This is a genomic window from Nocardia sp. MH4, from assembly GCF_019266065.1.
Classification (GTDB): domain Bacteria; phylum Actinomycetota; class Actinomycetes; order Mycobacteriales; family Mycobacteriaceae; genus Nocardia; species Nocardia canadensis.
Window position 1 is genome coordinate 1 of record NZ_LPNR01000085.1, and the last position, 55059, is coordinate 55059.

Annotated in this window: 58 protein-coding genes and 1 pseudogene (1 of these 59 only partly in view); 34 read left to right on the forward strand and 25 right to left on the reverse strand. The window is 69.3% G+C overall.

Going from position 1 to position 55059, the window contains the following annotated elements; translation table 11 throughout:
• Positions 1-1851, forward strand: a pseudogene (locus ATM97_RS09795) (hypothetical protein); the annotation flags it as partial.
• A gap of 15 nt (positions 1852-1866) precedes the next feature.
• Here ATM97_RS09795 and ATM97_RS09800 read toward each other — a convergent pair.
• Positions 1867-2517: a hemerythrin domain-containing protein gene (locus ATM97_RS09800; RefSeq protein WP_218717646.1), complete on the reverse strand. Its 651-nt coding sequence runs from the start codon at positions 2515-2517 to the stop codon at positions 1867-1869.
• Between the two features lie 245 nt (positions 2518-2762).
• Between ATM97_RS09800 and ATM97_RS09805 the strand changes: the two genes are divergently transcribed.
• Together ATM97_RS09805 and ATM97_RS09810 are read left to right on the forward strand one after the other, a co-directional pair.
• Complete coding sequence (locus tag ATM97_RS09805) at positions 2763-3980, forward strand: NADP-dependent isocitrate dehydrogenase (protein WP_218717647.1); 1218 nt, start codon at positions 2763-2765, stop codon at positions 3978-3980.
• A gap of 163 nt (positions 3981-4143) precedes the next feature.
• The gene (locus ATM97_RS09810; RefSeq protein ID WP_374104845.1) at positions 4144-5361 is read left to right on the forward strand and encodes an MFS transporter; all 1218 of its coding nucleotides are present in this window, start codon (positions 4144-4146) and stop codon (positions 5359-5361) included.
• A gap of 28 nt (positions 5362-5389) precedes the next feature.
• On the opposite strand, the gene ATM97_RS09815 is transcribed toward ATM97_RS09810, so the two are convergent.
• The gene (locus ATM97_RS09815; RefSeq protein WP_218717648.1) at positions 5390-5905 is read right to left on the reverse strand and encodes a hypothetical protein; all 516 of its coding nucleotides are present in this window, start codon (positions 5903-5905) and stop codon (positions 5390-5392) included.
• A gap of 197 nt (positions 5906-6102) precedes the next feature.
• Here ATM97_RS09815 and ATM97_RS09820 point away from each other — a divergent pair, with 197 nt between their 5' ends.
• Entirely contained in the window at positions 6103-6498 is a 396-nt protein-coding gene (locus ATM97_RS09820) for a RidA family protein (protein WP_218717649.1), read from the forward strand.
• Positions 6499-6554: 56 nt separating this feature from the next.
• Here the strand turns inward: ATM97_RS09820 and ATM97_RS09825 are convergent, their stop codons facing one another.
• Entirely contained in the window at positions 6555-6782 is a 228-nt protein-coding gene (locus tag ATM97_RS09825; RefSeq protein ID WP_218717650.1) for a hypothetical protein, read from the reverse strand.
• A 96-nt stretch (positions 6783-6878) separates the two neighbouring features.
• Between ATM97_RS09825 and ATM97_RS09830 the strand changes: the two genes are divergently transcribed.
• Positions 6879-7460, forward strand: a complete 582-nt coding sequence (locus ATM97_RS09830) for a TetR/AcrR family transcriptional regulator (protein ID WP_218717651.1) — start codon at positions 6879-6881, stop codon at positions 7458-7460.
• Positions 7461-7485: 25 nt separating this feature from the next.
• Here the strand turns inward: ATM97_RS09830 and glpK (ATM97_RS09835) are convergent, their stop codons facing one another.
• Positions 7486-8997: a glycerol kinase GlpK gene (gene glpK / locus ATM97_RS09835; RefSeq protein WP_218717652.1), complete on the reverse strand. Its 1512-nt coding sequence runs from the start codon at positions 8995-8997 to the stop codon at positions 7486-7488.
• A 61-nt stretch (positions 8998-9058) separates the two neighbouring features.
• Positions 9059-9811 carry an IclR family transcriptional regulator gene (locus ATM97_RS34865; protein WP_218717653.1) on the reverse strand — a complete coding sequence of 251 codons (753 nt, stop codon included), beginning with the start codon at positions 9809-9811 and terminating at the stop codon, positions 9059-9061.
• 118 nt (positions 9812-9929) lie between these two features.
• Between ATM97_RS34865 and glpK (ATM97_RS09845) the strand changes: the two genes are divergently transcribed.
• From glpK (ATM97_RS09845) to ATM97_RS09860, 4 genes are all read left to right on the forward strand, one after another.
• The gene (gene glpK / locus ATM97_RS09845) at positions 9930-11447 is read left to right on the forward strand and encodes a glycerol kinase GlpK (RefSeq protein ID WP_218717654.1); all 1518 of its coding nucleotides are present in this window, start codon (positions 9930-9932) and stop codon (positions 11445-11447) included.
• On the forward strand, positions 11447-13156 hold the full coding sequence (locus ATM97_RS09850; protein ID WP_255587491.1) for a glycerol-3-phosphate dehydrogenase/oxidase: 1710 nt from the start codon (positions 11447-11449) through the stop codon (positions 13154-13156). Before glpK (ATM97_RS09845) ends, ATM97_RS09850 begins: the two co-directional genes overlap by 1 nt.
• Before the next feature lie 55 nt (positions 13157-13211).
• Positions 13212-13850 (forward strand): TetR/AcrR family transcriptional regulator, encoded by a 639-nt coding sequence (locus ATM97_RS09855; protein WP_218717656.1) that lies wholly within the window; start codon positions 13212-13214, stop codon positions 13848-13850.
• A gap of 205 nt (positions 13851-14055) precedes the next feature.
• On the forward strand, positions 14056-14805 hold the full coding sequence (locus ATM97_RS09860) for an SDR family oxidoreductase (protein WP_218717657.1): 750 nt from the start codon (positions 14056-14058) through the stop codon (positions 14803-14805).
• A 58-nt stretch (positions 14806-14863) separates the two neighbouring features.
• Here ATM97_RS09860 and ATM97_RS09865 read toward each other — a convergent pair whose 3' ends face one another.
• Positions 14864-16489: a cytosine permease gene (locus ATM97_RS09865; protein ID WP_218717658.1), complete on the reverse strand. Its 1626-nt coding sequence runs from the start codon at positions 16487-16489 to the stop codon at positions 14864-14866.
• A gap of 191 nt (positions 16490-16680) precedes the next feature.
• On the opposite strand from ATM97_RS09865, the gene ATM97_RS09870 reads away from it, so the two are divergent.
• The 5 genes from ATM97_RS09870 to ATM97_RS09890 are packed head-to-tail and all read left to right on the forward strand — an operon-like array spanning position 16681 to position 21401.
• The gene (locus ATM97_RS09870; protein ID WP_218717659.1) at positions 16681-17898 is read left to right on the forward strand and encodes a lipid-transfer protein; all 1218 of its coding nucleotides are present in this window, start codon (positions 16681-16683) and stop codon (positions 17896-17898) included.
• A 20-nt stretch (positions 17899-17918) separates the two neighbouring features.
• A complete protein-coding gene (locus ATM97_RS09875) occupies positions 17919-18353 on the forward strand; it encodes an SRPBCC family protein (protein ID WP_218717660.1) in 435 nt (144 codons plus the stop codon).
• Positions 18354-18363: 10 nt separating this feature from the next.
• On the forward strand, positions 18364-19242 hold the full coding sequence (locus ATM97_RS09880) for a MaoC/PaaZ C-terminal domain-containing protein (RefSeq protein ID WP_218717661.1): 879 nt from the start codon (positions 18364-18366) through the stop codon (positions 19240-19242).
• 27 nt (positions 19243-19269) lie between these two features.
• On the forward strand, positions 19270-20151 hold the full coding sequence (locus ATM97_RS09885) for an SDR family oxidoreductase (RefSeq protein WP_218717662.1): 882 nt from the start codon (positions 19270-19272) through the stop codon (positions 20149-20151).
• A gap of 17 nt (positions 20152-20168) precedes the next feature.
• The gene (locus tag ATM97_RS09890) at positions 20169-21401 is read left to right on the forward strand and encodes an acyl-CoA dehydrogenase family protein (RefSeq protein ID WP_218717663.1); all 1233 of its coding nucleotides are present in this window, start codon (positions 20169-20171) and stop codon (positions 21399-21401) included.
• Positions 21402-21454: 53 nt separating this feature from the next.
• Here the strand turns inward: ATM97_RS09890 and ATM97_RS09895 are convergent, their stop codons facing one another.
• Complete coding sequence (locus ATM97_RS09895) at positions 21455-22309, reverse strand: alpha/beta fold hydrolase (RefSeq protein ID WP_218717664.1); 855 nt, start codon at positions 22307-22309, stop codon at positions 21455-21457.
• Positions 22310-22379: 70 nt separating this feature from the next.
• On the opposite strand from ATM97_RS09895, the gene ATM97_RS09900 reads away from it, so the two are divergent.
• The 4 genes from ATM97_RS09900 to ATM97_RS09915 all read left to right on the forward strand — a co-directional run bounded on the left by ATM97_RS09900 (position 22380) and on the right by ATM97_RS09915 (position 24593).
• Positions 22380-23159, forward strand: a complete 780-nt coding sequence (locus ATM97_RS09900) for an exodeoxyribonuclease III (protein WP_218717665.1) — start codon at positions 22380-22382, stop codon at positions 23157-23159.
• Entirely contained in the window at positions 23156-23650 is a 495-nt protein-coding gene (locus ATM97_RS09905) for a ribonuclease domain-containing protein (RefSeq protein ID WP_218717666.1), read from the forward strand. Before ATM97_RS09900 ends, ATM97_RS09905 begins: the two co-directional genes overlap by 4 nt.
• On the forward strand, positions 23650-24132 hold the full coding sequence (locus ATM97_RS09910) for a barstar family protein (protein ID WP_218717667.1): 483 nt from the start codon (positions 23650-23652) through the stop codon (positions 24130-24132). Before ATM97_RS09905 ends, ATM97_RS09910 begins: the two co-directional genes overlap by 1 nt.
• A 95-nt stretch (positions 24133-24227) precedes the next feature.
• Entirely contained in the window at positions 24228-24593 is a 366-nt protein-coding gene (locus ATM97_RS09915; RefSeq protein WP_218717668.1) for a hypothetical protein, read from the forward strand.
• A gap of 6 nt (positions 24594-24599) precedes the next feature.
• On the opposite strand, the gene ATM97_RS09920 is transcribed toward ATM97_RS09915, so the two are convergent.
• A complete protein-coding gene (locus ATM97_RS09920; protein WP_218717669.1) occupies positions 24600-25238 on the reverse strand; it encodes a TetR/AcrR family transcriptional regulator in 639 nt (212 codons plus the stop codon).
• 103 nt (positions 25239-25341) lie between these two features.
• On the opposite strand from ATM97_RS09920, the gene ATM97_RS09925 reads away from it, so the two are divergent.
• From ATM97_RS09925 to yhjD, 3 genes are all read left to right on the forward strand, one after another.
• Entirely contained in the window at positions 25342-26289 is a 948-nt protein-coding gene (locus tag ATM97_RS09925; RefSeq protein WP_218717670.1) for an oxygenase MpaB family protein, read from the forward strand.
• Between the two features lie 98 nt (positions 26290-26387).
• Positions 26388-27419 (forward strand): tryptophan--tRNA ligase, encoded by a 1032-nt coding sequence (gene trpS, locus ATM97_RS09930; RefSeq protein ID WP_218717671.1) that lies wholly within the window; start codon positions 26388-26390, stop codon positions 27417-27419.
• Between the two features lie 41 nt (positions 27420-27460).
• Complete coding sequence (yhjD, locus tag ATM97_RS09935; protein ID WP_218717672.1) at positions 27461-28483, forward strand: inner membrane protein YhjD; 1023 nt, start codon at positions 27461-27463, stop codon at positions 28481-28483.
• 1 nt (position 28484) lies between these two features.
• Here the strand turns inward: yhjD and ATM97_RS09940 are convergent, their stop codons facing one another.
• Complete coding sequence (locus ATM97_RS09940) at positions 28485-29795, reverse strand: D-alanyl-D-alanine carboxypeptidase family protein (protein ID WP_218717673.1); 1311 nt, start codon at positions 29793-29795, stop codon at positions 28485-28487.
• A gap of 118 nt (positions 29796-29913) precedes the next feature.
• Here ATM97_RS09940 and ATM97_RS09945 point away from each other — a divergent pair, with 118 nt between their 5' ends.
• Positions 29914-31428, forward strand: coding sequence for an MFS transporter (locus tag ATM97_RS09945; RefSeq protein WP_218717674.1), 1515 nt, complete (start codon positions 29914-29916; stop codon positions 31426-31428).
• Positions 31418-32026 carry a TetR family transcriptional regulator gene (locus ATM97_RS09950; protein ID WP_255587495.1) on the forward strand — a complete coding sequence of 203 codons (609 nt, stop codon included), beginning with the start codon at positions 31418-31420 and terminating at the stop codon, positions 32024-32026. The genes ATM97_RS09945 and ATM97_RS09950 overlap by 11 nt, the downstream gene beginning before the upstream one ends.
• Here ATM97_RS09950 and ATM97_RS09955 read toward each other — a convergent pair whose 3' ends face one another.
• Both ATM97_RS09955 and ATM97_RS09960 read right to left on the reverse strand, forming a co-directional pair.
• Positions 32027-32710 carry a SnoaL-like polyketide cyclase gene (locus ATM97_RS09955; protein ID WP_308248434.1) on the reverse strand — a complete coding sequence of 228 codons (684 nt, stop codon included), beginning with the start codon at positions 32708-32710 and terminating at the stop codon, positions 32027-32029. It lies immediately after the preceding gene.
• Positions 32711-32863: 153 nt separating this feature from the next.
• The gene (locus tag ATM97_RS09960; RefSeq protein ID WP_218717676.1) at positions 32864-33760 is read right to left on the reverse strand and encodes a phenylalanine 4-monooxygenase; all 897 of its coding nucleotides are present in this window, start codon (positions 33758-33760) and stop codon (positions 32864-32866) included.
• A 257-nt stretch (positions 33761-34017) separates the two neighbouring features.
• Here ATM97_RS09960 and ATM97_RS09965 point away from each other — a divergent pair, with 257 nt between their 5' ends.
• Both ATM97_RS09965 and ATM97_RS09970 read left to right on the forward strand, forming a co-directional pair.
• Positions 34018-34245 carry a type II toxin-antitoxin system VapB family antitoxin gene (locus ATM97_RS09965; protein ID WP_218717677.1) on the forward strand — a complete coding sequence of 76 codons (228 nt, stop codon included), beginning with the start codon at positions 34018-34020 and terminating at the stop codon, positions 34243-34245.
• A 65-nt stretch (positions 34246-34310) separates the two neighbouring features.
• Positions 34311-34979 (forward strand): RadC family protein, encoded by a 669-nt coding sequence (locus ATM97_RS09970; RefSeq protein WP_218717678.1) that lies wholly within the window; start codon positions 34311-34313, stop codon positions 34977-34979.
• 4 nt (positions 34980-34983) lie between these two features.
• Here the strand turns inward: ATM97_RS09970 and ATM97_RS09975 are convergent, their stop codons facing one another.
• Positions 34984-36153 (reverse strand): hypothetical protein, encoded by a 1170-nt coding sequence (locus ATM97_RS09975; protein WP_218717679.1) that lies wholly within the window; start codon positions 36151-36153, stop codon positions 34984-34986.
• A gap of 121 nt (positions 36154-36274) precedes the next feature.
• Here ATM97_RS09975 and ATM97_RS09980 point away from each other — a divergent pair, with 121 nt between their 5' ends.
• Positions 36275-37081, forward strand: coding sequence for an alpha/beta fold hydrolase (locus ATM97_RS09980; RefSeq protein ID WP_218717680.1), 807 nt, complete (start codon positions 36275-36277; stop codon positions 37079-37081).
• Here ATM97_RS09980 and ATM97_RS09985 read toward each other — a convergent pair whose 3' ends face one another.
• Entirely contained in the window at positions 37082-37801 is a 720-nt protein-coding gene (locus ATM97_RS09985; RefSeq protein WP_218717681.1) for a TetR/AcrR family transcriptional regulator, read from the reverse strand.
• A 28-nt stretch (positions 37802-37829) separates the two neighbouring features.
• Positions 37830-39059: a cytochrome P450 gene (locus ATM97_RS09990; protein ID WP_218717682.1), complete on the reverse strand. Its 1230-nt coding sequence runs from the start codon at positions 39057-39059 to the stop codon at positions 37830-37832.
• A 180-nt stretch (positions 39060-39239) separates the two neighbouring features.
• Here ATM97_RS09990 and ATM97_RS09995 point away from each other — a divergent pair, with 180 nt between their 5' ends.
• On the forward strand, positions 39240-40178 hold the full coding sequence (locus ATM97_RS09995) for a fructosamine kinase family protein (RefSeq protein ID WP_218717683.1): 939 nt from the start codon (positions 39240-39242) through the stop codon (positions 40176-40178).
• A gap of 153 nt (positions 40179-40331) precedes the next feature.
• Here the strand turns inward: ATM97_RS09995 and ATM97_RS10000 are convergent, their stop codons facing one another.
• Genes ATM97_RS10000 through sdhC form a run of 4 tightly spaced genes read right to left on the reverse strand, consistent with a single transcriptional unit; the run spans position 40332 to position 43728 of the window.
• Positions 40332-41102 carry a succinate dehydrogenase iron-sulfur subunit gene (locus ATM97_RS10000; RefSeq protein WP_218717684.1) on the reverse strand — a complete coding sequence of 257 codons (771 nt, stop codon included), beginning with the start codon at positions 41100-41102 and terminating at the stop codon, positions 40332-40334.
• On the reverse strand, positions 41102-42871 hold the full coding sequence (sdhA, locus tag ATM97_RS10005; RefSeq protein ID WP_255587496.1) for a succinate dehydrogenase flavoprotein subunit: 1770 nt from the start codon (positions 42869-42871) through the stop codon (positions 41102-41104). Before sdhA ends, ATM97_RS10000 begins: the two co-directional genes overlap by 1 nt.
• Before the next feature lie 16 nt (positions 42872-42887).
• Positions 42888-43322 (reverse strand): succinate dehydrogenase hydrophobic membrane anchor subunit, encoded by a 435-nt coding sequence (locus tag ATM97_RS10010; protein ID WP_218717685.1) that lies wholly within the window; start codon positions 43320-43322, stop codon positions 42888-42890.
• A 1-nt stretch (position 43323) separates the two neighbouring features.
• Positions 43324-43728, reverse strand: a complete 405-nt coding sequence (gene sdhC / locus ATM97_RS10015) for a succinate dehydrogenase, cytochrome b556 subunit (RefSeq protein ID WP_218717686.1) — start codon at positions 43726-43728, stop codon at positions 43324-43326.
• A 290-nt stretch (positions 43729-44018) separates the two neighbouring features.
• Here sdhC and ATM97_RS10020 point away from each other — a divergent pair, with 290 nt between their 5' ends.
• From ATM97_RS10020 to ATM97_RS10035, 4 genes are all read left to right on the forward strand, one after another.
• Positions 44019-44444, forward strand: coding sequence for a cytidine deaminase (locus ATM97_RS10020; protein WP_218717687.1), 426 nt, complete (start codon positions 44019-44021; stop codon positions 44442-44444).
• Between the two features lie 7 nt (positions 44445-44451).
• Positions 44452-45834, forward strand: a complete 1383-nt coding sequence (locus tag ATM97_RS10025) for a thymidine phosphorylase (protein WP_218717688.1) — start codon at positions 44452-44454, stop codon at positions 45832-45834.
• A 25-nt stretch (positions 45835-45859) separates the two neighbouring features.
• Positions 45860-46045, forward strand: a complete 186-nt coding sequence (locus ATM97_RS10030; protein ID WP_218717689.1) for a hypothetical protein — start codon at positions 45860-45862, stop codon at positions 46043-46045.
• A 136-nt stretch (positions 46046-46181) separates the two neighbouring features.
• Positions 46182-47279, forward strand: coding sequence for an adenosine deaminase (locus ATM97_RS10035; protein ID WP_218717690.1), 1098 nt, complete (start codon positions 46182-46184; stop codon positions 47277-47279).
• A gap of 51 nt (positions 47280-47330) precedes the next feature.
• Here the strand turns inward: ATM97_RS10035 and ATM97_RS10040 are convergent, their stop codons facing one another.
• From ATM97_RS10040 to ATM97_RS10060, 5 genes are read right to left on the reverse strand one after another with little or no spacing between them, the layout of a single operon-like run.
• The gene (locus ATM97_RS10040; protein ID WP_218717691.1) at positions 47331-48584 is read right to left on the reverse strand and encodes a primosomal protein; all 1254 of its coding nucleotides are present in this window, start codon (positions 48582-48584) and stop codon (positions 47331-47333) included.
• Positions 48585-48604: 20 nt separating this feature from the next.
• Entirely contained in the window at positions 48605-48958 is a 354-nt protein-coding gene (locus tag ATM97_RS10045) for a YbaB/EbfC family nucleoid-associated protein (protein ID WP_308248435.1), read from the reverse strand.
• Positions 48955-49308, reverse strand: a complete 354-nt coding sequence (locus tag ATM97_RS10050) for a hypothetical protein (protein WP_218717692.1) — start codon at positions 49306-49308, stop codon at positions 48955-48957. Before ATM97_RS10050 ends, ATM97_RS10045 begins: the two co-directional genes overlap by 4 nt.
• Positions 49305-50438: a C40 family peptidase gene (locus tag ATM97_RS10055; RefSeq protein ID WP_218717693.1), complete on the reverse strand. Its 1134-nt coding sequence runs from the start codon at positions 50436-50438 to the stop codon at positions 49305-49307. The genes ATM97_RS10050 and ATM97_RS10055 overlap by 4 nt, the downstream gene beginning before the upstream one ends.
• Positions 50435-50761, reverse strand: a complete 327-nt coding sequence (locus ATM97_RS10060; protein ID WP_218717694.1) for a type VII secretion target — start codon at positions 50759-50761, stop codon at positions 50435-50437. The genes ATM97_RS10055 and ATM97_RS10060 overlap by 4 nt, the downstream gene beginning before the upstream one ends.
• Positions 50762-50904: 143 nt before the next feature.
• On the opposite strand from ATM97_RS10060, the gene upp reads away from it, so the two are divergent.
• The gene (gene upp, locus ATM97_RS10065) at positions 50905-51528 is read left to right on the forward strand and encodes a uracil phosphoribosyltransferase (protein ID WP_218717695.1); all 624 of its coding nucleotides are present in this window, start codon (positions 50905-50907) and stop codon (positions 51526-51528) included.
• A gap of 41 nt (positions 51529-51569) precedes the next feature.
• Positions 51570-51980, forward strand: coding sequence for a DUF4913 domain-containing protein (locus tag ATM97_RS10070; protein WP_218717696.1), 411 nt, complete (start codon positions 51570-51572; stop codon positions 51978-51980).
• A 231-nt stretch (positions 51981-52211) separates the two neighbouring features.
• Here the strand turns inward: ATM97_RS10070 and ATM97_RS10075 are convergent, their stop codons facing one another.
• Both ATM97_RS10075 and ATM97_RS10080 read right to left on the reverse strand, forming a co-directional pair.
• Positions 52212-53720, reverse strand: a complete 1509-nt coding sequence (locus tag ATM97_RS10075; RefSeq protein ID WP_218717697.1) for a phospho-sugar mutase — start codon at positions 53718-53720, stop codon at positions 52212-52214.
• Positions 53721-54500: a purine-nucleoside phosphorylase gene (locus ATM97_RS10080; RefSeq protein WP_218717698.1), complete on the reverse strand. Its 780-nt coding sequence runs from the start codon at positions 54498-54500 to the stop codon at positions 53721-53723.
• Positions 54501-54671: 171 nt separating this feature from the next.
• On the opposite strand from ATM97_RS10080, the gene ATM97_RS10085 reads away from it, so the two are divergent.
• Positions 54672-55059 carry the 5' portion of an enoyl-CoA hydratase-related protein gene (locus ATM97_RS10085; protein WP_218717699.1) on the forward strand. 314 nt of this gene lie beyond the right edge of the window, so only the first 388 of its 702 coding nucleotides appear in the window; it begins with the start codon at positions 54672-54674; its stop codon lies beyond the right edge, outside the window.

Consider the following 55059-nt stretch of genomic DNA (forward strand, 5'->3'; position numbering starts at 1 on the left):
GACCTGCACGCCGTGCCGGACGGCGTCCGCGACGTCCTCGGCCGCCGGATCGCCCGGCTGCCCGCGGGCGCGGCCCGCGCCCTGCGCCTGGCCGCCGTCTGGGGCGACGACATCGACTTCGACACCCTGCTCGAGCTGACCGCCGAACCGGAGGACACGCTGATCGACCTGGTCGACACGGTGACCGTCGCCGGACTGGTCCGCATCGCGGACACCGATCGGATCACCTTCGCCCACGCCCTGATCCGCGACGCCGTCTACGGCGACATCCCCACCCTGCGCCGCGCCCGCCTGCACTGGTCGGCCCTGGAACTCCTCGAACGCCGCACCGGCGCGTCCACGGCGGACCTCGAATCCGCTACCGGCACCGTCGACCTCGACGCCATGGCCCACCACGCCATCGCCGGGGCAGGCACCGCGAACGCCACCCGCGCGCTGCGCTACGTCCTCGCCGCCGCCCGCCGCCGCACCGCCCGTCGCGCCCACCAGGACGCCGAGCCACTGTGGCGCTCCGCCCTCGAATTGCACACCAGCGCAGGACACGTCGACGCCACGGCACCGCGCGCCGACCGCCTGGCGGCCCTGTCGACCACCTGCGCGCTGATCAACGCCCTCGCCTACGGCGGCAACGACGAACAGGCCCGCATCCTGCGCGTCGAAGCTCTGGCAACGGCGCGCGCCCTCATGCCGAACACCGCTGCCGCGCGCGGCGACGATGCCCGGATCATCGCCACCGATCCCGTCGTCGCCGTCCTCACCTGCTGGCGTGCCCCCACCATCTGGACCAGTCGAGAGCGCGGCCTGCCCGACCCCGGCATGTGGGCGGAGCTGGCCGCCGCGTCGGCGCGCACGACAGCGCCGGACCTGCGGATCCGGCTGCTCGTCAGCACCGCCTTCGAAGTCGTCGGCTTCGACAACCCGCACGCCTTCGCCTGCTCCGCTGAGGCCTTGCGCACGGCGCGCGAGCTCGGTGATCCCGAATTGTTGTGCGCCGCACTCAATGCCAGGGCCTTCGTCGCGCTCGGCCCCGACCTGTGGCCGGAGCGCGGCGCCCTGGCCGACGAACTGCTGCGCGTGTCGACCGAGGCGGGGCTGCCGGAGTACCAGGCGGTCGCGCATTTCCTGCGCTTCCTCGTCGCCTCGGGCGCGGGCCGGCTCGTCGCCGCGCGAGCCGAGATCGCCATGGCACTCGACTGCGCCGAGGGCGGCCAGCTCGGCCCGCTGCTGGTCGTGTCCACCGCGCACCTGGCTGTGCTCGCCGCGCTGCGCGGCGACTTCGCGACCGCCGAGGCCATCGATGCCGACCTCAGCGCAAAGATGATCGCGGCAGGTCACGCCAACGGCGCCGAACTGGTCCTGCTCGCCGAGATGATGACCGGCTGGGCGCTGGGCGACCTCGCGCCCGGCCTGGAGGGTTTCGCCGCGCTGAACGCGGCCGCGCCGCACGCGCTCAGGTCCGCGTACATGCTGGCCCTGCTCGACGCGGGCGAGACCGAGCGGGCGGCCGCGGTGCTCGACGCGGGCATCCCGGTGCTGCGCGATTACTACTGGTGCGCGATGTCGGTGTTCGAGGCCAGGGTGGTCACCCGGATCGGCACGATCGAGGCGGCCCGGCAGCTCTATCAGGATCTGCTGCCGAGGGCAGGCACCATCGCGGGAATGGACTCCGGGTCGGTCGCCTTCGGCCCGGTCGACACCGTCCTCGCCGAACTGGCCGACCGGCTGGGTGACCACGCCGCCGCGACCGCGCACCGCGCCGCGGCCGAGGACGTGCTCGCCGCCATCGCGACCGAACTGGCCGCACTCGACGATCTCGGCACCACCGCGGGCGGGCCGTCGGCGACCGCGTAGCCCGCCGCCACGGGTTCACCCACCGGCCAGCACACGCTCCCGACGGCGGTATCCGATACCGAACACCGTCAGCATCACCCGCACCGGCAGTCCACCCTCGGCCCTCAGTTCGGCGAGTTCCGTCGGCGCGCAGACCGCGACCATGCGCGGCAGTTCGAAACTCATCACCGCGCCGCCGCGGGCCGCCGCCTCGACCCGCTCCCACTGCGCGGTGGTCAGGTACTCGGTGATGATCGGGAAGACCGTGCGCTCCTCGTCGGCGATGTGCTCGTCGAGCACGGTGTGCAGCCGGGTCAGCCGCTCGGCCAGGTCGGCGGCGGCACCCGGGCGGCGGGCGACCAGCTCGGCACAGGTCGTCCTGATCTGGGCCAGCGCCGGGTCGAGCTGGGCATGGTCGTCGCTGAGCTCCCTGAGTTCCACCGCGTCGCCCGCGGCGGCGGTCAGCGTCGGCCAGAGCACCTCGTCCTCGACGCGGTGGTGATGGTGGATGGAGTCGCACAGCAGGCCGAGATAGTCGGCGATCGCGCGGGCCCGCCGCGGCGGACACGGTATCCGGGTGGCGGCGAGCTCCCCGGTCAGAGCGGCGAACCGGGCGGTATCGGCCAGCATCGCGCGATGGGCCAGGCGCATGCCGAGTAGGTTGGGTGTCGAGCGTATGTCGGTCATGACCCGACAGTGCCCTCGGTCACTTGCGACCCGTTTGCCGTCCGCTGCGCCGGCGGAGTCCCGCACAGCGGGCCCTCCCATCGCGGTGAGGTAGGGGGCAGCAGTACGCTCGTCTTGTTTGCACCACACGTCCCGCAGACAACGCGGGGCATATACGTTGTCTGTTGGAACAGCTGGGGTCCGCTCACAAGCGTGTTCGCCTGGCCGTGCAATGAGGGCACCATCCTAGGAGGACACGAAGATCCATGTCCAAGATCAAGGTTGAAGGTACCGTCGTAGAACTCGACGGCGACGAGATGACCCGGATCATCTGGCAGTTCATCAAGGACAAGCTGATCCACCCGTATCTCGACGTGAACCTCGAGTACTACGACCTCGGCATCGAGTACCGCGACAAGACAGACGACCAGGTCACCGTCGATGCCGCGAACGCCATCAAGAAGTACGGCGTCGGCGTGAAGTGCGCCACCATCACCCCCGACGAAGCGCGGGTGAAGGAGTTCGGCCTCAAGAAGATGTGGCGCTCGCCCAACGGCACCATCCGTAACATTCTGGGTGGCACCATCTTCCGCGCGCCGATCATCATCTCCAACGTGCCCCGCCTGGTGCCCGGCTGGACCAAGCCGATCATCATCGGCCGCCACGCGTTCGGCGACCAGTACCGCGCCACCGACTTCAAGGTCTACGAGGCGGGCACCGTCACGCTGACCTTCACCCCGGAGGACGGCAGCGAGCCGATCGTGCACGAGGTCGTGAAGATGCCCGAGGACGGCGGCGTCGTCATGGGCATGTACAACTTCAAGAAGTCCATCGAGGACTTCGCGCGGGCCTCGTTCAACTACGGCCTGCAGCAGAACTACCCGGTGTACCTCTCCACGAAGAACACCATCCTCAAGGCCTACGACGGCATGTTCAAGGACACCTTCCAGGAAGTCTTCGACGCCGAGTTCAAGGCCGAGTTCGACGCGGCGGGCCTGACCTACGAGCACCGCCTGATCGACGACATGGTCGCCTCCTCCATGAAGTGGGAGGGCGGCTACGTCTGGGCCTGCAAGAACTACGACGGCGACGTGCAGTCCGACACCGTGGCGCAGGGCTTCGGCTCGCTGGGCCTGATGACCTCGGTGCTGCTCACCCCGGACGGCAAGACCTGTGAGGCCGAGGCCGCGCACGGCACCGTCACCCGGCACTACCGCCAGCACCAGCAGGGCAAGCCGACCTCGACCAACCCGATCGCGTCGATCTTCGCCTGGACCCGTGGCCTGGAGCACCGGGGCAAGCTGGACAACACCCCCGAGGTGATCGGCTTCGCGCAGGCGCTCGAGGACGTCGTCATCAAGACGGTCGAAGGCGGGCAGATGACCAAGGACCTGGCGCTGCTCGTCGGCGGCGACCAGGGCTACCTGAGCACCGAGGAGTTCCTGGGTGCGCTGGACGTGAACCTCGCTCGCGCCCTGAAGTGAGATAGAGCTGGGGCGCCGCGTCGAACCGCGGCACCCGCACCGCTGGGCAAGGCGCCCGCATCGGACCCGATGCGGGCGCCTTTCTCGTCGCCGGGCATCGGGGTGGGATAACTCACCCTCGCCCCGGGTAGCGATCGGGAAGCGGGGCCCGTTGCATGGAGGCGTGACTTCTTCCCTCTCCGCCTCCGGTCTCGTCGAGACGCCACGCACGAACTGGCATGTCCCGGCGATGCTCGCGCTGGCGCTGGGAGGGTTCGGCATCGGCACCACCGAGTTCGTGACGATGGGTCTGCTGCCCGATATCGCGGCCGACTTCGACATCTCCGAGCCGACGGCCGGGCACGCGGTGTCGGCGTACGCGCTGGGCGTCGTCGTCGGCGCGCCGCTGATCGCCGCGCTGTGCGCCCGGGTGCCGCGCAAGAAACTGCTCATCGCGTTGATGGCCGCGTTCACCGTCGGCAATGCCGCGACGGTGCTGGCCCCGACCTTCGGCACGCTGGTGGCGGCCCGGTTCGTCTCCGGTCTGCCGCACGGCGCCTACTTCGGTGTCGCCTCGCTGGCCGCGGCTACGCTCGCCCCGGTCGGGCAGCGGGCCAAGGCGGTGGCCGCGGTGATGCTGGGGCTGAGCGTGGCGAATGTGATCGGGGTGCCGGGCGCGACCTGGCTGGGCCAGCATCTGGGCTGGCGGGACGCCTATGTCGTGGTCGCGGTGATCGGGGTCGCGACGGTAGCGGCGCTGTGGCGGTTCGTGCCGAGCCTGAGCGGTATGAAGATCACCAACCCGATGACCGAACTCGGCGCGCTGCGCCGCCCGCAGGTGCTGCTCACCCTGGCCGTGGGCGCGATCGGCTTCGGCGGCATGTTCGCCGTCTACACCTACATCGCCACCACCATGACCGACGTCGCGGGCATGCCGATCGGCGCGGTCCCGATCGTGCTGGCCCTGTTCGGCCTCGGCATGATCACGGGCAACGTCCTCGGCGGCATCCTGGCCGACCGGGGCGTGGACCGCTCGATCCTCGTCGGCATGATCGCGATGGTGATCATCCTGGCCGGCTTCGTTGCGGCCGCGCACAACCCGATCACCGCCTCGATCGGCGCGTTCCTGGTCGGCGCGTCCGGCGCCGCCCTGGCCCCCGGCCTGCAAACCCGCCTGATGGACGTCGCCGCCGACGCCCAGACCCTCGCCGCCGCCCTCAACCACGCCGCCCTCAACATCGCCAACGCGGCGGGCGCCTGGCTGGGCGGGCTGGTCATCGCCGCCGGTCTCGGCTACACCGCCCCCGCCGCCGTCGGCGCCCTCCTGGCGATCCTCGGCGTCGGCCTGTTCACCGTCACCGTCTGGGCCGCCCGGCGCCGCGCGCCGGACACCGCCGGCTGACCCCGCTGTCGTGCGTTCCGCCGGAGCGTCACAGCTCGGACCATGCGACTGCGGACCATGGCGGGATTCGTCCAGCCAGCAGCTGGAGGTGGAAGTCGGGGCCGTCATGTGTCCGGTCCCGCTCGGGATCGGTGAGCTGACTGATGGTGCAGATGTAGTCGCCGTTCGGGAGTTCGACGCTGGACCCGTAGATCTCCTTGTCGTCGTCCACGGCGGAGTCGGCGAACTGGGCGGCCATGGTGACCGTGTCCAAATTGGCGACGACCAGCTCACCGCCCGTCACGGTGATGGGGCCGGCGATCTGCCTGATGATCGGCAGCCGCGGATCTACCGGCGAGTCCGAGAGGTCGATTTGCCATTGCTCCTCGCCGCCGGTTCCCCAGAGCAGCATCGTCCGCTGCCGGATCTGCGATTCGACGCGCTCGAACAGTAGCTCCAAGGTCCAGTCTTCGCCCACGAACGACGTGTACGCGTGTGGGTCGACAAGACCGAGATATCCCGAGTCATCGGTCATTTCGTCGATCCGATGCCGAAGCTGTGCCATGCAGGAGTCCTCCCCGGTTTGCTCACCGAACCCTACAAGCACGGAGGCCGGTCGGGCACCGAGCCCGCTGCAACGCGACAACCTGTGCACCGACCCCTGCCCGCGCCCGATCCACCGGCTGAACGCCCGGAAATGTCACACTCGGGCGCGCCGCGTCGTCTCCTCTGCGCAGGACCATCGGCAACAGGAGAGGTGTCATGTCAGTAGTGATCAGCAACCCGTCCGAACTGCACGATCCGACCGGGTTCGGGTACAGCCACGTCGCGCGGGTGACGGGCGAACTGGTCGTCATCGCGGGGCAGTACGACTCCGATGCCGAAGGGCACACGACCAGTACCGATTTCGGCGAGCAGGTGGATCGGGCGTTCGCGAATCTGGGCGTCGCGCTGCGGTCGGCGGGGGCGGACTACGCCGATGTCGCGCAGTTGCGCACGTTCGTCGTCGACCACGATGTGGAGAAGCTGACGGTGCTCGGCGCCAAGATCGCCGAGATCTGGGGTGACCGGCCGCCCGCGCAGACCCTGCTCGGGGTCGCCGCGCTGGCCCTGCCGGGCATGCTGTTCGAGGTGGACGCGCTCGCGGCGCTGGGCTGAGGTGACCGCGCACTCGCCGACCGCCCCGGCGGCGAGTGCGCGACGGACCGCCGCGGCTAGGCGGGCGGGTTGCAGGAGTACGCCGAGCCGCACTGCAGCTGGCGCAGGAACGAGCCGAACTCGTCGAGGAAGGCACTACCCGTGGACGCACCGCCCGGGGCGGGTTCGCCGGGGGCGACGACGGGGGCGGGGGTCAGCGGAGCGGCCGTGGCCGGACCCGCGGCGAGGACCGCTCCGAAAGCCAGCGCCGCGATGCCTGCGCCGAGCAGCTTGGTGAACGCCATGGTGAATCCTTTGTTCAACTGTGTGACCGTGAAGGGCGGCTCGAAGTGTTGCATACGTGACCGATCGGTCGCAATAGGCGTTGGTATGCTCGGAAAGTGGCGCGTACCAAAGAATTCGACCCCGACGTGGTGCTGGACCGCGCGCTGGATCTGTTCTGGCAGCGCGGCTACGAGACCACGTCGATCGCGGATCTGATCGAGCATCTCGGGATCGCCAGGGGCTGTATCTACGCGACCTTCGGCAGCAAGCACGAACTGTTCATGCAGGCGCTGCAACGGCACCTGGAGATCGTCGACGCGCGGATCACCGCGGAATTGGCCCGGCCCGGCCCGGCGCTGCCCGCGATCAGAGGGCTGATCGATCGGTTCGTGACCGAGTCCTGCGCGGCGGACAGATTCCTCGGTTGCCTGGTGACGACCGCCGCGGTCGAGCTCGCCGCGCGCGACGCCGAGGTCGCGCGGCTGGTCGAATCCAGCTGGGCCCGTACGGAGACGGCGCTGTTCTCCGCCCTCTCGCGCGCCCGCGCGCAGGAAGAACTGCCGCCCGACGCCGATACCCGCGCCATGGCCCGCTTCCTGCTCGTCTTCTTCCAGGGCGTCTGGGTGCTCGAACGCGCGCCCAATTCCGCCACCCGCCTGCGCGACGCGGGCCGGGTGGCCGCGTCGATCCTGGGCTGAGTTCGGTCCTTTCAGGAACGATCGGTCAAGTTTGTGAGCTACCGGCGGCGCCCGCAGGCCGCGCCCAGCCGACGCTGAGCTGCACCGCCCGCTGCCACCGCTCGTACTCCTCGTCGCGGACGGCGCGGTCGGCCTGGGGCACCCATTGCGCCGCCACCCGCCAATTGCTCCGCAGCCCTTGCAGATCCGGCCAGTACCCCACGGCCAGGCCGGCCGCGTAGGCCGCGCCGAGCGAGACCGTCTCGGTCACCAGCGGACGCATCACCGCGACGCCGAGCACGTCGGCGATGATCTGCATGAGCAGATTGTTCGCGGCCATCCCGCCCGCGACCCGCAGCGATCGGGCCCGCAATCCGGCATCGGCGTTCATCGCCTCGACCACATCGCGGGTCTGCCAGGCGGTGGCCTCCAGCACCGCCCGCGCCAGGTGCCCCTTGGTGACGTAGGAGGTGAGCCCGATCAGCAAGCCCCTGGCATCGCTGCGCCAATGCGGTGCGTAGAGCCCGGAGAAGGCGGGGACCAGATAGCAGCCGCCGTTGTCGTCGACGGTGCTCGCCAGGGTCTCGATCTCGGGTGCGGTGGCGATCAGACCGACGATGTCGCGCAACCACTGCACCAGCGACCCGGTGACCGCGATGGGGCCCTCCAGCGCGTACACCGGGTCGGGACCCACCTGGTAGCCGATGGTGGTGAGCAGTCCGTGTTCGGATCGGATCAGGTCGGTGCCGGTGTTCATCATCAGGAATCCACCGGTGCCGTAGGTGCATTCGGTCTCGCCGGGAGCGAAGCAGGTCTGGCCGAAGAGCGCGGCGTGCTGGTCGCCGAGGGCCGCGCCGATCCGGACGCCGGGGGCGACCGTGCGCGCGATCCCGAAATCGCCGGTGGACGGCTCGATCCGGGGGAGCATCGCGCGCGGAATGTCGAAGAACCGCAGCAGTTCCTCGTCCCACTGCCGGGTGGCCAGATTCATCAGCAGGGTGCGGCCCGCGTTGGTGACATCGGTGACGTGCGCGCCGGTGAGATTCCAGATCAGCCAGGACTCCATGGTCCCGAACAGCACCTCGCCGCGTTCGGCGCGGGCCCGCAGCCCGTCGACGTGGTCGAGCAGCCAGCGCAGCCGGGGTGCGGCGAAATAGGTCGCCAGCGGCAACCCGCTCAGCTCCGTGATCCGGTGCGCGCCCGGCGTTTCCCGGAACCGCTCGACGAGTTCCTCGGTACGGATGTCCTGCCAGACGATGGCAGGCCGCACCGGCACCCCGGTCGCGCGATCCCACACCACGGTGGTCTCGCGCTGGTTGGCGATCCCGATGGCGGCCACCTGCTCGACGGTGATCCCGGCATCGCGCAGCGCCGCGGGCACGATCCGCTCGACCGTGCGCCAGATCTCCAGCGCGTCCTGCTCGACCCAGCCCGAGCGCGGATAGCGCTGGCGGTGGGTCCGCTGGGCCAGGCCGGCCAGCCTGGCGTGACGATCGAACACGATGCAGCGGGTGGAGGTGGTGCCCTGATCCAGGGCGAGGACATACCGGGGCGTCACCGGATTCTCCCGTTCGTCACGCGGCGCCGCGGTCGTGCGGGGCGCGGCTGGGTGGCCCGGATCATCGCGCCGCTCCGAGATCGCGGTGCACGGCCTGCGCGGCGGCGCGCACCTGCTCCACGGCGGCGGGCCGGATCTGTAATCGGTTGTCGCACAGCCGATCGGTCGGTCCCGAGATGCCGATGGCGGCGACCACCAGTCCTCCTCTGGCGCGGATCGGCGCGGCGATGCCCGCCTCGCCGGAGCGATACTCCTCGACCTCGCCGGCCCAGCCGGTGCGCCGCACTTGCGCGATCGCGCGGTCCAGTGCGGTCGGGTCGACGATAGTGCGGCGCGTGAAGGACTGCAGCGCAGCGGGGTTCGATGCCGCGTCGTAGGCGAGCAGCACCTTGCCCAGCGCGGTGGCGTGCGCGGGCAGCACCTCGCCGACGGCGAGCACCTGCTCGGTGTTGTCGGGCCGGAACACGTGGTGCACCACCGTCACCCCCGACGGTCGCGCCACCGCCATCCGCACCGACTCGCCGGTCCGCGAGGCGAGCGCGTCGGCCCGGTGGATCGCGCGTGAGCGCAGTTCGTTGACATCGAGGTGGTCGGTGCCGAGCTCGCCCAGCGCGGGCCCGAGCAGATACCGCCCCGTCGCCGGGTCCTGGTCGACGAAGCCCACCCCGAGCAGCGTCCGCAGAATCCCGTGCGCGGTGGGTTTGGCCAGGTCGAGCGCGGCGGCGATCTCGCCCACCGCCATCGGCCCCGACCCGCGCGCGAGCAGCCGCAGCACGGCGGCGGCTCGCTCGATCGACTGGATCGGACCCGGCACCGCCCGAACCTATCAGCCCGAGCGTTCGGCATTGTCGAACGGCGGCCGTGGCGGCGGGGCCGGGCCGTTCCTAGCGTGGGTGCCGGGCTCGACGGTGAGCCCGCTCGAAAGGACCACGATGAATCGGTATGTGGGCGCGATCGACCAGGGCACGACCTCGACGCGTTTCATGGTTTTCGACCGCGGTGGCACGGTCGTCGCCCGGCATCAGCTCGAACACGAGCAGATCATGCCGCGGCCCGGCTGGGTCGAACACAATCCCGACGAGATCTGGGAACGCACCCGCACCGTCGTGAAGACCGCGCTCGCCTCGGCCGACCTCACCGCCGCCGATCTGGCCGCGATCGGCGTCACCAACCAGCGCGAGACCACCGTCGTGTGGAACCGCCACACCGGCCGCCCGTACTACAACGCGATCGTCTGGCAGGACACCCGCACCGATCGGATCATCACCGCGCTCGAGGCCGCCGGGCACAGCGATCTGATCCGCGAGCGCACCGGTCTGCCGCCCGCGCCGTACTTCTCGGGCGGCAAGCTGCGCTGGATCCTCGACAACATCGAGGGCGTGCGCGCCGACGCCGAACGCGGTGACGCCCTGTTCGGCACGCTCGACACCTGGCTGATCTGGAACCTCACCGGTGGCATCCGCGGCGGCGTGCACGTCACCGATCCGACCAACGCCTCGCGCACCATGCTGATGGATCTCGAGACCCTGCGCTGGGACGACGAGCTGCTGCGCGTCTTCGACATCCCGCGCGCCATGCTGCCCGCCATCGCGCCCTCGTCGAACCCGGCCGGTTTCGGCACCACCAACCCCGACGGGCCGTTCGAGCGCGCGGTCCCGATCGCCGGGGTCCTCGGCGACCAGCAGGCCGCCGGCGTCGGTCAGGTGTGTTTCCAGCCGGGCGAGGCCAAGAACACCTACGGCACCGGCAACTTCCTGATGCTCAACACCGGCACCGACATCGTGCGCTCGGCACACGGCCTGCTGACCACCGTCGCCTACCAGTTCGGCGACGACAAGCCCGTCTACGCGCTGGAAGGTTCGATCGCGGTCACCGGCTCGGCCGTGCAGTGGCTGCGCGACCAGCTCGGCATCATCGCGGGCGCCGCGCAGATCGAGGACCTGGCCGGCCAGGTCGACGACGCGGGCGGGGTGTACTTCGTGCCCGCGTTCTCCGGGTTGTTCGCGCCGTACTGGCGACCCGACGCGCGCGGCGCCGTCGTCGGCCTCTCGCGCTACAGCAACAACGCCCACTTGGCCAGGGCGACACTGGAATCCATCGCCTATCAGACCCGCGACGTGGTCGAGGCGATGCAGCGTGATTCCGGGGTGCGGCTGGCGACGCTGCGGGTCGACGGCGGCGTGACCGTGAACAAGCTGGCCATGCAGATCCAGGCCGATCTGCTCGGCGTCCCGGTCTCGCGGCCGGTCGTCGCCGAGACCACCGCCCTGGGCGCCGCCTACGCGGCAGGCCTGGCGGTCGGGGTCTGGAACTCCACCGACGAACTGCTCGCGAACTGGCACGAAGACCTCCGCTGGTTCCCCGCCTGGTCCGACGAGCAACGCGAACGCGGGTACGGCCGCTGGCTCAAGGCCGTCGAACGCACCCTCGACTGGGCCGAACTCGACTGATGACCGATCACCTCGACAAGGAGCACACCGTGTCCGTTCCCCTGGACTCCCTCTACCGCGACAAGGCGATCGCGGCGCTCGGCGACCGCGAGATCGACGTGCTGGTGATCGGCGGCGGCGTGACCGGTGCCGGCGCCGCGCTCGACGCCGCCGCGCGCGGTCTCTCGGTCACTCTGGTCGAGGCCCGCGATTTCGCCGCCGGTACCTCGAGCCGGTCGTCCAAGCTCATCCATGGCGGCCTGCGCTACCTGGAGCAGCTGGACTTCGCGCTGGTCCGGGAGGCGCTCAAAGAGCGTGGGCTGCTGCTGAACACGCTCGCGCCGCACCTGGTGCACCCCGTGCCGTTCCTGTTCCCGCTCCAGCACCGGGTGTGGGAGCGCGCCTACATCGGCGCCGGCGTCGCCCTCTACGACACCCTCGGCGGCGCGCGCGCCGTCCCCATGCACAAGCACCTGACCCGTTCCGGCGCACTGGAACTCGCGCCCGCGTTGCGTTCGGACGCGATGACCGGCGCGATTCGCTACTACGACGCCCAGGTCGACGACGCCAGGCACACCATGATGATCGCCAGGACCGCCGCCGACCACGGCGCGACCGTGCTGACCCGCACCAAGGTCACCGGGCTCGTGCGGGACGGGGCGCGGGTCGTCGGCGCGCACGTCGTCGACCTGGAAACCGGTGTCGCCCACACCATCCGGGCCCGCAGCGTGATCAGCGCGACCGGTGTCTGGACCGACGACATGATCAAGATGACCGGCGTCGACTTCCCGTTCCACGTGCGGATGTCCAAGGGCGTGCACATCCTGGTCCCGCGTGACCGGCTCGACCTGCACACCGGCCTGATCATGCGCACCGAGAAGTCCGTGCTGTTCGTGATCCCGTGGGCCGAGCACTGGATCATCGGCACCACCGACACCGCGTGGGAGCTGGACAAGAACCATCCCACCGCCACCGCCGCCGACGTGCAGTACATCCTCGACCATGTCAACGCGCTGCTGCGCGAGCCGCTGACCAGAGCCGACATCGTCGGCACCTACGCCGGGCTGCGTCCGCTGATGACCGGCGCGTCGAAGGAGACGGCCAAGCTCTCGCGCGAGCACGCCGTGGCCGAGCCCGTGCCCGGGCTGTTCGTGATCGCGGGCGGCAAGTACACCACCTACCGGGTGATGGCCGCCGACGTGGTCGACGCCGTCGCCGCGCGCCTCGGCGGTGACATCCCGGCCTCGACGACCGCGCAGCTGCCGATCGTCGGCGCGCAGGGCTATCGCGACATGCTGGCCGAGTCCGCCGAACTGGCCGCCACAGTGGGTCTGCCGCTCGAGGTCGTCGAGCACCTGCTCGGCCGCTACGGCGCGCTGGCCACCGACATCTTCGATCTGATCGCCGCCGATGCCACGCTGCGTCAGCCGATTCCGGGCGCACCCGACTACCTGGCCGCCGAGGCCGTCTACGCGGTCACCCACGAGGGTGCGCTTCATCTGGACGATCTGCTCACCCGCCGCACCCGCATCTCCATCGAGGTCCCCGACCGTGGGCTGGCCGCCGCACCGGAGATCGCCCGGCTGATCGCGCCGCTGCTGGGCTGGGACGACGACACGGTCAACGCCGAGATCAACCGCTACTACGACCGGGTCCACGCCGAGCTGGCCGCCAACGAGGCGGGCGACGACGAAGCCGCGAACTCCGCGCGGCTGGTCGCGGTGCGGTGACCTGACGGACCTACCGCTTACCAACAGGTCTGTATGTAAGCGGTAGGATCGGCCGATGACCAGCACCGCAGCCGACAAACCGCAGCGGCGGACCCAGGAGCAGCGCAGCAGTGAGATGCGTGTCCGGCTGCTCGACGCGACCATCGACTGCCTGGTCGAGTACGGGTACGCGGGCACGACGACGCCGCGAGTCGCCGAGCGGGCGGGGGTCACTCGCGGCGCGCAGGTGCACCACTTCGGGTCCAAGCACGACCTGGTGGTCGCCGCCGTCAAGCATCTGGCCGAGCGGCGGGTGGCGGCGGCGATGACCGAGATGACCCAGGTCCCGGTCGGTGACGATCCGGTCGGCGCCGCGCTCGAGTTCCTGTGGGAACTGCATCAGGGACCACTGTTCATCGCCACGGTGGAACTGTGGGTGGCGGGCCGGACCGATCCGGTGCTGGCCGCCGCGATGGAAGAGGTCGAACCGCTGGTCAACACCGCGGTCCTGCGGGCGGTGGCCGAGCTGGTTCCGGATGATCTGCGCCGCAAGGGCGCCCGCGACTTCGCCTACACCGCGATGGACGCGCTGCGCGGCATCCTCGTCGCCAATTTCGTCGTCCCCGACCCCGAACGCGCGCACCGTCGTTGGCGCCGGGCCATGGTGGACCTGCGTGCCGCAGCGGCTGCCGTGAACGCCGCCGGTTCACCCTGAAGTCGATCCCGGGGTCGCGGGCGACCGCGGGGCAGGGCGGTGGGGGGATCTCGGTCGGCGCGGGGTAGGTCGGGTGCGCTCGACACCGGAACGTCACGGACGCCCGTCGGCGGTGATCGGTTCCGTCGGCGGCGGCGGATGGCTAGCGTGGGCACATGGAATCGCAGATCGAGCCCCGACGGGCACCGGCACCGGACGTGACAGCGTGAGCCGGGGCACCATCGTGATCACCGGCGCCAGCTCCGGCCTCGGCGCGGAGATGGCCCGTCAGTTCGCCGCTCTCGGCTACGACCTGGGCCTGTGCGCCCGGCGCACCGAACGGCTCGACGAGCTGCGCGCGGAGATCCTCGCGGCGCATCCCGATCGCGTCGTCTCGGTGAAACAGCTGGACGTCACCGATGACGCCGCCGTGTTCGCCGTCTTCGCCGAGTTCGCCGCCGAGTTCGGCACCCTCGACCGAGTCGTGGTGAACGCCGGACTCGGCAAGGGCGCGCCCCTGGGCACCGGCAAGCACGCCGCCAACCGCGAGACCGCCGTCGTGAACTTCCTCGCCGCCCTGGCCCAGACCGAGGCCGCGATGGAGATCTTCCGCGCGCAGGGTCGCGGTCACCTGGTGATGATCTCCTCGATCTCCGGCCTGCGCGGCATGCCCAAGACGCTGACCACCTACGCCGCCACCAAGGCGGGCGTCGCGGCGCTGGCCGAGGGCCTGCGCGCCGAAGCCGTTCCCGGCGTGGATGTCTCGGTGATCTACCCCGGCTACATCCGCTCGGAGATGAACGACCGGATCAAGCACGAGCCGAAGTTCATGGTGGACACCGAAACCGGCGTCCGTGCCATGGTCGCCGCCATCGAGAAGCGCCGCGCCAAGGCCTACGTCCCCGACTGGCCCTGGATCCCCCTCGCCTTCGCTCTGCGCACCCTGCCCCTACCCCTGGTTCGCAAACTCCTCTGACCACGACGACGGCCGTGCCGGCGAAAGATGGTCGTCTGGCACGGCCGTCGTGGGTGGGTCAGTGCTGGCGGGGCAGCAGGTGCTTGCCCTCACGGTCGGTGGACAGCGCCAGCGAGCTGATGTACTGGATCTCGCCCTCGGGGCCGGGGACCGCCGAGGCGATCATGTCCGGTCGCTCGAACTCCATGCCGGTGACGTGGCAGGACAGCAGGTCGCCCGACGGGTTGCCGTGCTCGTCGAACATCGGCAACTCGATGCCGTCGTCGGCGCGGCGCAGGTAGTACTTGCCCTTGGTGGCGATCGCGGTGAGCGGGGTCGCGACGAAGGCCACCAGCACCGCGACCAGCGGCGAGTACGGCTTCAGCAGCTCACCGAAGAGCCCGAAGAAGGTCATGATCGACAGCACCGCCGACAGGCCGAAGCCGACCAGGCCGACCGGGTTGAAGTCGTAGAGCATGCCGCGCCGGAACTCCGGCACCTTCGGCGAGATCTTCAGCAGGTACTTGTTCACCGCGATGTCGGTGGCCACGGTGACGATCCAGGCGATGCCGCAGTTGGCGTAGAAGCCCAGGATGTTGTTGAGGAAGTCGAACATGTTCGCTTCCATCAGCACCAGCGCCACCCCGAGGTTGACCACCAGGAACACCAGGCGACCGGGATAGGTCTTGGTGACGCGGGTGTAGGAGTTGGTCCAGGCCAGCGAGCCGGAGTAGGCGTTGGTGACGTTGATCTTGATCTGGCTGATGACCACCAGCACCACGGCCAGCGTCATGGCCAGCCAGCCCGGCACCATATCGCGGTAGATCTCCAGGAACTGGTGCACCGGCTGGTTCGCGATGCCCTGCGCGGCGGGCAGATTGGCGATCAGGTAGACCGCGAGGAACAGGCCGACGACCTGCTTGGCCGCGCCGAAGAGCACCCAGCCCGGACCGGCCAGCAGCATCCAGCCCCACCACTTGGCGCGGTTGTCCGGCGTGCGCGGCGGCATGAACCGCAGGTAGTCGATCTGCTCGGCGATCTGGGCGATCAGCGACAGACACACGCCGGCGGCCAGCAGCGCGCCCGACACACTCACGCCGCCGCCGTTCTCGCCGCCGTAGGCGAAGAACGAGCCCACCGAATCGGGGTGGCGCACCAGCAGGAAGCCGAACGGCGCGACCATCAGCAGCAGCCACAGGGGAGTGGTCCACACCTGCAACTTGGCCAGGGTGTTCATGCCGTAGATGACCAGCGGGAAGATGATCACCGTCGAAGCCAGATAGCCCATCCAGAGCGGAATTCCGAGGCCCAATTCCAGGCCCTGGGCCATGATCGAACCTTCCAGCGCGAAGAAGATGAACGTGAACGACGCGAACACGATATTGGTGATCACCGAGCCGTAGTAGCCGAATCCGCTACCGCGCGTGATCAAATCCAGATCGATGTTGTAGCGCGCCGCGTAATAGGCGAGCGGAAATCCGGTCAGCATCACCACGACGGCGAAGATACCGATGCCGATCAGCGCGTTTCCGGTGCCGTGCGCGATGCCGATATTCGCGCCGATCGCGAAATCGGCGAGATAGGCGATGCCGCCGAGCGCGGAGATGCCGACCACCGCCGGGCTCCATTTCCGGTAGCTCCGCGGGGCGAAACGCAGCGTGTAGTCCTCGAGTGTTTCTTTGGCAGCGGTGTCTGCTCCGGCCATTTCCCTCTCTCCCTCATCCACGCGGCCGTCGAATTCGGCGGCTCACCGACGGTGCTCGATGGATGTAGACGCCAATTTTCCGAACCGTTACGCCGCTGTTACGCGGCCCGATGGTGACTGGGGTCACGAAAAGCGTTGTGAAGATACATGCAGGGTTGTATGTTTGTGCGGAGCCTGAGGATGGGAGTTCGATGACGAACAAGGTCTATGTGGTCGGCGTAGGGATGACGAAGTTCGAGAAGCCGGGCCGCAAGCAGGTCGAGGAGGCCGACGGGACCACCCGGGCCTGGGACTATCCGGACATGGCGCGGGAGTCGGGCACCAAGGCCCTGGCCGACGCCGGCATCGACTACCGCGAGGTCGAGCAGGCCTATGTGGGCTACGTCTACGGCGAGTCCACCTCCGGGCAGCGCGCCGTCTATGAGCTCGGGATGACCGGCATACCGGTGGTCAATGTCAACAACAACTGCTCGACCGGCTCCACCGCGCTGTACCTGGCGGCGCAGGCGATCCGGGGCGGGCTGGCCGAGTGCACGCTGGCGCTGGGCTTCGAGAAGATGCAGCCCGGTTCGCTCGGTTCCACCTGGGACGATCGCGAACAGCCGATGGCCAAGCACGTGCTGGCCCTGGCGGAGATCTCCGAGGTGCTGTTCCCGGTGGCGCCGTGGATGTTCGGCGCGGCCGGTCGTGAGCACATGAAGCGCTACGGCACCACCGCCGAGCACTTCGCCAAGATCGGTCACAAGAACCACAAGCACTCGGTGAACAACCCGTATTCGCAGTTCCAGGACGAGTATTCGCTCGACGACATCCTGGGCTCGCGAATGATCTACGACCCGCTCACCAAGCTGCAGTGCTCGCCGACCTCGGACGGTTCCGGCGCGGCGATCCTGGCGAGCGAGGCGTTCGTGGACCGGCACGATCTCGCGGAGCAGGCGATCGAGATCGTCGGGCAGGCGATGACCACCGACTTCGCCTCCACCTTCGACGGCACCGCCAAGAACCTCATCGGCTACGACATGAATGTCGCTGCCGCGCGCAAGGTCTACGAGCAGGCGGGCCTGGGCGCCGACGACTTCCAGGTGATCGAGCTGCACGACTGCTTCTCCGCCAACGAGCTGCTGCTCTACGAGGCGCTCGGCCTCTGCGGCGAGGGCGAGGCCGGGAAGCTGATCGACGCGGGCCAGACCACCTACGGCGGCAAGTGGGTGGTGAACCCGTCGGGCGGCCTGATCTCCAAGGGGCATCCGCTCGGCGCGACGGGCCTGGCCCAGTGCTCCGAGCTCACCTGGCAGCTGCGCGGCACCGCCGACAAGCGCCAGGTCGACAACGTCACCGCCGCGCTCCAGCACAACATCGGCCTCGGCGGCGCCGCCGTGGTCACCGCCTACCAGCGCGCGGTGCGCTGACCAGCACGAGGAGAACCGCAATGGGACACATCGAAGCCACCAAGACCGTCACGGCCACTCCGGAGGCGCTGTGGGCGGTCGTCTCCGCCCCGAAGACCTGGGACAAGTGGTTCACCATCCACGAGAAGTTCATGGAGGAACCGCCCGCCGTGCTGGCCGAGGGCGCCGCACTGGTCGCCAAGATCGTGATGCTCGGCATGGCCAACAAGATCGAATGGACTGTCCGGGCGGTCGAGGTGCCGAACCGGCTGACCCTGGCCGGTGCCGGAATGGCCGGTGTCCGCACCGAATTCACCTTCGACATCCAGCCCGCGGGCTCCGGCAGCACCATCCTGGTCTCGGGTGACTTCGAGGGCGCCCTGATCAAGGGCGCGCTGGGCAAGGCGGTGGAGAAGGACGGCCGCACCCAGCTCGACAAATCCCTCGACCAGCTCGACGCGCTGGCCTCGGCGTAGGGGCGCGGGGATGACAGCACATGCAGCGGGCGGCCGCATCGTCGAATTCGACGACGCCGGCCTGGAAAAATGGAGCGACGCCGAGGAATTCGCCGTCACCGCGGAGCGGATCGCCGACTACGCCGCCGCGACCAACGACCCGATCCGGACCCATCGCGACGGCAGCGTCGCGCCCCCGGTCTTCGCCATCGTCCCGGTGTTCGAGGCCATGATGATGCCGATCCTCGACGTGGCGCCGATGGACATCTTCGGCCGGGTCGTGCACGGCGAGCAGGACTTCCACTTCCACCGGCCGATCCGCCCTGGTGAGCAGCTGGTCTCGCGGGCCAAGGCGGTCGGCTACACCAGCAAGTCGACCGGCACGACCGCCACCATCCTGGTCGAATGCCGGGACACGGCAGGCGAACTGGTCAACGAGCAGTACCTCACCGCCTTCTTCCGCGGTATCGACGCGGGCAAGTCGGTCGGGGAGCAGGCGCCTGCGCATCGCTTCGACGAAAGTCGACGCGCGAGCGCGCCGTTCGCGGTTGTCGAGCACCACGTCGACGACGACCAGACCTTCCGCTACTCGCCCGCCTCGGGCGATCCGATGCCGCTGCATCTGGACGAGCAGGTCGCCAAGGACGCCGGACTGCCCGGGATCATCGCGCACGGGCTGTGCACCATGGCGATGGCGTCGTGGGGCGTGCTCACCGCGACGGCGGGCTCGGACGTGCATCGGCTGCGGCGCTTCGCGGTGCGTTTCGCCAAGCTCGTCTTCCCCGGCGACGATCTGCAGACCCGGATCTGGCCTGTCACCAGCGCGGACGGCGTCACCACCTATGCCTTCGAGACGGTGCGCGGCGCGGACGTCGTCCTCAGCGACGGCCTCGCCGAGATCGCCGACTGAACCCTTCATCACACACAGGAGTCATCCATGAGTTCCCTGGCAGGCAAGGTCGCCGTGATCACCGGCGCGGGTCGCGGCATCGGCCGTGAGCACGCGCTGTTGTTCGCGCGCGAAGGCGCGAAGGTCGTGGTCAACGATCTCGGCGGCAGCAATGCCGGTGAGGGCGCCGATTCCGGCCCGGCGCAGCAGGTGGTCGACGAGATCGTCGCGGCGGGCGGCATCGCCGTCGCCAATACCGACGACATCGCGACCTGGGACGGCGCGCAGAACCTGATCGCCCAGGCGGTCGGTGAGCTCGGCGGGCTCGACATCGTCGTCAACAACGCGGGCATCCTGCGTGACGTCTTCGTCGCCGCCATGGACGAGGCGCAGTGGGACGCGGTGATCGCCGTGCACCTCAAGGGCCATGCCGCCGTGCTGCACCACGCCGCCGCCTACTGGAAGGCGCAGAGCAAGGCGGGCAACCAGCCCAACGCCGCGGTCGTGAACACCGCGTCGGCCTCGGGAGTCACCCTGCCGAACGCGGGCCAGGCCAACTACGGCGCCGCCAAGGCGGGCATCGCGGCGCTCACCCAGGTCGCCGCCGAGGAACTGGGCCGCTACGGGGTGCGGGTCAACGCGATCGCGCCGATCGCGCGCACCCGGCTCACCCTGGCCACCCCCGGCATGGGCGCGATGTTCGCCGCCGAGGCCGCCGCGGCCGAGGAGTCCGGCGGGTTCGACGCGTTCAGCCCGGCCAATATCTCGCCGCTGGTCGCCTACCTGGCCTCGGACAAGTGCCCGATCACCGGCAAGGTGTTCGCCGTGCAGGGAGGTGCCATCTCCGAGCTGGCCGGCTGGCACGATGTGAAGACCATCGAGACCGAAGGGCCGTGGGCGATCGACGACATCGCCGTGCGGCTGCCCTGAGCGGCGGGAGAACGACGATGTTCGAATGGTCCGAAACCGATCTGATGATCCGCGATGCCGTGCGGACCTTCATCGACAAGGAAGTCCGTCCGCATCTGGACGCCCTCGACAGCGGTGAGATGCTGCCGTACCCGATCCTGCGGAAACTGTTCAGCCAGTTCGGGATCGACGCGATGGGCGAGGACGCCGTCACCAAGATGCTGGCCAAGGAGGCGGCCGGTCCCGGCGAGAAGTCCGGCGGCGGCGGTGGGTCGCCGTTCGCCGGGCAGCAGTCGATGATGGCGGTGCTGATCAGCGAACTGTCCGGCGTCTGTATGGGTTTGGTGTCGGCGCTGGGTGTCAGCATCGGGCTGGGCGCCACCACCATCATGTCGCGGGGCACTCTCGCGCAGAAGCAACGCTGGCTCGCCGACATCGTCACCCTGCGCAAGGTGGCGTCGTGGGCGATCACCGAACCCGACTCCGGCTCGGATGCCTTCGGCGGCATGAAGACTCGCGTCGAGCGCGACGGCGACGACTACATCCTCAACGGCCAGAAGACCTTCATCACCAATGGCCCGTGCGCCGACGTGATGATCGTCTACGCCAAGCTCGACGAGGGCGACGGCGCCGACAAGCGCCACCGCAAGGTGCTGACCTTCGTGCTGGACAAGGGCATGCCGGGGCTCACCCAGGGCAAGCCGTTCAAGAAGATGGGCCTGCACTCCTCACCGACCGGTGAACTGTTCTTCGACAATGTCCGGCTCGGCCGCGACCGGCTGCTCGGCGAGACCGAGGAGCATCGCGGTGGCGACGGACGCGAGAGCGCCAGAGCCAGTTTCACCGCCGAGCGGGTCGGCGTCGGCTTCATGGCGCTGGGCATCATCGAGGAGTGTCACCGGCTGTGCGTCGACTACGCGCGCACCCGCACGCTGTGGGGGCAGGAGATCGGGAAGTTCCAGCTGATCCAGCTCAAGCTGGCCAAGATGGAGGTGGCCCGGATCAATGTCCAGAACATGGTGTTCAACGTGCTCGAGCGGGGCAAGGCGGGCAAGCCGCCGAGCCTGGCCGAAGCGTCGGCGATGAAGCTCTACTGCTCGGAGGCGGCCACCGAGGTCGCGATGGAGGCGGTGCAGCTGTTCGGCGGCAACGGCTATATGAGCGAGTACCGGGTGGAGCAGCTCGCGCGTGACGCGAAGTCGCTGATGATCTACGCGGGCAGCAACGAGATCCAGGTGACCCACATCGCCAAGGGTCTGCTCGGCAAGTAGCGATCGGCGAACCCGGCCGCGAGAGCGCCTCGCGCGGCCGGGTTCTCGCGTGCTCAGACCGCGCGCAGGTGACCGCGGCTGGCGTAGATGTGCTCGGCGATGAGGGTGGCGATCCGGTCCGGCGCCTCCAGCATCGGCACGTGACCCACGCCGTTGACCAGGATGCGATCCGCGGATTCGGGGAGTTCGCGCAGGTAGCGGGTGGCGTAGACATGGTTGGGGATGATCCGGTCGTACTCGGCGAGCAGCATGCGGACCGGGGCGGACAGCTCGCTCAGGTCGTCCATCGCGGGCGCGCGCAGGCTGCCGAGCAGCATCGGCACGATCGCGTCGCAGTGCAGGACGGCCGCGATGATCGTGGCGAGGTCGCGCTTGGCCACCGCGCTGGTGTGCTTGCTCAGCATCAGCGCGGCGACCTGCTGGACCAGCGGGTTGTTGATCACCAGGCCACTGATCCGCTTGCCGACCTCGACGAACGGGACCAGCGAGGCGAACTTGGCGCCGATTCGCACCTGAGTGAACGAGGGCGAATCCCAGCCGCCCGCCGGCGCGATCGCGGTGAGCGTGAGCGCCCGCCCGCGCCGCGTCAACTCCAGCCCGACCCAGGCGCCCAGCGAGTTGCCCGCGATGTGACAGCTCTGCCAGCCCAGCTCGTCGAGCTGATCCTCGATCTGATCGGCCAGCGCGTACACATCCAGGGACCAGCCCTCGACCTTCGGCCCACCCCAGTGCCCGGCGAACGCGGGTGCGTACACCTCGCAGTGGGCCGACATCCGCCGCGCCACCTGCTCCCAGCAGTGCGGCGACAACATGAACCCGTGCAACAGCAGGACCGGATCACCGGACCCGAGGTGCAGCGCCGCGACAGGCGACGGCCGGGCAGTGGACTTGGCGGTGCGTGACGTCATCGTCAATCACCCCTTCCTGGACGACAGTGTCCGGGGGAGCATTCCTGACCTGTCATTGTACGGTCGTCCGGTGGCTCTCATCCTTTCAACCGTGAACGTCAACGGCGTGCGCGCCGCGGCGACCAAGGGCATGTTGCCCTGGCTCGACGCGACCGAAGCCGACATCGTGTGCTTGCAGGAGACCAGGGCGACCGATGCCCAGGTCGCCGCCGCGCTGGCGCCCGCGCTCGAGGCGGGCTGGGTGCTCTCGCACGCCGAACCGGAGTCGAAGGGGCGCGCCGGAGTCGGCATCCTGTCGCGCCGGACCCCCGACGCGGTGCGGATCGGCTTCGGCAGCAGCGAGTTCGCCGAGTCCGGGCGCTACATCGAGGCGGACTTCGACGAGGTCACCGTGGCCAGCGTGTACGTGCACTCGGGGGAGGAGAACACCCCCAAGCAGGACGAGAAGTACCGGTTCATGGCCGAGTTCGGCGCCTACCTGAAGACGCGGACCGGCGAGTTCGTGGTCAGCGGTGACTGGAACATCGCGCCCGCCGAGGTCGACCTGAAGAACTGGAAGGGCAACCAGAAGTCGGCGGGGTTCCTGCCGGAGGAACGCGCCTGGATCGCCGAACTGCTGGCGGCCGGCTACGTCGACGTGGTGCGGGCCCTGCACCCCGACGTCGCGGGCCCCTACAGCTGGTGGTCCTACCGTGGCCGCGCCTTCGACAACGACTCGGGCTGGCGCATCGATTACCAGCTGGCCCTGGGTGAACTGCCCGGACGCGCCAAGCAGGCCGTCGTCGAACGCGCCGATGCCTACGACCAGCGCTGGTCCGACCACGCTCCCGTGACGGTGCAGTACCGATGAATCTCTCGCGCAAGACGCTCGGTCTGCTCGGCGGACTCGTGCTGATCGTGCTCGCGGTGGGCTTCACGCTGCTCACCGGGCGCGGCGGCGAGGACACCACCGCGGCGACCACCACCCGCGCGGTCGCCGGGGTCACCACCACCAAGGCCGCGCCGAAGCCGGGCCCGCCCGCCGGGAATTCCAGCGCGGCCCCGGTCACCAAGGCGGCGGGCGTGCCCGATCGCGCCTACGCCACGCTCGTGGAGATCGATGCCGGACGCTGGCCGGATTCGGCGAACGCGCCCGGCACCAAGGGCGGCGAGCAGTGGATGAACCGGGGAACCAAACTGCCGCCGAAGGATTCGGCGGGCAAAGCCGTGACCTACCAGGAGTGGGACGTCAATCCCAAACAGCGCAACCGGTCTCGCGATGCCGAGCGCATCGTCACCGGCAGCGACGGCACCGCCTGGTACACCGGCGACCACTACGAGACCTTCACGAGGATGCGCTGATGACGACGCGAATGACGCTGTCGCGGTTCCTTGCTCGTCCCAGCGCGGAGGCGCCCGCCGTGGCCGCCGCGCCGCCGGTGCTCGGCGCTCTGCCGGTGGACGCCAACCAGTTCAGCGGCGTCCGCTACGACGCGCCGGCCGACTACCGCGTCCGCGAACTGCGCGGACCCAAGATGCGCACCACCGCCGAACTCTTCGACGAGTTCGCCGCGGCCTTCCAGTTCCCGTACTACTTCGGCGCGAACAAGGACGCCTTCGACGAATGCCTGCGCGACCTGGACGATTTCGTCGGTGACGCGCCCGGCTACGTCGTGGTGGTGCGGACCGCCGCCGAACTGCTCGCCGACGACCCCACCGAGCGCACCTGGTTCGACGCGGCCATGCGCGACTGCGCCGCCTACTGGTCGCGCCGCGACGTCGTCTTCCGCGTCGTCCTGCAGGGCGAGCCGGAAATCTTCGGCGCGGTGGCGCTGACCGACTGATCCATTGCCACCGGAATTGGCGGCTGCCACCACCTTGTCGGTCCGCTTAACGTTCTCGCCGAGCGGCTGCCGAGGCCGTCGATGAGGAGAACACGATGAAGCGAGTTCTGGTGAGTGCGAGCATTCTCGCCGCGTTCCTGACCGCCGCGGCGGGTCCGGCCACGGCCGACGCGCAGCCGAGCCACCGGGGCTCGGGCGCCGAGATCGCCGGCGCGGTCGGGTCGACCGAGGACTTCCCGTTCGCCCAGCTGCTGAACGCGGGCTCGTCTCAGCCGTGCGACGGCATCGAGCTGGACGGGTGCCTGCCACTGCCGCAGCAGGCGTCCCAGCCCATCGCCGACAGTGGGTCGTCGGTGCTGTCGCCCGAGCTGGTGGTGACGATCAATCAGGCCATCCTATGGCTGGCCAACGGTTCGTCGGAACCCTGCACCGCACCCGCCGGTCTCTGCCCGCGGCGGTGACGTAGGTCAGCGGTGGCGTTCGGCCAGGTCGTCGCCGAGGAGGACGAACACCTCGGTGACCTGGTCGATCAGTTCCTCCCGGGTCAGGTCCAGGTCGCCGGCCAGCCAGGTCGTGAGGGTCTGGGTCAGGCCGCCGATGAGGTAGATCGCGCGGAAGTCGACGAGCTTCTGCGGTACCTCTACCCCGTAGAAACCCGTGCCCTCGGCGGCGACCAGGCGGGAGAACGCCCGCACCGTGCGGGCCGTGCGGGCCCGCAGCTCCGGCGTCGCCATGCCCGCGATCAGCGCGGCCTTCGCCTTGCGCGGATCGTCGATGAGCACCGAGATGCCCGCGTCGATCGCGGCGCGCGACTGGGACCTGCTGTCGGGGTCCGCCGTGGCCAGCGCCGTCACGATCGATGCGGTCAGCTCCTCGGCGATGCGGTCGAGCAGGGCCTCGAGCACGCCGTCGCGATGCTCGAAATTCTCGTAGTAGTAGCGCTCGTTGAGGCCCGCGCGGGCGCAGAGCCCGGCGACGGTGAGCTTGGCCTGCCCGTCCTCGGCGACGATGTCGAGCGCCGCGTCGAGGAGGGCGGTTCGGCGTTGGGCCTGTCGTTGTTCGGCCGAGACGCCACCGTAGGTGCGTTGTGCTGCCACAGCTCCCATTCTGCGTCCTGCCGTCGCGGGAAGGTTTTCTGGTAGAGACTCTTGCCAGATTATTAAATCTGGTGGATTCTATTGCCAGATGCACTCGACGAGAAGGCGCAGCATGGCCGCACGGCAAGGCGAACCCGGATATTTCGCCGACGATTCGATGATTCGACGGGTGATGAGCAAGCGGGCGGTGGGGCTGACCTACGGCGTCCGGGCGCTGGTGATCGGCGCGGTGCACCCGCTGCTGTTCGTCGGCACCAGCGAGCACACCGCGCACCGCGCGACGCCCTACACCCGGCTGGCCATCACCGGTGCGCTGTTCGAGGCGGTCTTCCTCGGCAGCAAGGCCGAGGCCGACCGTGCCCTGGCCTTCACCCGGCGCAAGCACGAGAAGGTGGTCGGCGCCCTGCCCGAGGACGCGGGCGCGCACTATCCGGCGGGCACCGCCTACGCCGCGCACGATCCGCACCTGATGTTCATGACCATGGCCTTCACCTTCGACTCCGCCGAGGCGATGTACGACCGGCTGGTCCGCGAACTCACCGCCACCGAACGCGAGGACCTCTATCAGGACTACGTTCGCTGGGGCGAGCTGTTCGGCATGCCGCGCGAGGCCGCGCCCGCCGACTACCCGGCCTTCCGCCGGTACTTCGACGACTACCTGAACTCGGCCGAGCTGTTCCTCACCGAGGAGGCCGATCTGGTCGGCTCGTATCTGGCGGGCCATCGCAAGGCCTATCGCTTGCGCCCGCCCGCCGAGCAGGTCGGCTCGGCGCTGTATCTGCTGGTGCAGGGCAGCCTGCCCGCCCGGATCCGGGACATGTACGGCATCGAGTGGGGGATCGCCGATCAGCTGGCCTACGGCGCGCTGTGCCGTAGCCTGCGGACCGCGCACGTCGCTCCGCCGCTGGCGCCCCGGGTGCTGGCCGGCGCGCTCGCCGGGCCGAGCACGCCCTCCTACCAGCTGCTGGCCCGCCGCGAACAGCGGATGGTCAAGGCGGGCAAGCCGAGTATGCCCGGCGTCGATCCGCGCAACTGGGTGCAGCGAAATGCCGCGGTGTGACCGGCGGGCCCGGAGGCGGTAGCGCAGTGTAACCACGCAGGGCCCTCGGGGCGCACCGCCCGACAAAACGGTTTGAGCGTCATGGAAAGATCGGGGGCATGTCCAGTCCTGCCCCGGCCGCGACGGCCGAACGCAAGCAGCGGGTGCTGTCGGGCATCCAGCCCACCAGCGACTCCTTCCACCTCGGCAACTACCTGGGTGCGCTGCAGTACTGGGTGACCATGCAGGACGACTACGACGCGCTGTACTTCATTCCGGACATGCACGCGATCACCGTCAGCCAGGACCCCAAGGCGCTGCGGGCCCGCACCAAGGCCGCCGCCGCCCAGCTGCTCGCGCTCGGCATCGACCCGAAGAAGTCCACCCTGTTCGTGCAGAGCCAGGTGCCCGAACACGCCGAGCTGGCCTGGGTCCTGAGCTGCATCACCGGTTTCGGTGAGGCCAGCCGGATGACCCAGTTCAAGGACAAGTCGGTCAAGCAGGGCGCGGAGAACGCGACGGTCGGCCTGTTCACCTACCCGGTGCTGATGGCCGCCGACATCCTGCTCTACCGCCCGCACCAGGTACCGGTCGGCGAGGACCAGCGCCAGCACCTGGAGCTGACCCGAAACCTGGCCCAGCGCTTCAACACCCGCTTCAAGAAGACCTTCGTCGTGCCGGAGCCGCACATCGTCAAGGGCACGGCCAAGATCTTCGACCTGCAGGATCCGACCGCGAAGATGAGCAAGTCGGCCGCCACCGACGCGGGCCTGATCAACCTGCTCGACGATCCGAAGGTCACCGCGAAGAAGGTCAAGTCGGCGGTCACCGACACCGAGCGCGAGATCCGCTACGACCCGGAGCACAAGGCGGGCGTGAGCAATCTGCTGGTGATCCTGAGCGCGCTCACCGAAACCCCGATCGTCACCCTGGAGGAGAATTTCGCGGGTAAGGGTTACGGTGATCTCAAGGCCGACGTGGCCGACGCGCTGGTCGAATTCGTCACTCCCGTCCAGCAGAAGGTGCAGGAATACCTCTCGGATCCGGCCGAATTGGACCGGATCCTGGCCTCGGGTGCCGAGCGGGCACGCGAGATCGCAGGCAACACACTGGCGCAGGTGTACGACCGGGTGGGCTTCCTGGCTCGCTGACCCGGTGTGCGCCTGCGGTTTCGGCCGAAAGGGCGCGTGCCATGCAGCTCGTCGACAACATCTCGGCTGCGGTCGAGAAGCAGATCGGGCGCAGGCCCTGGCTGGATCATCTGGTCAGGGCCGGCGGTCGATTCCAGCGGCAGCGCGGTGACTACTTCGCCGCGGGCATCACGTACTTCACTGTGCTGTCGCTGTTTCCGCTGCTGATGGTGGCGTTCTCGGTGGCCGGTTTCATCCTGGCCGGGCAGCCGGAGCTGCTCGCCCGGCTCCAGGAGAGCGTCGTGGAGAACATCCCGGGCTCCTTCGGCACCCAGATCAACGACCTGATCGATCAGGCGATCCGCTCGCGCGGCACGGTCGGTCTGCTCGGTCTGCTCGTCGGTCTGTACACCGGGCTCGGCTGGATCGCGAATCTGCGGGCCGCGCTCACCGAGCAGTGGGAGGTGCAGAGCCCCGAAAGTCCGTGGTGGCGTAGCAAACTGTCCGACCTCGGCGCGCTGATCGGCCTCGGCCTGGCGTTCGTGGTCTCGCTCGGGCTCTCGGCGCTCGCGTCGAGCGGGCTCGGCGCGCAGCTGCTCGCGCTCATCGGCGCCGATCATCTGCCCGGCGCGCCGGTGGTACTCGCGGTGGTGTCGATCGCGCTCGGTCTGCTCGCCTCGTGGGCGGTCTTCGCCTGGATGATCGCCCGCCTGCCGCGCGAGCCGGTCTCGCTGCGCAGCGCGGCGCGCGCGGCGGCGCTGGCGGCGATCGCGTTCGAGATCTTCAAACAGATCGCCGCCATCTACCTGCAGATGGTGCTGCGCAGTCCGGCGGGCGCGACGTTCGGCTCCATCATCGGTCTGATGGTGTTCAGCTACACCACCTACCGCATCCTGCTGTTCGCGACCGCCTGGGCGGCGACCTCGTCGGACAACGAACGCGATGCCGAGGTGGCGCCGCCGAACGCGGTGGTCATCCGGCCGCGCGTGGTCGATCGCGGCATGTCGACCGGGGCGGGCGCCGCCTACTTCGGCGCGGGCGCGGTCGCCGCGCTGGCGCTGCTGGTGTTCGGCAGGCGCCGCTGACTCAGCGCCTGCGCCGGTAGCTGCGCCGCGCCCACAGCAGCAGCGCCAGCACCACGATCGGCCCGCCGATCAGGGTCGCCACCCGCGCGGCGTGGTGTGGCTGCTGTTCGGGTTGGGCCTGCGTCCCGTCGGCGCGCGGCGGGGGCGTGGCCAGCGGCACGCTGGGATGCACTGCCGCGCTGCCGGACTCGGGCAGCTTGCCGATCCGGGCATCGGCGTCGAGCGCGAAACCGTAGTCGAGCAGCCGGGCCGCCTGTTCCCACGGCCGGATCGGGCGCACGTCGGCCTTGAGCAGGGTGACGACCAGCCGGTGCCCGTCACGCTCAGCGGCGGCGACGAAGGTCTGCCTGGCGTCGTCGGTGAAGCCGGTCTTGCCGCCGATCGCGCCCGCGTAGTTGTAGAGCAGCTGGTTGTCGTTGGCGATCGGGAAGCCGGGGTGGTCCTTGTCGTCGGGGATCTTCGGGTCGGCCGGGTAGCCGGGGAAGTCGGCCTGCTCGGTGTGGATGAGCTCGGCGAACAGCGGGATGCTCATCGCCTCGCGGAACAGCACCGACAGGTCGTAGGCCGAGGTGCTCATGCCGGGGCCGTCCAGGCCGGACGGGGTCGCGGCGCGAGTGTCCAACGCGCGCAACGATTTCGCCACGTCGTTCATCTTCGCCACGGTGGCTTTGTCACCGCCGAGCTGGGTGGCGATCGCGTGCGCGGCGTCGTTGCCCGAACACATGATCAGCGCCTGCATGAGCTGGCGGTTGGTGTAGCGGCCGCCGGGCCCGATGCCGACCCTGGTGCCATCGACGTCGGCGTCGGCCTGGGTGCCGATCACGACCTTGTCCAGGTCGAGAGTGCGCAGCGCGACGATCGCCAGCGCCACTTTGATCGTGCTGGCGGGGCGGTAGCGCCCGTGCGGGTCCTTGCCCGCGAGCACGCGCCCGGTGTCGAGGTCGGAGACCATCCACGCGGTGGCCGAGATGTCGGCGGGCAGGGGTGGGGCGCCCTTGGGCAGCACGACGCCGCATTCGCTCATCCGGTCGCCGCCGATCGGGGCATCGGGCACCGGTAGCGCGCTCGGCGTCGGCTCGCCCGGCTCGGGCACCTCGGAGGCGTCGATCGGGGCGGGCGGTCGCGTCTGCTGCGGGCAGTCGTCGGTGTTCGGCGTGGTGAACGGGGGTGTGGTCGTCGTGCTCGGTCCGCTGCTCGGTGGCGCGTCGGAACCGGGGACGGCGGTGGCGGCGGGGGCGCAGACCAGGGTGGCGGCGATCGCGGCGGCGCCGAGGGAGCTGGCGGCGCGGACGCCGAGTTCGCGGATCTTCATCGCCACAGAGAGTAGCGAGCCCGCCGGGCGCCGGCGCAGCGGCCGGTGGCAAGTCTTGACATGATCTACTAAATGAGAGTTACTAGCAAATGACTGTAACTTTCATTTTGGAGGAGATATGCGGACGGAATCCCCCCGCCGCTGGCTCGCCCTCGGCGCCCTCGCCCTGGCGATGCTCACGATCGGCCTCGACGTCACCGTGCTGACGGTGGCCCTGCCGACGCTCGCGGTCGACCTCGACGCGAATACCTCGGCGCTGCAATGGTTCAGCAGCGCCTACACCCTCGCGCTGGCCGCGCTGATGCTGCCCGCGGGCGCGCTGGGCGACCGCTACGGGCGCAAGAAGGTGCTGCTCGGCGCGCTCATCGCGTTCGGACTGGCCTCGCTGGCCTGCGCGTTCGCCGGCTCGGCCGGGCAGCTGATCGCCGCCAGGGTCGCGCTCGGCGTCGCCGCCGCGGCCATGATGCCGCTGTCGATGGCGGTGCTGCCGGTGCTGTTCACCGAGCCGGCGCAGCGTCAGCGTGCGCTGACGATCTGGGTCACCTCGACCGCCGTCGGCCTGCCGCTGGGGCCGATCCTCGGCGGCTGGCTGCTGCGGCACTTCTGGTGGGGCTCGGTGTTCCTGATCAATGTGCCGCTGGTGGTGCTCGGCGCGCTGGCGGTCGCGACCCTGGTGCCGGAATCACACGGCGACACCGGCTTTCGCATCGATCTGCTCGGCGCCGCGCTCTCGGCCGCGGGCATGCTCGGGCTGACCTACGGCTTCATCCGGATCGGTGACCGGGACTGGGCCGATGCCCTCGGCTGGCTCGCGGTGGCCGGTGGCGTCGTCGCGCTCGGCGCCTTCCTGTGGTGGCAGCGGCGGTGCGCGCACCCGCTCATCGATGTCGGTCTGTTCGCCGCTCCCGGATTCCGCTGGGGCACGGCATTTTCCCTCCTGGTCAGCTTCGCCATGTTCGGCATGTTCTTCACCGTCCCGCAGTACTTCCAGGCGGTGCTCGGGGTCGACGCGCTCGGCAGCGGCCTGCGACTGCTGCCGATGATCGGTGGCCTGGTGCTCGGCAGCAGGTTGGTCGACCTGCTGCTACCGCGCCTCGGGGTGCGCGTGGTGCTCACCGCCGGCTTCCTGGTCCTGGCGGGCGGGATCGGGCTCGGCGCGCTGACCAGGGTGGACAGCGGCTACGGGCCGACCGCCCTGTGGACGACGGTGCTCGGCGCGGGCATGGGTCTGGTCATGCCGGCGGCGATGGGCCTGGCGATGGGGGAGCTCACCGCCGCCCGCGCCGGTTCGGGTTCGGCACTGCTGCAAGCACTCCGGCAGGCAGGCGGCACCATCGGCGTCGCCGTGCTCGGCACGGTGCTGGCCACCACGTACCGGACCGAACTCGGCGCGCTGAACCGGGAGCCGATCTCCGACGGGGTCAACGCGGGCGTGGCTGTCGCACACCGGACGGGCGATCCGGCGACGCTCGCCCAGGTGCAACAGGCCTTCGTCGCCGGCATGAACACCATGCTCGGGGTATGCGCCGCGCTGTGCGTGGTGGCGGCCGCCGCGGCGGCGCTGGTACTGCGCGAGCGGGCGGCGGCACCGGCTGTCGCGCCGGATACGGCAGAATCGATGCATGTCGGTTGAGATGTCGCTGCGCGAGCGGAAGAAGGAGCGGACCCGCCGCACCATCCGGGTCGAGGCGTTCCGGCTGTTCCGGGAGCAGGGCTACACCGAGACCACGGTGGAACAGATCGCGGCGGCCGCCGAGATCTCGCCCAGCACCTTCTTCCGCTACTTCCCGACCAAGGAACAGCTCGTCATCGCCGACGACCAGGACGCGCTGATGATCGAGGCGCTGGCGGCGCAACCGCGCGGCCTGCATCCGCTGACCGCCTTCCGCAACGCCACCTCGGCGGTGTTCTCGGGCATGTCGCCCGCGGACATGGCCTTCGAGCAGGAACGGCACGCACTGCTGTACCACGTGCCGGAGCTGCGTCCGGCGATCGGCCTGGAATTCCAGCGCAGCATCGAATTGGCGGCGCAACTGCTGGCCGAATACACCGGCAGACCCGCCGACGATTTCGAGGTGCGGGTGGCCGCCGGCGCGATGATCGGCACCATGCTGGCCATCGTGACCACCACGCCGGTCAACGCCGACAATGTCGGGCACGCCCTGCGCTTCCTGCAGGCGGGGCTGCCGTTCGGTCCGGATGACGCACCGAACGGCAGCGACCGGAGCTGACTACTCGCCCTTGCCGTGCTGCACGGGGCAGCCGTGGGCCAGCGGGCCGAGCAGCTTGTTGTTGTCGTAGAAGTGCTCCAGCTCGAGGATGCGCAGGTCTTCGCTGACCCGGGCGATGGTGACGCCGAACATCTCGATCTGCTCACCGGTGGGCTGGTGGCCCTTGTACTCGCCCTCGTACTTGCCCCAGTGCCGCCAGCGGAAGCTCACGGTCGGCGGGCCGGACAGCACCTCGATGACCTCCCAAAAGAAGCCGCCGGGAAACGCGGTGTGGAAGACGTGGTGCGAGGACTCGAAAGTCTCGTTCGCCGCCTCGTAGTACGGGTTGTCGCCGATCAGGATGTTGTAGCTGCCGATCCGGGCGAATTCCTCGGCATCCTGCCATTCGCCGCCGTTGACCCGGCCGCGGTACTGCTCGGCGACCACCGACAGCCAGGTGGCCGGATCGCCCTTGTGCGAGACCTCCATCTCGAAGACCTTCACCAGGTCCTCGACGATCGCCTCGAGCGAGCCGGGGGCGTGCTCGGTGGTGCGCTCGCGCGGGATCACCTCGTGGCTGAGTTCGTAGTCCGGGACGTTGCCACGCCATTCCGTCGGTGCCGCCGCGGCGATCACCGCTTCGCGGCCCTGCAGCCACAGCGGGGCCTCCGGCTCGGGATTCTGCTCGGCTTGCGTATCTGTCACATCCACAGTCATTTTCGGTCTACCCGACCCTTTCGGAAAAGCTCGTAGAACCGGTCGAAGGTAACAGCGACCGCTCCGCCGCGCCTGCCGCGTCTCAGCAGATGAGAATTGCGAAATGTTGAACTGTGTTCTGTGACAACGTTTTCGGAATCGCTATGAGACGGCGTGCGGATGGTGTCCGAGTCTGGCGGGTGTCTCGTCGTCCATGGTCGCGAAGAATTCGCCGAGCACGCCGACGATCTGAGCCACCGAGTCCGCGCAGAACAACACCGGCTGGTAGTGGGTGATGTCGTAGTCGATGGTGCCCATCGCCGCGACGTCGAGCGGGCGTAGCCGGGCGTGCCGGAATTCGTCGATCTCGCCGAAGGAGGACAGCAACCCGGCGCCGTAACAGCGGATCTCGTCGCCCTCGCGGACGACGCCGAACTCCATCGAGAACCAGAACACATCGGCCAGGAATTTCAGCGCCGTCTCGGTCTCCAAGCGCGCCACCGCGGCGCCGACCGTCTCGTAGAGCGCGGCGAATTTCGGGCTCGCGATCTGGTTCGCGTGGCCGATGATCTCGTGGATCGCGTCGGGCTCCGGGGTGTAGAGCGGGGCCGAGTGGTGACGGATGTACTGGGTGGAGTGGAAGGTGCGCTCGGCGAAGGAACCGAAGAACTCGCGCAGCGGGACCAGTCCGGCGGCAGGCACGTAGCTGAAGCCGGTCAGCGGCGCGAGCAGCCGCGACACCTCGTCCAGCTGCGGGATGTGATCGCGCGGCAGGTCGAGCGCCGCCGCTGCCTCGCGCACCTCGCCGCACGCGTAGATCTCGTGCTTGCGGGCCAGCTCGGCCGAGGCGATCCGCCACACCCGCTGCTCGTCGTCGGTGTAGTCGATCCGTGGAACGGGGGAGCCCGGCTGGTAGTCCAGCGCCATCGCGGCGATGGCGTTGCGGCGAGCGCGGTAGTCGCTGTCGTCGACGCCGGGATGATCCGCGCTCAGGTGCACAGTGACATCGCCGTCGCGCTCGCGCGTGACCGGGGAGTACAGCTGCGCCTCGGTGAACATGCCTCCAGGCAAGCACCGCGCGCTCCCGTCGACAACAACGACGCGCACAACTGCGCAAACTGCACAGTTCTCGTGGCGAAAGGCCGCTGTTTCCGGCGATCATCAGGGTTTTCTGCGCGCTTGCCTGCACGCGATCGCGAGGTTCCCGATCGGTTGCTGTGCGGGCTTGCGAACGCGGGTATTCGGTAACGACGCGGTGAATCGGCCGACGCGTCCGGCGCGAATAACGCAAGATTGCGATCGACGAAGGAGGACGATTGCGATCCCTGCGGATAGATCTCGATCAGCACCTGCTGGCCGCGGCGGCCGACATCATGGGCACCGCCGACAGCAACGCGACCGTCAACGAGGCGTTGCGGCGCATCGTCGTGCACGAGCGTCAACTACGCAATCTCGAACGGCTGATGGCCGATTCGATCTTCAGCACCCCACGGGAGGACGAGCGCGACGCGATGCTCGCCGCGGACGCGGTCGCCGAAGGATAGCTCGGGGCGAATGTGTCGGTACCCGCTGGGATCATCGGTCTCGTCGCCGATCCGCAGGGGGAACGATGTCGGTACCGATCGCGAATCTGCCCGTCGCCCAACGCCCGCGTGAGCGCTTGCTGCTGCTCGGCCCGCACGCGCTCAGCGATGTCGAGCTGCTCGCGCTGCTGCTCGGGCAGGGCACGCGCGGGCAGTCCGCGCTCGAGCTCGCGGCGCACCTGCTGGGCGAGTACGGCGGATTGGCCGAGCTGGCCGCCGCCCGGCCGGAGGAACTGGCGCGCAGGGCGGGCATCGGACCCGCCAAAGCGGCGACGGTGATCGCCGCGTTCCATCTCGGCACCCGGTCGCGCACCAGCGAACCGGTGCCGCGGCTGCGCACCCCCGCCGACATCGCCCGCGTCGCGGTGCCGCTGTTCGCCGGCGCCAGGGTCGAACGCCTGCTCGTCCTGATCTGTGACACCCAGCATCGCCTGCGCCACCGCGCCTTCGTCGCCGAGGGCGCCATCGACCACGTCGCCGTCCCCGTCCGGGAGATCCTCAACACCGTCCTGCGCCATGACGGCCGCGCCTTCGCCGTCGTCCACAACCACCCCTCCGGCGACCCCACCCCCAGCACCGACGACCGCCGCGCGGGCACCCTCCTGTCCCGCGCCGCCGACATCGTCGGCCTGCGCTACCTCGACCACCTCGTCATCGCCGGCGACTCCTGGACCACCGCCCCGCCCCTGGACTGACTCCCTACTGCTCGATGTCGGCGGCGCGGAGGCGGGACAGGGCAGTGGGGTCGGGCCAGTGGCGGGCTTCGAAGCGGATGGGGTCGAGGGTGGGCAGGGGAGTGAGGCCGAGGATCTCGACGACGGTGGGGAAGGGGACGGTGCAGACGAGTTCGACCTCGTCGTTGTCGTCGCGGCGCAGGAAGCGCACGACGTCGGTCTCCGGGAGCAGGTATTCCACGCCCTCGCCCCAGACCACCGAGGTGAAGGCGCCGTCGGTGGACTCCTCGTAGTTGACCGCGGCCGCGTAGGCGGGGGCGATGTCGAGGTCGGGCAGTTCCAGATATTCCTCGAACATGGTGTTCAGATGGTCTGTCTGGATGCTGTATTCGGTCGCGGCCAGGCCCGCGCGCGCCCGCAGCGCCAGCGGCATCGACGGGTGCGGGCCCGCCTCGTCGAAGGGGACGACCGTGCCGTGCTCGTCGACCGTGTAGCCCTGCGGCGACACCGGGCGGGCCGCGTCGCGGTACTGCTGCTCGATCATCTCGAACACCTCGACCAGCAGCTCCGGATCGTCGGGAACGACCAGCAGGGAATCGTTCTCGGCGATGAACGCCACCGGGCGGGCCGCCCCGCCCGCGTACCCGGCCAGCCAGCCCGGCACCAGCAGCCAGGAGGCGCAGTAGGAATCGCCGTCATCGACGAAGCGCAGGATCTGTAGTTCGGCCGGGGAGCCGGGCTTGCTCAGCGCCAGCAGATTGTCGCGCGCCGCGGCGAAGACCTGCTCGGCGTCGACACCCCAGGACGCGACCTGCTCGACGGACACGAACGCCCGTGTCCGCGGCAGATCGACGACGATCACCTCGTCGATGAACGGGAACGCCGCGCGGTGCAGCGGGCGCGGGCCGTCCTGGCCCAGCGTCACCGGGCGCAGCACCGAACGCAGCATCGGGCGCACCGAATCCCAGTCTCCCGGTACGTCGTCGGAACCGGTCATCGCCGCGACGAAGGCGGTGACCCGTTCCTCGCTCTCGGCGGGGCCGAGATGGCGGCACTCACGAAAAATGTTGTCCAGGAAGATCACCCGGCCGTCACTGTGCTGCACGCTGAAATCCTCGGCCGAGTACTCGGCATCACCGATCCCGTGCGCCCGCACACTCGCCAGCACGGTTTCCACGAACTGCTCGCGTTCCATCGCCGCTTCCCTCCCCATCCGGTCGGCTCTGGACTCGATCTTGGCCCACCGCACCGACAGAGTCGAGCCGTCGGCCGGGGATAGACTGCGTGAGCAGGCTCGATGGATCGAGGTGGCCGTCATGCCCAGCCCGCCCGGCGGTGTCCGCGTGGTGCGCGTGGGCGAGGTCGGCCTGGAGGTGATCGTCGGCGGCCGCGGCGCGCCCCTCGTCCTGATCCAGACCGGGCTGCTCGCCGAAGAATGCGCGCCGCTGGCGGCCGCACTCGGCGGCGAGTTCACCACGGTGCGCTACCACCGCCGGGGCTACGCGGGCAGCGATCCTGTCACCGGTCCCGGCTCGATCGGCCGCGACGCGCGCGACTGCGCGGCCCTGCTCACCGCGCTCGGCATCGACGCCGCGCACGTGCTCGGGCTCTCCTACAGCGGTGCCGTCGCCTTGCAGCTGGCGGCCGACGTGCCGGAGCGGGTCCGCTCACTGACCCTGATCGAGCCACCACCGGTCCACAATGCCGAATTCCGTTCCGTCACTACCGAACTCCATCGCGCGTACCGGGACGAAGGCGGCGCGGTAGCCTTGGACCGTCTGATGCGCATCATCAGCGGGCCGGGCTGGCGCGAGCTGCTGGACCAGCAGCTGCCCGGCGCCGAGAAGCAGGCGGCGGCCGACGCGGGCACCTTCTTCGCCACCGATCTGCCCGCGCTGTTGAGCTGGTCGTTCACCGCCGCGGACGCGGCCCGGGTCCGGGCGCCGGTGCTCTACCTCGGCGCGACGGCGAGCGGTCCGTGGTTCGCCGAGGTCGCCGAGCTGATCACCACCTGGTTCCCGCGAGCCGAAACAGTGCTGCTCGCCGGGGCCGACCACGGCCTCGCTCTCACCCACACGGCCGATCTCGCCGCGGCGATCACCGCGTTCGCGGCCGAGCGCTGATCATCGGTCGGCGAAACCGGTGGTGCGGGCCAGGTCGGCCAGCATGGCGTCGAACATGATCTCCGGATCGGCCAGCGGAATCGGGTAGTTGCCGAACACCTCGAGGGTGACGTGGCCGAAGAGCCGAGCCCAGATCTGCACCATCAGATAGGTGACGCCCAGGTCCAGCTTCTCGGCCGGGAACTTCTGGCCGGACTCCGAGAGCATGGCCAGCAGATCGGTCTGGAAGGCGACGAGGTCCTCGCGCAGCGCGGCCGGGATGGTCTCGCCGGGCGGGGTGGCGATCTCGAAGCTCACCAGCAGCCTGCCCGCCGCGGCGAGGAAGATCCGGCCGAAGGGCTCGTCGAAACGGCGCATCATCGACCGGCCCGCGGTGGGCGAGGCGAACACCAGGGTGAACTCCCGGGGATTGGCCAGCGCCCACCGCCGGAAACCGCGGCAGATGGCCAGGAACTGCGCCGCGCCGTCGTCGGGCAGCACCGCGATCTCGGCCGACAGGAACGCGGCCAGGTCGGTGCAGAACTCCACCCGCAACCGCTCGATCAGCTCGTCGCGCGAGGCGTAGTGCCGATAGAGCGCGGGCGCGGTGACGCCGAGCTCGCGGGCGATCGCACGCAGGGTGACCGCGTCCGGGCCCTGGGCGGCCAGCAGCGCCCGGGCGACCCGCCGGATATCGGCATCGGTCACCACGGGCGCGCGGCCACGCGCCTTTCCCGTCACCCGGCCACCCCCTCGATCATGGTTCGGTTCAAGCGTATTCGACCTCCCAGCGCTTGATGCCGTTGAGCCAGCCGCTGCGCAGCCGCACCGGGTCGGCGACCTGGCGCAGGTTCGGCATCGCGTCGGCAATGGCATTGAACATCAGGTCGATCTCCAGGCGGGCCAGATTCGCCCCGACACAGTAGTGGGTGCCGGTGCCGCCGAAGCCGACGTGCGGATTGGGGTTGCGCAGCACGTCGAACTCGAACGGGTTGGCGAAGGCTTCCTCGTCGAAGTTGGCCGAGCTGTAGAACAACCCGATCCGCTGGCCCTTCTCGATCTGCTGTCCGCCCAGTTCCAGGTCGCGGGTGGCGGTGCGCTGGAACGCGGTCACCGGGGTCGCCCAGCGCACGATCTCGTCCGGCGCGGTGCGCGGGCGCTGCTCCTTGTAGAGCTCCCACTGGGCGGGGTTGTCGACGAAGGCCTTCATGCCGTGGGTGATCGAGTTGCGGGTGGTCTCGTTGCCCGCGACGGCGAGCAGGATGACGAAGAAGGCGAACTCGTCGGAGCCGAGGTGCTCACCGTCGACATCGGCGTTCACCAGCTGGGTGACGATGTCGGCGGCGGGACAACCGCGGCGTTGCTCGGCCATGTTCCAGGCGTAGCCCATCACCTCGGCGGTGGCGGTGTGGTGGTTGCCCTCGAACTCCGGATCGTCGTAGGAGATCATCTGGTTGGTCCAGTCGAAGATCTTGCGGCGGTCCTCCTGCGGCACGCCGAGCAATTCGGCGATCGCTTGCAGCGGCAGCTCGACGGCCACCTGTTCGACGAAGTCGCCGCGTCCCGCGCGCTTGGCGTCGAACACGATCCGTTCGGCCCGCTCGGTGAGCGCGGCGCGCAGGTTCTCCACCGCGCGCGGGGTGAACCCCTTGGACACGATGCGCCGGATCTTGGTGTGCTGCGGCGGATCCAGGTTCAGCATGAGCATGTTGCCGAGCATGTCGATCTGCTCGCGGGTGGTCTCCTCGTTGAACCGGATGATGGCGGTGTTCTCGTGCGAGGAGAAGTCGTCGGGGTTCTTCGAGATCTCCTTGATGTCGGCCAGCTTGGACACCACCCAGTAGCCGCCGTCGTCGAACCCGCTGGCGCGGTCCGGCTGGGCGCACCACCAGACCGGCGCGGTCCGCCGCAACTCGGCGAACTCTTCGATCGGCAGTCGGCTGGCGAGCAGGTCGGGATCGGTGAAATCGAACCCCGCGGGGATGTTGGTGCTGGTCACGGCTATCTCCTCCGGTCCGGTGCGCGGACGTCACAACGTGATGTGGAACACGTTCTCGACGATGTAACCACGTCCGACCCGTTTATGAACAGCGTTTAGTAATACCTGTTTACAAAATGTGTCGAGGAGATTCGCGCGGTTCGCCGACCGCGACCGCCGCCCACTCGGCAAGATGGCCGCGTGGACCTGCCGTTTCTGCGCGCGAACCCGCATCTGCTGCCGACCTTCCTCGCGCACCAGCGCCTGCGTACGACGCCCGTGCCGGGCGGCTCGATCAGCGTCGCCGAGCGGATCGTGCTCGACGACGGGACCCATCTGTTCCTCAAGACCTGGCCGGGTGGCGCGTCCGCCGCGCCGACGGCGGCGGCCACCGCCGCGCCCGCCGGTCTCTTCGCGGCCGAAGCGGACGGTCTGCGCTGGCTGCGCGAGGCGGGTGGGGTCGCGGTGCCCGAGGTGTACGCGGTCACCGAGGAACTGCTGCTGCTGGAGTGGATCGAGCACGCCGAGCCGAGTCCCGCCGCCGCCGAACGCTTCGGGCGCGAGCTCGCCACCACCCATCGAGCGGGCGCGCCCTGCTTCGGTGCGGCGGTGTCACCCCACGCCGCCTCGCTCGATGCCGGGCGAGGTGGCGTCGGACCGGCCGGATTCCTCGCGGGCCTACCCCTGGACAACACCCCCGGCGACGACTGGCCGACCTGGTTCCGCGAACGCCGCATCCTGCCGTACCTGAGACTCGCCGTCGACGCGGGCGGCCTGGACGCCGCCGACGCGGCACTGGTCGAATCGATCCGCATCGAGGCGCCGGACGAACCCCCGGCCCGCATCCACGGCGACCTCTGGCCCGGCAACGTCCTGTGGAGCCGCGCCGACACTCCCTGGCTGATCGACCCCGCCGCCCACGGCGGGCACCGCGAAACCGACCTGGCCACCCTCACCCTGTTCGGCGGCGCTCCCCACTTCTCCCGAATCGTCGCCGCCTACGACGACACCTACCCACTGGCCCCCGACTGGCGATCGCGCATCCCCCTCCACAACCTGCCGCTACTCCTGGTGCACGCGATCCTCTTCGGCCGCGCGTACCGCACCGCCGTCCTCGACGCGGCCGCTCCCTATCGCTGAAACAAGACGCGGCCGTCCGGTGCCCGCAGTCCGGTCTCCGATCGACCCGGTGCGGACCGTGCGGACGGACTCGTGGCGAATCCTGGCGTCCGTGAACGACGAAGGCCGCCTCCATCGAAAGATGAAGGCGGCCTTCGCCGAGACCGGGGGAGATCAGCGGGTGAAGAGCAGGGCCCGCTTGACTTCCTGGATGGCCTTGGTGACCTCGATGCCGCGGGGGCACGCGTCGGTGCAGTTGAAGGTGGTGCGGCAGCGCCACACGCCCTCGACGTCGTTGAGGATGTCGAGACGCTCGCGGGCGCCTTCGTCACGGCTGTCGAAGATGAAGCGGTGGGCGTTCACGATCGCGGCCGGGCCGAAGTAGCTGCCGTCGCTCCAGTACACGGGGCAGGAGGTGGTGCAGCAGGCGCACAGGATGCACTTGGTGGTGTCGTCGAAGCGGGCACGGTCGTGCTGGGACTGGATGCGCTCGCGGGTGGGCTCGTTACCCGAGGTGATCAGGTACGGCTTGACGGCACGGAACGCGTCGAAGAACGGCTCCATGTCGACCACGAGGTCCTTCTCCACGGGCAGGCCGCGGATCGGCTCGACGGTCATGGTGAGGGTCTTGTTGCCCTTGGGCAGCAGGTCCTTCATCAGCACCTTGCAGGCCAGCCGGTTCACACCGTTGATCCGCATCGCGTCCGAACCGCACACACCGTGGGCGCAGGAACGCCGGAAGGTGAGGGTGCCGTCCAGGTAGGACTTGATGTAGATCAGCACGTTGAGGAAGCGGTCGGTCGGCAGGACCGGCACCTGGAACGAATCCCAGTACGCGCCCTTGTCGTTCTCGGTGCTGAACCGGGCCACCTTGACGGTGACCATGACCGAGCCCTCGGGAACGGGCGCCGGCTTCTGCGTGGTGGGTTCGGCTACAGCAGTCATCAGTACTTACGCTCCATCGGCTCGTAGCGGGTCTGCACCACCGGCTTGAAGTCGAGGCGGATCTCGGAGATGAGCTCCGGACCCTCCTTGTAAGCCATCGTGTGCCGCATGAAGTTGACGTCGTCGCGGTCCGGGTAGTCCTCGCGGGCGTGGCCGCCACGCGATTCCTTGCGGTTGAGCGCGCCGACGACGGTGACCTCGGCCAGCTCGAGCAGGAAGCCCAGCTCGACGGCCTCGAGCAGGTCGCTGTTGTAGCGCTTGCCCTTGTCCTGCACCGTGATCCGGGTGTAGCGCTCCTTGAGTGCGTGGATGTCGGTGAGGGCCTGCTTGAGGGTGTCCTCGGTGCGGAACACGGCGGCGTTCATGTCCATCGTGTACTGCAGCTCGGTGCGGATGTCGGCCACGCGCTCGTTGCCGTGGTCGGACAGGATCAGCGTCAGCCAGTCCTGCACCATCTGCGCCGGGTTCTCCGGCATCTCGACGAACTCGGTGCGCTGGGCGTACTCGGCGGCCGCGATGCCGGCGCGACGGCCGAACACGTTGATGTCGAGCAGCGAGTTGGTGCCGAGCCGATTGGCGCCGTGCACGGACACACACGCGCACTCACCGGCGGCGTAGAGGCCGGGGACCACGTCGGTGTTGTTGCGCAGCACCTCGCCACGGATGCGGGTGGGGATACCGCCCATCACGTAGTGGCAGGTCGGCATGACCGGCACGAGCTCCTTGACCGGGTCGACGCCCAGGTAGGTGCGCGCGAACTCGGTGATGTCGGGGAGCTTCTCCTCGAGCACGTCCTCGCCGAGGTGGGTCACGTCGATGTAGACGTAGTCCTTGTTCGGCCCGGCGCCCCGGCCTTCCAGCACCTCGAGCACCATCGAGCGGGCGACGATGTCACGCGGCGCGAGGTCCTTGATGGTGGGGGCGTAGCGCTCCATGAAGCGTTCACCGGAGGCGTTGCGCAGGATGCCACCCTCACCACGAACCGCCTCGGAGATGAGGATGCCCAGGCCGGCGAGGCCTGTCGGGTGGAACTGGTGGAACTCCATGTCCTCGAGCGGCAGGCCCTTGCGGAACACGATCGCCATGCCGTCACCGGTCAGCGTGTGCGCGTTCGAGGTGGTCTTGTACATGCGGCCCGAGCCGCCGGTGGCGAACACGATCGACTTCGCGTGGAAGACGTGGATCTCGCCGGTGGCCAGCTCGTAGGCGACGACGCCGGTGGCGACGGGGCCACGCTCGGTGTCGGTCATCACCAGGTCGAGCACGTAGAACTCGTTGTAGAACTCGACGTCGTGCTTGACGCAGTTCTGGTACAGCGTCTGCAGGATCATGTGACCGGTGCGGTCGGCGGCATAACACGCGCGACGCACGGGCGCCTTGCCGTGGTCACGGGTGTGGCCACCGAAACGGCGCTGGTCGATCTTGCCCTCGGGCGTGCGGTTGAACGGCAGGCCCATCTTCTCCAGGTCCATCACCGCGTCGATGGCCTCCTTGGCCATGATCTCCGCGGCGTCCTGGTCGACCAGGTAGTCACCACCCTTGACGGTGTCGAAGGTGTGCCATTCCCAGTTGTCTTCTTCGACGTTGGCCAGCGCGGCGCACATGCCACCCTGGGCCGCGCCGGTGTGGCTGCGGGTCGGGTACAGCTTGGTCAGGACCGCGGTGCGAGCCCGGGGACCGGCCTCGATCGCCGCGCGCATACCCGCGCCACCGGCGCCGACGATGACGACGTCGTAGCGATGCTCCTGAATCGGACGGGATTCACTCATGCGAGGTGGCCTGTTCCTAACCGGTGATGTTGGGGTCGAAGGTGAAGATGACGTACGTGCCGACGCTCATCACCAGGATCATCGAGACCACGAGGATGGTCTTGAGCCAGAACCGGGTGGAGTCCTTGCGGGAGTAGTCATCGATGACGGTCCGCAGACCGTTGCCGCCGTGCAGCTGTGCCAGCCAGAGCATGGCCAGGTCCCAGAACTGCCAGAACGGGCTGGACCAGCGACCGGCCACGAAGGCGAAGTTCAGGCGCTTCACGCCACCGTCGATCATCAGCATGATGAACATGTGGCCGAGCACCAGCACGATCAGCAGCAGGCCGGAGAACCGCATGAACATCCACGCGTACTTCTCGAAATTGCTGCTCGACTTGGCCCGGGGGGAGCGGGGAGCGTCGAGGCTGGCCGGGCGGTCGTAGGACTTGCCGAGGACAGGTGCAGACATATCAGTGCTCCGTCAGCAGGTAGAAGAACTGGCGGCCGACGCCGGCGGCGGAGACCAGAACCCAGATGGTCAGCACGATCCACAGCATCTGCTTCTGGAAGCGCGGACCCTGCGACCAGAAGTCGACCAGGATCACGCGGACGCCGTTGAGAGCGTGGAACAGCACGCAGACGACGAGGCCCATCTCCATGAGCGCGACCAGCGGGTTCTTGTACAGCTCGATCGCGTGGTCATAGGTATCCGGGTTGACCCGGACCAATGCCGTGTCCAGCACGTGCACGAAGAGGAAGAAGAAGATCGTGACACCGGTGATCCGGTGCAGCGCCCAGGACCACATGCCAGGGTCGCCGCGGTACAGCGTCTTCCGCTTCGGCTGGGCCGGAGCCGGAGCTTCTATCGTGGTCATAGAGTGCGGTGCCTCCAACGTCGTTGATGGACCCGGTCACAGATCCGACGCCGGCGTGCGTGGAGAGGCAAATGCCCAGGTGGCTGCGCTGTGTTCGCGAGCGCTGGCCCGCCGCCGGGAACCTGAACCGATCTTCGGCTGACTCTAATCCTCTCTGTTTCGCGGAACTAATTCGGCGTGCCGTGCGTTGCGTGCGAATCAGTCGAGTTAGGTTTACCTTTCTCCATGCCGGATACTGGTGCGGAGGCCCGATTGTCGACGCGTTCGGCGGGATCGGCTGGAGGTTCGCGATGCCTGAAATCGACTGGAATACCTTGCATGACATGGCAATTCGCGCTATGAGGTCGGCGTATGCCCCGTACTCGGGATTCCCGGTGGGTGCCGCGGCTCTCACGGCGGCCGGTGGAATTGTGAGCGGTTGCAATGTGGAAAATGTCTCATATGGGCTAACCCTGTGTGCCGAATGTGTACTCGTCGGTAACTTATTCGCTTCGGGTGGGGGACGCCTTGTAGCCGTCTCGGTGACCGATTCCCGGGGCGAAATCCTGATGCCGTGCGGACGCTGCCGGCAGCTGTTGTTCGAGCACGGCGGCGCGGAGTTGCTCGTCGACCACGCCGAGGGGCCCAAGCGGCTGAGCGAACTGCTGCCCTACGCGTTCGGGCCGGACGATCTGGCGGCCGGTCGGACTGGCAAAGGCCCGTCACCACTGATTTAGTGGGCACATGGGTAACTCGTCGGGGACGAACGAACGCTCCACCCACCTGCCGCCGGTCGCCGACGTGAGTCCGTCCGCGCCTGCGTCCGGCCAGGAAACGCGGAGTGGCGGCCACAGCGCGGTATCGGTCATCACTACCAAACGCGACGGCGGGGAGCTGTCCGACGCACAGATCGACTGGGTGGTCGACGGGTTCACCCGGGGAATCGTGGCCGACGAACAGATGTCGGCGCTGGCCATGGCGATCGTGTGGCGGGGGATGACCCGGCGCGAGACCGCCCGCTGGACGGCGGCGATGATCGGCTCGGGCAGCCGGCTGGACTTCACCGACCTGCCCCGGCCCACCGTCGACAAGCATTCGACCGGCGGGGTCGGCGACAAGATCACGCTGCCGCTGGCCCCGCTGGTGGCGGCCTGCGGTGCCGCCGTGCCGCAGCTGTCGGGTCGCGGACTCGGCCACACCGGCGGCACGCTGGACAAACTCGAGTCGATCCCCGGCTGGCGGGCCGATGTCACCGTGCCGCGGATGCGCGAGATCCTGGCCGATCCCGCGATCGGCGCGGTGGTGTGCGCGGCGGGCGCCGACCTGGCCCCGGCCGACAAGCGCCTCTACGCGCTGCGCGATGTCACCGGCACGGTCGAGTCGATCCCGCTGATCGCGAGTTCGATCATGAGCAAGAAGATCGCGGAGGGGACCGCGGCGCTGGTCCTGGACGTGAAAGTCGGCTCCGGCGCGTTCCTCAAGACCCTCGACGACGCGCGCGAGCTGGCCACCGTGATGGTCGAGCTCGGTCGGGACGCGGGCGTGAACACGGTTGCGCTGCTCACCGCGATGGACACCCCGCTCGGCCGGACGGCGGGCAATGCGCTCGAGGTCGCGGAGTCGGTGGAGGTGCTCGCCGGCGGTGGACCCGCCGATGTGGTCGAACTGACGCTGACGCTGGCCCGCGAGATGGTCGCCCAGGCCGGCCTGCACATCGACCCGGCCGACGTGCTCGCCGACGGCCGGGCCATGGACCAGTGGCGCGCGATGATCCAGGCGCAGGGCGGCGACCCCGACGCACCGCTGCCGGTGGCGCGCCACACCGAGGTCGTCCGGGCCGAATCGAGCGGCATTCTCACCCGGCTCGACGCGATGGGCGTCGGCACCGCCGCCTGGCGGCTCGGCGCCGGTCGCGCGCGTCAGGGTGAACAGGTGCAGGCGGGCGCCGGGATCGAGATGCACGCCAAGCCGGGTGACGCGGTGGTCGCGGGCCAACCGCTGCTCACCTTGCACACCGAGACACCGGAGGCCTTCGCCGGCGCTCTGGCCGCTCTCGTGGACGCGGTGGCGGTCGAACCGGACTCCGAGGCGAAGCCGGGGGACCTGGTCCTCGGCCGGATCGGCTGACGACCAGTTCCGGGGGCGGACGTCGGTGATCATCGGCGCCCCGCTGGGGATGGTGGCGACGATCATCTGCGGCGGGCTCGAACTGCCCCTGTTGGCGTTGCCGCTGCTCGTGTTGTTCTTGTTCATGCTGGTCACCGCCGCACTGCCGGGTACCGAACGCCGGCTTCGGGCCGGGCACACGGTGCGCGAGCCCGCGGCACCGTCCGGCTGAGACACCGCACCATCGGCGACCGAACCGGCGGACTCAGGTGACCCGCAATAGTCCGTCGCGGGTCGGATATTCAACGAGACGGTTGCCACGCGGGAAGTTCGCTGCCGGGATCGGCGCATGCGGCTACCGTCTAAACATGACTGGACCGGCGCCCCTAGACCTTGCTTCGATCCGACGCGCACCGAAGGCCTTGCTGCACGATCACCTCGACGGTGGTCTGCGGCCCGAGACGGTGCTAGAGCTGGCCGCGGACTGCGGCTATGACGAATTACCCGCCGACGATGCCGAGAGTCTCGGGGCGTGGTTCCGCGATGCCGCCGACAGCGGATCGCTGGAGCGATACCTGGAGACCTTCGCCCACACGGTCGCCGTGATGCAGACCCCGGAGGGGTTGCGGCGGGTCGCCCGCGAGTGCGCGATCGATCTCGCCGCCGACGGCGTGGTCTACGCCGAGGTGCGGTTCGCGCCCGAACAGCACCTGGAGAAGGGCCTCACGCTCGACGAGGTCGTGGAGCACACCATCGCCGGTTTCCGCGAGGGCGAGGCGATCGCGGCCGAGCGGGGCGAGGTCATCCGGGTGACCTGTCTGCTCACCGCGATGCGGCACGCGGCCAGATCCCGGGAGATCGCCGAGCTCACCGTGCGCTTCCGCGATCGCGGGGTCGGTGGCTTCGACATCGCGGGCGCCGAGGCGGGCTTCCCGCCCACCCGCCATCTCGACGCCTTCGAGTATCTGCGAGCCAACCACGCGCACTTCACGATTCACGCGGGTGAGGCGTTCGGATTGCCGTCGATCCACGAGGCGCTGGCCTTCTGCGGCTGCGATCGGCTCGGCCACGGCGTGCGCATCACCGACGACATCACCGTGCCCGGCGATATCGAGGACGCCCAACTCGGCCTGGTCGCCAACTATGTGCGCGACATGCGCGTCCCGCTGGAACTGTGTCCGTCGTCGAATGTGCAGACCGGCGCGGTGCCCTCGCTGGACAAGCATCCGTTCGACCTGCTCGCACGGCTGCGCTTCCGGGTCACCGTCAACACCGACAACCGGCTGATGAGCGACACCACGATGAGCGCGGAGATGCTCAAGCTGGTGGAAACCTTCGGCTACGGCTGGTCCGACCTGGAGCGCTTCACCATCAACGCCATGAAGTCGGCGTTCATCCCGTTCCCCGATCGGCTGAAGATCATCGACGAAGTGATCAAACCGGGCTACGCGGTACTGCTCGGGTGAAACGCGAACAGGGGCGGTGCCGGATCGGCACCGCCCCTGTGTCGTCGGGCGCTATTCCTGGGTGAGCCGCGCTTCGAAGGCGCGCTGCAGGTCGCGGAACTGCTGGGCCTCCGCGGCGAACGGCGGGTTCGGCGCCATCCGGTTGGGGTCCGGGTTCAGCAGGTAGGAGACGTACCAGCCGAGCGGATTCGACTGTGCCAGCGCCTGATCCACGCTGTCGTCGTCGGCGTAGTCGGCGGCGTCGCTGAACAGTTCGACGGCCAGGTCGAGCTGCTCGATATCGACCGCTTCCGGGCCCTCGGCCAGGTCGTCGACCAGACCGGTGAGCACGTAGACGTTCTCGTCGGTCACCTCGACCTCGAGCGAACCGTCCACCGCCGCGGTCTGCACCTCGGCGAAGGTGGAGACCCGGGCCAGCTCGTGCTCGTGGTCGTCGGCCAGGTAGCGGGCCAGCGCGCGCTCGGAACCGAACACGGTGATGGTGCGGCCGTCACCGAGGAAGATCGGCTCGTCGTCGAGGTAGCAGCGCAGGGTGAAGTGCTCGCCGTCGGAGGTGACGATCTTGACCGGGTCGATGCCGACCTCGTGCCAGAAGGAGTCGTCCTCGTCCTCGTCCTCTTCGTCGTCGTCCTCGGCGGCGAGGTCGACGCTCTCGAACTCCTCGTCCTCCTCGGCTACGTCGTCGGCGTCGACCTCGTTCTCCTCGGCGGCCAACAGCTCGGCCTCGGCGACGGCGACCGCGGCCGCGTCGACCTCGGGGGTGCTGACGACACCGTCGATCGCGTCGAGCACGTCGTCCCAGCCCTTGACGATGGCCGCGCCGACCTGGTCCCACAGCTCCTCGCCGTCGCGGCCGACGAAGGTACTCGCCCCGCTGGCCAGCGCGCCGAGTACCGGGTTGGACCCGAAGAACTTGGTCACCACGTCGAGCTCACACACCTCGCCGATGTTGCGCACCATCGCCAGGGTGTCCTCGAGCTCGCCGACGACATCGACGTCCGGGTCGCCCGCCGCCAGCTCGGGCACGGCGACCAGATCGAAGCTGAAGTTCTCCTCCGGCTCCAGCTCGGCGGCCGAGAGACCAGCGATGATCGCCCAGGACGGGTGGTCGACGAGGTCGTTGTCGGAGTTGGTGCGGATGAACGCCGCCAGCTCCGCAACGGACTCGAATCCGTAGAGGTCGTCCTCGTGACCGAGGAACGCCTCCCACTCGTCGTCACCGTCGCGCCAGCGCGGTGCCCACAGGGTGACGAGATCGCCATCGGTCAGACCGAGCTCGATCGGGACGATGTCTCCAGAAGCCATGACGCGAAGCCTATCGACCTTCAGCGCCGGGCACTATCCGGCCCGGGTGCTAATTGCTCCGACCCCTGCGGCGCGGACCCGGTGAGCGATTCGTTCAGTGTCGCAATGATGTTGGAACGAGCCGCGCCGGCGGTCTCGGTGGCCTGCATGCACGCCGTCAGGATGAGCTGCGCGGCCTCGGTGGGCGCCAGCGCGGTGATCCCCTCGTCCAGCGACAGCGCGACCAGTGCGCCGTCGCTGTTGACCTCGGCGGTGACGAGTCCGTCTTCGGTGGTGAATCGCCCGTTGACCTGCTTCAACCCGTACAGCGCCGCCTCCAGCGCCTCGAGTTTTCCGGTCACCCCGGCGACCAGGGCATCCATTTCCGCGCTCACAGTGGCCTCATCCAACTCGTCTGACCGGTGTCGGCGTCGTCGATGCGATCGAGCTCGTCGACCGCCTGGCGCCGGGTGGGCAGGTTCATCCGGTCCAGCAGGTGATCGGGGATCTCGGCCTGCTCGCTGTAGATCTCGCGCAGGCGGGCCGCGGCGGCGATGGTCGAGCGCCTGGTCAGACGCAGGATCTCATCGGCGAGCGCCTGGGCGCCGTACTGGTACTCGCTGCGTTCGAACTTGATCGCGATCGGCAGGCCCATGCTGGTCGCGCGGACCGAGATGGTGCCGGACCGGTTGGTGCTGACCGCGGACTCCACATTGGGAACCTCGGGGATCGGCGTGCCGGTCATGCGGTAGGCCTGTAGAAGCCGTAGAACTCCATGCCACTGTTCTCCGTTCGGATGGAACTGATCGAGACGGGATCGCCTGCCTCGACGAGCTGCCCGTTGCCGACCACCATGGCGACGTGACCGTCCCATACGGCCAGATCGCCCGGCATCAGGTCACCGGGGGATACCTGAGGATGTCCGATGTGCTGTTCCTGTGCGAGCCGGGGCAGCTCGACCCCTGCCTCGCCGTAGGCGTACTGGGTCAGGCCGCTGCAGTCGATGCCGGAGCCCGGGCTGTTGCCGCCCCAGACGTACGGGGTGCCGACGGCCCTGATCGCCGAGCGCACCGCCGTCGCGGCCTCCTCGTTGGGCGCCTCGACGGTGCTGCCGTCGGGCAGGGTGATCTTGACGCCGGTGCCGGTCGACCCGGTCGAGGAGCCCGACGACGACCCGGTGGAGGTCTTGCTGCCGTTGTTCGTCGTGGTGCCGGTGGTGGTCGACTTCGAGCTGCTGGAGGTACCGCTCAGCGCGCTCGACAGGCCCGAGGACACGGCGCTGAGCACCGAACCGCCGGTGCCCGACAGCAGGCTCGACGCCGAGGAAGCGAGGCTGGAGATGCCCGAGGACGTGCTCGCCAGTGACGTGCTCGACGGCGCCGGGGTGAGCTCCTGGATCGCCGCGGTCTGCGTGCCCAGCTCCTCCTCCACCCGGCTGACGACGCCGAGACCCTGACCGATGTGGTCGATCGCCGAGCTCACCACGGCCACCAGGCCCGCGGGGGTGGCCAGGGTGGGGCTGAGCGCCGACACGTCGGCGAGGAAGGAATTGACGATGGTGTCGAGATCCTTCTGCCCGGTCTCGACATAGGCCGCGGCCTGGTCGACGACGGTCGCCATCTCGTTGCCGGTGTCGGACAGGGTGGCCGAGGAGGTCTGCACGCGCAGCGCCTTGGAGGTGGCGGCGTCGACCGCCATGCCGTCCCACGCGGTGTTCACGTTGTTGATGCTGTTGCGGCCGAGCTCGTAGATCTGGTCGAGGTTGGTCGAGGTGGACCGCAGCCCGTCGGACGCGCCGCCGGTGCCCAGCACCCCGGTGCCGAAGCTGGACAGCAGATCCAGCAGGGGCTGGGCCAGTCCGCTGAGGTCGATCATGCCTCGGTGCCGATCTCGCCCGCCGAGCCGAGCCCGCCCGCGAAGTCGGCGTCGGTGTCGACGAGGGTGGTCGCCGCGCTCGCGGTCGCCGCGCTCATACTCGCCATGACCGCCGAGAGCTGGCCGATCGCGGCCACATGGCCGGCGTGCGCCGCCGAGTACGCGGCGACGAAATCGCCGCCGATCAGGCCCATGATCGGGCCGAGCAAGCCGGGGGCCGAGGCAATCGATCCGGCGACCGCCGTCGCCAGGTCGGTGGACATGACCCCGGCGGTCGCGCTGTAGGCGACGATGCCCTCCGCATCGGCCGACATCTTAGTCATCGAACTTCCCCCAATCCTCGAGTTCCCGGGCAGAGTACGTCACTCTCTTGCTTGGACGCACCGAGGCCGCATTCGGTTCCCTCGACCGCGAAAATTTCCCCAGCAGCCGCACCCGGAGCGCCTGGTGACCCTATCGTTTTTTCATGCGCACCGACACCGTCGATCACCCGCTGGCCGCGACCCTGCTGAGCACCATGCGGGACGCCCGTACCGACAACGCCGCGTTCCGCACGGCATTGCGCGACCTCACCGGCATTCTCATGTACGAGGCGCTGCGCGACGCGCCCGTCGTGCGTGAGCCGATCGACACGCCGGTGGCGGTCACCGAAGGCGTGCGGCTGGCCGCGCCGCCGCTGCTGGTTCCGGTGCTGCGTGCCGGGCTCGGCATGGTCTACGCCGCCGCGGATCTCGTGCCCCAGGCGCGGGTCGGTTTCGTCGGGATCGCCCGCGACGAGCAGACCCATCAGCCGGTGCCCTACCTGGAATCGCTGCCCGCCGACCTGAGCGGCCTGCCCGTGTTCGTCCTCGATCCGATGCTCGCCACCGGCGGCTCGATGCGCCACACCCTCGAACTCCTCGTCGCCCGCGGCGCCACCGACATCACCGCCGTCTGCGTCGTCTCCGCGCCCGAAGGTGTTGCCGCCCTGGCCGACTCCGGCCTGCCGGTCCGTCTGGTCACCGCCGCCGTCGACGAGAAACTCAACGAGAACGCCTACATCGTCCCCGGCCTCGGCGACGCGGGCGACCGCCAGTTCGGACCGCGCTGAAATCCTGTTACCGACCGGCCGATCTGTGTCATTCTGCCTCTATGGGGAGTGCGGACAGCAGCGGGGACGAACCGGTCGATCGGGTCTACGCCAATGTGCTGGAGTGGGTCTCGGGGTACTTTGCCGCGCTGGTCGGTGACACCGTGGGATACCGGCCGGGCGAGCAGGTGCACTGGTGCCCCGAATGGTGGCGGCATGCCGGTGCGGTGGTCCGGCTCGACGCGCTGTGGCAGGCCTGGGAGGAATTGCGGCTGGGTGGCGGGTTCGGCCTCAGCGTGTGGTTCCTCGATCACGCGGATCCGCATGTCCGCGTGCTGCTCTCGTCGTCGGGGCCGTTCCGGCAGTGCTCGATCGAGCGCGGCCACCGCTCAACATCGCCACTGCCGATCGCCGAGATGCCACCGGCGGATCGTGAACTGTTCGACCGCCCGCAGGTGCGCGAAACCCGGTGACGCGGCCTGCGCGTCAGTCGTTCCGAACGAACAGCTCGAGGTGGTCACAAGCGACGCATCGGTAGGCGTCGACATCGACGGCCGCTTTACGGGAGCGCCTCGTGCCGCCGTAAGAGCCGCTCTGGAATGGACCTTCCAGCCATCGAGTCTCGGCCTCGGCATTGCTTCCGGTACCTTCCAGCCTGCCGAGGCGCAGAACAGTTCCGCCGCAATGAGTGCAGTGCTTCTCGATCACCGCGTCCCCGTGTCGAGGGAACGGCAGTAGTCGGCCAGTTCGGCTAGGCGGTGGGCCGCGGCGGTGCGGGCCTGCGGAAGGGCGGTGGGGTCCGGGGCCGGGGCGAAGACCTCCAGGTAGCACTTGAGTTTCGGTTCGGTGCCCGAGGGACGCACGACGATGCGGAAGTCGTCGGCGTCGAAGATCAGGGCGTCGGTGCGCATCCGGCCGCGGACCTGGGACTGGTCGGTGAATTTCACCGGGGTCGCGGCGATCTCGCTGGGCGGGTTCGCGCGCAGGGCGGCGGCGAGGGCGCTCGCGGCGGCCTGGTCGGGCAGGCGCAGGGAGACCTGATCGCCCGCGTGCAGGCCGAATTCGACCGCGTAGGAATCGAGTTCGTCCTGGAGGGTGCGGCCCTCGGCCTGCAGCAGGGCGACGAGGTCGGCGGCCGCGACGGCGGCGGAGATGCCGTCCTTGTCTCGGACGGTGGCCGGGTCGACGCAGTGGCCGATGGCTTCCTCGTAGGCGTAGACGAGCCCTTCGCCCGCCCTGGCCAGCCATTTGAAGCCGGTGAGGGTCTCGGCGTAGCGGGCCGATCGGGCCGGGGCCAGCTTCGACAGCAGTCGCGAGGAGACGAGGGTGGTGGCGACCAGCGGGTCGCCGGTGGCGGTGCGCAGGACGTAATCGGCCAGCAGCACACCTGTTTCGTCGCCGCGCAGCATGCGCCAGCCGGCGGGGCCGGGCACGCCGAGGGCGCAGCGATCGGCATCGGGATCGAGCGCGATCGCCAGATCGGCGTCCACCCGTTCGGCCAGTGCCAGCAGCAGGTCGGCCGCGCCGGGTTCCTCGGGGTTCGGGAACGCGACGGTCGGGAAGTCGGGGTCGGGGGCGAACTGCTCGTCGACGACGTGCACGTCGGTGAATCCGGCGGCGGCCAGCGCCCGCACCGCGAGCTCCCCGCCGACGCCGTGCAGCGCGGTCAGCGCGATCCGCACTGGAGCCCGCTCGCCCGCGCCGCCGAGCACGCCGGGCAGGTCGGCGACGCGCGCGAGGTAGCGGTCGACCAGTTCCGCGCCGGACGGGGAGACCGGCTCGCGCGCGATCGGGTCGCCCACCGCCTCGATGCACCGCTCGATCTCGGTGTCGGCGGGCGCGATCAGCTGGGACCCGCCGTCGAGGTACACCTTGTAGCCGTTGTCGGCGGGCGGGTTGTGCGACGCGGTGATCTGCACCCCGGCCACCGCGCCCAGCTGCCGGACCGCGAACGCCACCACCGGCGTCGGCACCGGCTCGGGCAGCAGCGTCACGGGAAAGCCCGCGGCCGTGAAGATCTCGGCGGTCGCGGTGGCGAACTCGGCCGAGCCGTGCCGGGCATCGCGCCCGACGACGACCGCGCCGCCGCCCAGGCACCGTTCGCGCAGCCAGGCCGCGACACCGGCGCTCGCCCGCGACACGGTGGTCACGTTCATGCCGTCCGGGCCCTCGCGCAGCGGTCCACGCAGGCCCGCGGTCCCGAAGCGCAACATCTACACGCGCTCCAGGATCCCGCGCAGCAGCTTGCCGAGCCGAGGCGCGGCGGCCTGGCCCTCGGCGAGCACTTCCGCGTGCGACAGGTGCTGACCGGTGACGCCGGCCGCGAGGTTGGTGACCAGCGAGATGCCGAGCACCCGCGCGCCGCGCGAGCGCGCCTCGATCGCCTCCAGCACCGTCGACATGCCGACCAGGTCGGCGCCGATCGTGGCCAGCATGCGGATCTCGGCGGGTGTCTCGTACTGCGGGCCGGTGAGCCCGGCGTAGACGCCCTCGGTCAGGCTGGGGTCGATCTCCCTGGCCAGGGCGCGCAGTTCGGGGTCCCAGGCATCGACCAGGTCGACGAAGCGGGCGCCTTCCAGCGGCGTGCGCGCGGTGAGGTTGAGGTGATCGGCGATGAGCACCGGCTCACCGACCCGCAGGCCGGGCCTGATCCCGCCCGCGGCATTGGTGAGCAGCACGATCTCGGCCCCCGCCGCGATCGCCGCCGTCACCGGGTGGACCACCTGCTGGGGCGTGTAGCCCTCGTACAGGTGCTGACGGCCCATCAGCAGCAGCACGTTGTTGTCGTCGACGGTGACCGAATGCACCATGCCGCCGTGGCCCTGCGCGCTGGGTTTGCCGAAGCCGGGTAGCTCCGGCATGGCGATCGAGGCGTGCGGCGCGCCGATCTCGGCGGCTGCCTCCTGCCACCCCGATCCCAGCACCACGGCCACGCGATGACGCGGCACTCCCGTACGTTCGGCGATCGCCTGAGCGGCCTGTTCGGCAAGCATGGGCTGAGTCTATGCGGCGCGGGCGCCGCGTGTTCGCGGCCCCGAGGGGGCTACCCGGCCGCGAACCGGCCGCTGCGCGGCCGCCCCTCCTCGAGGTCGGGGGTGCGGGGTCGGGCGGCGGAGGCTACCCGTTGGTAGGTAAGTGCCCAGCTGCGGTTTATTCTTCCCGTCATGCCGTATTTGGAGCGCTCCGGTGATGTGTTCGTCCTGTACCTCGGGAACGAGGGGGAGACCGACAACGAGAACCGTTTCTCGCCGGGTTGGATCGATGCCTTCCACGCCGCCCTCGACGAGGTCGAGGCGTCGGAGGGTGCTGCCGCGCTGGTCACGGTGGCGACCGGCAAGTACTACAGCAACGGTCTCGACACCGACTGGCTGTTCGGCAACCTGGACAAGATCCACGGCTACCTCGACCGGGTGCACACCCTCTACACCCGCCTGCTGACCTTCCCGATGCCCACCGTCGCCGCGATCAACGGCCACGCGTTCGGCGCGGGCGCGATGCTGGCCTCCTCGCACGACTTCCGTGTGATGCGCGGTGACCGCGGCTTCTGGTCGC

Excerpts from the sequence above, each read along its gene's own strand:
- ATM97_RS09800 (WP_218717646.1), bottom strand. The coding sequence starts at position 2,517 with ATGACCGACATACGCTCGACACCCAACCTACTCGGCATGCGCCTGGCC.
- ATM97_RS09805 (WP_218717647.1), top strand. The coding sequence starts at position 2,763 with ATGTCCAAGATCAAGGTTGAAGGTACCGTCGTAGAACTCGACGGCGAC.
- ATM97_RS09815 (WP_218717648.1), bottom strand. The coding sequence starts at position 5,905 with ATGGCACAGCTTCGGCATCGGATCGACGAAATGACCGATGACTCGGGA.
- ATM97_RS09820 (WP_218717649.1), top strand. The coding sequence starts at position 6,103 with ATGTCAGTAGTGATCAGCAACCCGTCCGAACTGCACGATCCGACCGGG.
- ATM97_RS09825 (WP_218717650.1), bottom strand. The coding sequence starts at position 6,782 with ATGGCGTTCACCAAGCTGCTCGGCGCAGGCATCGCGGCGCTGGCTTTC.
- glpK (WP_218717654.1), top strand. The coding sequence starts at position 9,930 with ATGAATCGGTATGTGGGCGCGATCGACCAGGGCACGACCTCGACGCGT.
- ATM97_RS09850 (WP_255587491.1), top strand. The coding sequence starts at position 11,447 with ATGACCGATCACCTCGACAAGGAGCACACCGTGTCCGTTCCCCTGGAC.
- ATM97_RS09855 (WP_218717656.1), top strand. The coding sequence starts at position 13,212 with ATGACCAGCACCGCAGCCGACAAACCGCAGCGGCGGACCCAGGAGCAG.
- ATM97_RS09865 (WP_218717658.1), bottom strand. The coding sequence starts at position 16,489 with ATGGCCGGAGCAGACACCGCTGCCAAAGAAACACTCGAGGACTACACG.
- ATM97_RS09870 (WP_218717659.1), top strand. The coding sequence starts at position 16,681 with ATGACGAACAAGGTCTATGTGGTCGGCGTAGGGATGACGAAGTTCGAG.
- ATM97_RS09875 (WP_218717660.1), top strand. The coding sequence starts at position 17,919 with ATGGGACACATCGAAGCCACCAAGACCGTCACGGCCACTCCGGAGGCG.
- ATM97_RS09880 (WP_218717661.1), top strand. The coding sequence starts at position 18,364 with ATGACAGCACATGCAGCGGGCGGCCGCATCGTCGAATTCGACGACGCC.
- ATM97_RS09885 (WP_218717662.1), top strand. The coding sequence starts at position 19,270 with ATGAGTTCCCTGGCAGGCAAGGTCGCCGTGATCACCGGCGCGGGTCGC.
- ATM97_RS09890 (WP_218717663.1), top strand. The coding sequence starts at position 20,169 with ATGTTCGAATGGTCCGAAACCGATCTGATGATCCGCGATGCCGTGCGG.
- ATM97_RS09895 (WP_218717664.1), bottom strand. The coding sequence starts at position 22,309 with ATGACGTCACGCACCGCCAAGTCCACTGCCCGGCCGTCGCCTGTCGCG.
- ATM97_RS09905 (WP_218717666.1), top strand. The coding sequence starts at position 23,156 with ATGAATCTCTCGCGCAAGACGCTCGGTCTGCTCGGCGGACTCGTGCTG.
- ATM97_RS09910 (WP_218717667.1), top strand. The coding sequence starts at position 23,650 with ATGACGACGCGAATGACGCTGTCGCGGTTCCTTGCTCGTCCCAGCGCG.
- ATM97_RS09915 (WP_218717668.1), top strand. The coding sequence starts at position 24,228 with ATGAAGCGAGTTCTGGTGAGTGCGAGCATTCTCGCCGCGTTCCTGACC.
- ATM97_RS09920 (WP_218717669.1), bottom strand. The coding sequence starts at position 25,238 with ATGGGAGCTGTGGCAGCACAACGCACCTACGGTGGCGTCTCGGCCGAA.
- ATM97_RS09925 (WP_218717670.1), top strand. The coding sequence starts at position 25,342 with ATGGCCGCACGGCAAGGCGAACCCGGATATTTCGCCGACGATTCGATG.
- trpS (WP_218717671.1), top strand. The coding sequence starts at position 26,388 with ATGTCCAGTCCTGCCCCGGCCGCGACGGCCGAACGCAAGCAGCGGGTG.
- yhjD (WP_218717672.1), top strand. The coding sequence starts at position 27,461 with ATGCAGCTCGTCGACAACATCTCGGCTGCGGTCGAGAAGCAGATCGGG.
- ATM97_RS09940 (WP_218717673.1), bottom strand. The coding sequence starts at position 29,795 with ATGAAGATCCGCGAACTCGGCGTCCGCGCCGCCAGCTCCCTCGGCGCC.
- ATM97_RS09945 (WP_218717674.1), top strand. The coding sequence starts at position 29,914 with ATGCGGACGGAATCCCCCCGCCGCTGGCTCGCCCTCGGCGCCCTCGCC.
- ATM97_RS09950 (WP_255587495.1), top strand. The coding sequence starts at position 31,418 with ATGTCGGTTGAGATGTCGCTGCGCGAGCGGAAGAAGGAGCGGACCCGC.
- ATM97_RS09960 (WP_218717676.1), bottom strand. The coding sequence starts at position 33,760 with ATGTTCACCGAGGCGCAGCTGTACTCCCCGGTCACGCGCGAGCGCGAC.
- ATM97_RS09970 (WP_218717678.1), top strand. The coding sequence starts at position 34,311 with ATGTCGGTACCGATCGCGAATCTGCCCGTCGCCCAACGCCCGCGTGAG.
- ATM97_RS09975 (WP_218717679.1), bottom strand. The coding sequence starts at position 36,153 with ATGGAACGCGAGCAGTTCGTGGAAACCGTGCTGGCGAGTGTGCGGGCG.
- ATM97_RS09980 (WP_218717680.1), top strand. The coding sequence starts at position 36,275 with ATGCCCAGCCCGCCCGGCGGTGTCCGCGTGGTGCGCGTGGGCGAGGTC.
- ATM97_RS10000 (WP_218717684.1), bottom strand. The coding sequence starts at position 41,102 with ATGACTGCTGTAGCCGAACCCACCACGCAGAAGCCGGCGCCCGTTCCC.
- sdhA (WP_255587496.1), bottom strand. The coding sequence starts at position 42,871 with ATGAGTGAATCCCGTCCGATTCAGGAGCATCGCTACGACGTCGTCATC.
- ATM97_RS10010 (WP_218717685.1), bottom strand. The coding sequence starts at position 43,322 with ATGTCTGCACCTGTCCTCGGCAAGTCCTACGACCGCCCGGCCAGCCTC.
- sdhC (WP_218717686.1), bottom strand. The coding sequence starts at position 43,728 with ATGACCACGATAGAAGCTCCGGCTCCGGCCCAGCCGAAGCGGAAGACG.
- ATM97_RS10020 (WP_218717687.1), top strand. The coding sequence starts at position 44,019 with ATGCCTGAAATCGACTGGAATACCTTGCATGACATGGCAATTCGCGCT.
- ATM97_RS10025 (WP_218717688.1), top strand. The coding sequence starts at position 44,452 with ATGGGTAACTCGTCGGGGACGAACGAACGCTCCACCCACCTGCCGCCG.
- ATM97_RS10035 (WP_218717690.1), top strand. The coding sequence starts at position 46,182 with ATGACTGGACCGGCGCCCCTAGACCTTGCTTCGATCCGACGCGCACCG.
- ATM97_RS10040 (WP_218717691.1), bottom strand. The coding sequence starts at position 48,584 with ATGGCTTCTGGAGACATCGTCCCGATCGAGCTCGGTCTGACCGATGGC.
- ATM97_RS10050 (WP_218717692.1), bottom strand. The coding sequence starts at position 49,308 with ATGACCGGCACGCCGATCCCCGAGGTTCCCAATGTGGAGTCCGCGGTC.
- ATM97_RS10055 (WP_218717693.1), bottom strand. The coding sequence starts at position 50,438 with ATGATCGACCTCAGCGGACTGGCCCAGCCCCTGCTGGATCTGCTGTCC.
- ATM97_RS10060 (WP_218717694.1), bottom strand. The coding sequence starts at position 50,761 with ATGACTAAGATGTCGGCCGATGCGGAGGGCATCGTCGCCTACAGCGCG.
- upp (WP_218717695.1), top strand. The coding sequence starts at position 50,905 with ATGCGCACCGACACCGTCGATCACCCGCTGGCCGCGACCCTGCTGAGC.
- ATM97_RS10070 (WP_218717696.1), top strand. The coding sequence starts at position 51,570 with ATGGGGAGTGCGGACAGCAGCGGGGACGAACCGGTCGATCGGGTCTAC.
- ATM97_RS10075 (WP_218717697.1), bottom strand. The coding sequence starts at position 53,720 with ATGTTGCGCTTCGGGACCGCGGGCCTGCGTGGACCGCTGCGCGAGGGC.
- ATM97_RS10080 (WP_218717698.1), bottom strand. The coding sequence starts at position 54,500 with ATGCTTGCCGAACAGGCCGCTCAGGCGATCGCCGAACGTACGGGAGTG.